Origin of the sequence: Dermabacter vaginalis, assembly GCF_001678905.1 — a bacterium.
Classification (GTDB): domain Bacteria; phylum Actinomycetota; class Actinomycetes; order Actinomycetales; family Dermabacteraceae; genus Dermabacter; species Dermabacter vaginalis.
Genome location: NZ_CP012117.1, coordinates 57,672 through 115,342 on the forward strand (window position 1 = coordinate 57,672; position 57,671 = coordinate 115,342).

The window sequence follows — 57,671 nt, forward strand, 5'->3', positions numbered from 1 at the left end:
CGCCTTCGTCACTCGTTTCCGGCAAGATTTCCAGCTGTTGCGCACAGCGCGGGCATTGCGGGGTATTGGGGCATCATGGGGGCCGTTAGCGCCCGCAATTCGATGGGTGGGTTCCCTCGTGCCGCTGGCGATCCTCGCCGTCCAGCACGGCGAACGGGTTGCCCTGTCGATGGATTCACGTGGCTTTGGCGCCTATCCGCGGCGCACGGAACTCCAACACACACCGTGGCAGGTGCGAGATTGGTGCCTGGTGGGCCTCCTTTGGGCCGTTACTGCGTTGCTGTGGTGGTGGCGCCAATGAACGTTTCGAAAGACTCGACTCGACAGGAGCCTGATGTGAGTATTTCCGTCGCCGCACTAATCCGCCCGGCCAAGGGCGCGATGGTCCTTTCCGCAGTCCTCACAGCCTTAGGCGCTATCGTCACGCTGGTGCCGTTCGTCGCCTTACACAACATGGCCGCGATCTGGCTTGACGGGCAGGTGCGCACCGGCTGGACCGGAAAGCCGTGGGTTTGGGCCGTGATAGCGGTGCTTTCGCTGTTCGTGGGCCAATTGCTCTACCTGTTTGGATTGGGTGTCACCCACGAGGCAGAAGCCAAGCTCCGACATCGGTTGCGCGGCAATGTGGTCCAAGCGCTGGGCAGTTTGCCCTTGGGTAGGGTCTCGCAGGTGCCGCATGGGGCCATCCGCAAGATGGTGTGTGACGATACCGCAGCTATCCATACTCTCGTTGCGCATGTTCCCGGTGATGTCACCAACGCCGTGGTCTCGATGGTCGTAGGCCTCGGGTATCTCGTGTGGGTCGATTGGCGACTGGCGCTCGCGCTCTTTGGAACGTGGGCCGTAGCGATCATGATCATCGTCAGCACGACCATGCGCGGCTATAGCGATATCACCGAGCGATTCGGACATGCCCAGACCGCACTGGCCGCAGCCACCGTCGAAATGCTTGAGGGCATTAAGGAGATCAAGAATTTCCAGGCCACCGATGCGACCCGAACGCGCTTTAACGCCGCCCGCCAGCAATTTTCTGCCATCTCCTTCGACTGGGTTCGTCGCTCCGGCAGAGCGATTAGTCTGCTCGGTTCGCTACTGCGTCCAGCCACGGTCTTCGTCACGGTCGCGTTACTGGCGGCGCTATTCGTCGCGCAGGATTGGAGCACGCTGTCGGCGACGCTGCCATTCTTCCTGATCGCTCCCGGTATCCCGGAGGGGTTCACGGTGCTAGTCGGTCTGATGCAGCATATCTATGAGTCGCAGCTGGCGGCTCGCACCACGGCAGAGCTGCTTTCCGAGAAACCCATGCCCGAAGGCAGCCGCACCCAAGAAGAGGGCCCAAACCCCGGCCAAGTTGAGGTCTGTGAGGTTTCCTTCTCCTACGAGCCTGACGTGCCCGTTGTGCACGGTGTCTCCTTTACGGCTGAGCCCGGAACGGTCACGGCTCTGGTGGGCCCGTCGGGCGGAGGGAAGTCCACACTGGCCCGGCTGATTGCGCGCTTTTACGACGTCAATGATGGCGTGGTACGCATCAGCGGTGTGGATGTGCGCGAGGCGAGTTTTTCGTGGCTACTTTCCCGCGTCGCGATCGTCCTACAGGACGTAACGTTGTCGAACGATTCGGTCCATACCAATATCGCGCTGTCGAAACCGTCGGCAACGCGCGCCGAGGTCGAGGCAGCAGCCCGTGCGGCATGCATCCACGATCGCATTATGCGTCTGCCCGAGGGGTATGACACCGTGCTTGGCGAGGTTGGTGGCTTCCTCTCGGGCGGTGAGCGGCAACGCATCACCCTGGCGCGAGCATACTTGCAGGATGCGCCGATCTTGATTCTCGACGAGGCCACCGCGCAAGCAGACCCCCAGTCGGAGCGTGCGATCCACGAAGCGCTCAGCACCTTGGCATCCGGGCGCACGGTGATCATCATCGCGCATCGACTCGCCACCATCCGAGACGCCGACCAGATCCTCGTGATTGAGGACGGCCACATCACTCAGCGTGGTAGGCACGAGGACTTGGTCGACCAAGCGGGGACCTATAGCGAGATGTGGCGGGCCCAAGAACTCCATTACATGGCCTAAGGAGAAACACGCTCATGTGGAACCTAATGATCAGGGTCGTCAACAGGGCCGAGTTGCGTACGTTGGTGGGCTGGTTCGCCTTCTCCGCTGTCCTACAAGGCATCACACTGGCGTTGATGATCCCCTTCCTTCGGGCATTATTCTCCCGCTCTGAAACCCTTGGCACCTGGCTCGTCGTCGTTGCCATCCTCGGCGCGATCACGGTGACGGTCGACACCTTCGCGATGTACCGCTCCTATCGGATCAGCGTCTATGAAGTATGCGATACCTTAATTGATCGCGTAGCAGATCATGTCTTGCAGCTGCCGCTTGGGTGGTTTAATGCCAAACGCGAAGCGGACGTGGCTAATGCGACATCCAAGGAGATCAACACCCTGTCGCATCTGGCATCAATGGTGATCCCGAACCTGTGCAACGCCTTCATCGTGCCGTTGGTGATGCTCGTTGCCACCGCATTCATTGAGTGGCCGTTAGCTGTGGTCATGGCAGTGTCGATCTTGCCGTTTATTCTCACGTGGCGGAAAATGTCGGCGGCAACAACCAGAGCCAATGACATGGAAGACCGTACCTCGGCCGCCGCAGCCGGCCGGTTGATTGAGTTCGCCAGGCTACAACCGGTGCTTCGAGCCACGGGTGCCGCGACGTCGTGGGACCCCGTACAAGAGACTCTGCAAGCCGACTCTGAGGCGACGTTGGCCGGGCTTCGGATCAAGGGCCGACCTGCCCAAGGATTCAACCTCATCGCTAACGTGACTTTCGCGGTGGTGCTCGCCTTGGGGCTGTCGTTCGTGACCGGAGCGCGTCTGGACCCGATTGCGTATCTGGTGATCGCGGCGGTCAGTGCGCGCATGCTGCTGCCGCTCACAAAAGCCGCGCTCTACGCATCTGAGGTCGATAACGCCGCAGTGGCGTTGCGCCAGATGGGAATAATCCTTGATGCCGCGCCACTTGCCGAACCTGATTCCGAGCAGGCACGGGAACCGCGTGGGACGTCGATTGATTTCCGAGGAGTGTCGTTTTCCTACGAGTCAGGCCGGCCTGTCCTAGACGATGTCTCGCTCACCGCCCCGCAGGGAGCAGTCACCGCACTAGTGGGGCCGTCAGGGGCCGGGAAGTCGACGATCTTGCGTCTCACCGCAAGGTTTTGGGATGTCGACGCCGGTAGCGTGACCATCGGCGGGGTGGACGTGCGCGAGATTCCAACCACGCGGATCATGGAGCTGACCTCGATGGTGTTCCAGGACACCTACCTGTTTGACACCACGATCCGGGAGAATCTGCGGATTGCCCGTCCCAATGCGACGGACGCCGAGTTGGAAGAAGCAGCTCGCAAGGCGAGACTTGATCGGGTGATTGAGGCGCTGCCTCACGGTTGGGATACCGAAGTGGGGCCTGCCGGGCAGAGCCTGTCTGGAGGTGAGCGCCAACGAGTGGCAATCGCTCGGGCATTCATCAAGGATGCTCCGATACTGCTGCTCGACGAGATTACCTCGGCGCTGGACGGCGAGAATGAATCGGCGATTAGCGACGTCATCAGTCAACTATCTGAGGGCCGCACTGTGATCGTGGTAGCGCACAGACTATCCACCATAGATAGCGCCGATCAGGTGGTCTTCCTCGAACCCTTAGCGGACGGTGCTATCGTCGCCGAAACCGGCACGCCTAAGGAATTGTCTAGTCGGCCCGGACGGTTCCACGATTTCGTGGCTGCCGCCGATGCGTCGTATCGTTGGCAGCTGAGACACACCTCAGATTAGCGGACGCGGTCCCGGTGTCAGGCGCCAAGCCCTAAACCCACAGCTCGAATCGGAGTACCTCGACACGTTTGGCACACGTGGTGCTGTCGCGAACATGGCGCTAGTGGGATCATGTGCGAACAGCATCTCGCTGATGAGCGAGGGCGCTACTAATCACCAAGGGAGTTGAGTCCCTCATAGTGGTGTAGCGGGGTGGTCGTGCTGGACAGCAGGGCGGTCACCGCGTGATCCTCGAGTTTCGTCCCCTACAACTCACTCGCGAAAGGCCACACGATGACCGCTACCCATATTGTCGACCCTGCCGGGCTGCTTGGCGAACTGCTTGCCGAGGCGTCACCTGTTGCAGACTGTGATCAACGAGTTGCTGTCTGCGGATGCTGATGCGGTTGCAGGTGCCGAGTACGGCCGCCCAGATCCTGACCGACGGGCCCAGCGCAACGGCTACCGCCACCGGCCTCTCGATACCCGTGTTGAGACCTTGGACATCGCGGTCCCGAAACTACGCCAGGGCACCTATTTCCCTGAGTGGCTGCTGGAGCGTCGCAAGCGCGCCGAGTCCGCATTGATCACTGTTGTTGCCGACTGCTATCTCGCTGGAGTCAGTACTCGCCGGATGGACAAGTTGGTCAAGACGTTGGGAATCGACCGGCTGTCGAAGTCCCAGGTCTCTCGCATGGCCGCCGAGTTGGACGAGCACGTCGCCGAGTTTCGACACCGCCCACTAGGCGATGCTGGGCCGTTCACGTTCGTGACCGCCGACGCGTTGACGATGAAAGTTCGCGAGGGAGGTCGTGTGGTCAACGCGGTCGTCATGCTCGCGACCGGGGTCAACGCCGACGGGCATCGCGAAGTCTTAGGGATGCGGGTCGCCACGAGCGAGACCGGCCCGGCCTGGAACGAGTTTTTCGCCGATCCGGTCGCCCGAGGACTGTCCGGGGTCCGGCTGGTCACCTCCGACGCCCACCGAGGCATCGTGGAAGCGATCGCGGCGAACCTGCCCGGTGCCGTCTGGCAGCGTTGCCGCACTCACTACGCCGCGAACCTGATGAGCATCACTCCCAAGAGCTTGTGGCCGGCGGTCAAGGTCATGCTCCACTCCGTCTATGACCAGCCTGACGCCGATGCTGTTCACGCCCAGTTCGACCGGCTACTGGACTACACCGCCGAGAAACTCCCCGACGTCGCAGACCACCTCGATGCCGCCCGCGCTGACATTCTCGCGTTCACCAGCTTCCCGACCGAGGTCTGGCAGCAGATCTGGTCGAACAACCCCACCGAACGGCTGAACCGCGAGATCCGGCGCCGCACCGATGCGGTTGGGATCTTCCCAAACCGGGAAGCGATTGTCCGGCTCGTCGGCGCCGTCCTGGCCGAGCAAACCGATGAATGGGCAGAAGGCCGCCGCTACCTCGGCCTGGAAGTCCTCGCCAAGAGCCGCCTCAACCTGATCACCACACCCACAACCACGACCGATGCCGACATGCCCGCACTCGCAGGCTAAAACCCCAAACGAGAGGAAAACGCCGTTACACCACTACAAGGGACTTGACCCCCAACTTGCTAAAAGCTTTGTAGTTGACTAGGAGTGCAGATGGTCGTCGGCCCACCTGCAAGAACGAATAGCAAGCGGTATCGTCTACAGGTAGAGGTGCTACCCGCATCATTTGTCGAGACCCCGCGTCTATTCTTGCGCGCGAGATCCCGACTGGTTCACCCCCTCTACGGACGCCAGCCGGGTAGTGACGTGCCAGATACTCAGCGGTACAGCAGGCTAATCTCCAAACGTCCGCGGCAGCCGGAATTCCCAGTTCATAGCCGGTAATGACGCTATCCGATAGCGCCACTCCGCACTGGGGTCTTGTATCCAACGTGACCAGTTGTGCGATCCGGCGTGTGGCTGCGGCAACTTCCTTATCATCGCCTACCGCGAGCTTCGCGCCCTCGAGCTGAAGATCCACGAGCGGCTCCAGGAATTGAACAGTGGCGGCGTTCAGCTGGACCTCATGGCGGAAGATCTTGTGCACGTGCGCCTTCGCCAGTTCCACGGCATCGAGATCGAGGAGTGGCCCGCGACAATTGCCCGCACCGCGATGTTCCTCGTGGAGCATCAGGCAAACCAGGCCATGAACCTCACTCTCGGCTATTCGAAGCCGATGCTTCCCCTCCAGGATTCCGCCCAGATCACCGTGGGCAACGCATTGCGCCTCGATTGGCGCGAGCTCGTGCCGACGGGCCCGAACACATTCATCATGGGCAATCCGCCGTTCATTGGGCAGTACACGAAGGCAGCGGATCAAACGGAGGATATGAAGCTCGTGTGGGGCGAGCTTTACGACGGTTACCTCGAGTACGTGACCGCTTGGTTCAAAAGTCGAGCGATTTCTTCCGTTCCGTCACTGGCGGCCGCTTCGCGTTCGTGTCCACAAACTCCATTGCGCAGGGCCAGCCCGTTCCCGCGCTGTTTGGCCCGCTTTTCGACGTGGGCTGGCGTATCCGTTTCGCCCACCAAACCTTCGCGTGGCAGAGCGAAGTACCCGGAAGTGCCGCCGTTCACTGTGTCATTACCGGCTACGACAAGCACGAACGCAGCGCCCCGCAGCTGTTCACCTACAACAATGTCAAAGGCGAGCCGCCCCAGGTTCCCGCAAAGCAGATCAATGCCTACCTCGTGGATGGGCCGAACGTACTTGTACAGAAGCGATCAAAGGCGTTGAGCCCTCAGCTTCCGAAAGTTGCTTTCGGCTCTAAACCAGCTGACGGAGGCAACCTCATTGTCGAAGCCGATGAATATTCCGAAGTTGCCGCGGACCCCACCGCCGCGAAATATCTACGGGAGTTTCGTCAAGGTCGCGAAGTCGTTCGAGGCCTTGATCGTTGGTGCCTGTGGATGGCGGATGAAGACTTCGAGCCCAGCGACATCCAACGTGCACCGGTACTGAAAGAAAGAGTAGAAGCCTGCCGTCGGTGGCGCTCGTCGCAAACGACGGGCAGCGATGCCTATAAGCTCCGAGACACGCCCCACTTGTTTAGGGGAAATGCGAACCGTCCGCTAGTGCCTTACGTAGGGATCCCCGCTGTGGTTTCGGAAGCAAGAAACTTTTACACTGTGCAACATCTCCCGGAGACAGTTATAACCGGAAACCAACTTTTTACTGCCGAGGACCCTGACGGTTTCCTTTTCGGCGTGATTTCGTCGTCGATGTTCATCACATGGCAGCGCGCGGTGGATGGCCAGCTTAAATCAGACTTACGCTTCTCGAACACGCTCGTGTGGAACAACCTCCCGCTCCCCGCCGTCGAACCGGAACTGCGCGAAAAGATCATCGAGGCGGGCAAGGGCGTGATCGCGGCGCGCGAGCTGCATCCCGAGCGTTCTCTCGCCGAGCACTACAACCCCCTCGCGATGAGCCCCGCGCTTCTCAAGGCGCACGCTGCGCTCGATCGCGTCGTCGACAAAGCGTTCGGCGCGAAGAAACCGCTCCACTCGAACGAGGAGCGCCTCACCCTGCTCTTTGAGCGCTACGCAGAGATGACCGCCGCTGAAAACGAAGGCCCGCGGCGGTAGTGCTTTTGCGGGCGTCAAAGCGCGACTTTGGCGGTCGCGGCGGCTTCTGCCGATCGACCCTGCATGGCTAACATCGCCTAAAGGTGATATTATCGATCTGTGGCGATGTATATGGGTGAAGAAACCTCCCTCGAAGAACGTGAGAACTGGGTGACTCTCTTTAAGAGCCTCGCCGATGGTCATCGGCTTCAAATCATCCAGCATTTGCTGTTAGGCGAACACCGCGTGACGGACCTCGTCGAGCACGTGGGTCTTGCGCAATCGACAGTGTCAACGCACGTGGCCTCGCTACGAAAAAGTGGGCTCCTCGCAAGCCACACGCATGGCCGCGCGACGTACTACACCTTGGCGTATCCCGAGGAAACGAAGACGCTTCTCACGGCGGCAAAGGCCTTCTTCGACGGCACCGAAAAACTGAGGCAAACCTCGCAGCCGGAGAGCACGAGCCATGACTAAACCATCCGTGTCGCGCAGGCGCAAGCACTCTCACGAGGCACACGACCACAGCATCTCTGCCGACGCCGACCGCACGACTCTGTGGGTGGCCTTGATTGTGCTGAGCGTCTTTATGGTCGCCGAAGTCATCGTCAGCCTTCTGACTGGCTCCCTCGCACTGCTGTCGGATGCCGGGCACATGCTGTCCGACGTCGGAGCGATCGGGCTAGCGCTATGGACCATTCGCCTCGCCGCTCGGCCTGCCCAAGGGGCGTGGACCTGGGGCCTCAAACGCGTGGAAACCATCTCCGCCGCGGTCAACGGCATTACGCTCCTGATCGTGGCTGGAGTCATCGCTGTGGAGGCAGTCCGGCGTCTGTTCGAACCACCCGAGGTCGACGGTGGCCCCGTGCTGATCGTTGCCCTGGTCGGGGTGGTCGTGAACATCGTCGTCGCGTGGTTGGTTGCTCGCGCCAATCGCTCAAGCCTCAATATCGAAGGTGCCTACCAACACATTCTTACCGACCTCTACGGCTTCCTCGGAACCATTGTTGCCGCGCTCATCATCATGGTGACCGGGTGGACTCTTGCCGATGTCATTGCGTCCCTTCTGGTGTGTGCCCTCATGGTGCACGCAGCGTGGAATCTCTTGCGCGCCGTCGGCCGAATTCTGCTCGAAGCAGCCCCGGAAGGAATTGACCTCGAGGAAGTCACCACCCACTTTCTTGAACTTCCCCACGTGCAGCGCGTGCATGACCTGCATGTGTGGAGCGTCGCGAGCGACCTGCCGGCACTATCAGCCCACATTGTTGTCGACGACGAGTGCTTTACCGACGGACATATTCCCGAATTACTCGGCCAAGTGCAGCACTGCGTCGCGGGACATTTCGACGTTGAACACTCTACCTTCCAGTTCGAGCCGCCTCATCACGGGCCAAAAGAACTCTCCGTTCACCCTTGAGCGGGCAAGGAGCACTGATCCGGCACTCTCCCGAGCAACGGAAGGGGTGCCTGCAAGCAAAGTTCCTCCTTGGCGAACGAGATGAGCGTGAACTTGAGTGCCTGGGCTCTATAGATAATCGCGAAAGTCCGCCAGTTCCTGGCCGACGCGAGAGATGTACGTCGGCAGCGCCATGCCTGTCATTGACGAGTAGTGAGTGATCCGAGCGACCTGAGTGCCATCTCCGCAACACTCCCGAAGTGCACCGAGGGATGCGGGATCATGAAGTGCTCTGAAGGCCTCTGCACCAAGACAAATGATGAGTGGGTCGTGGCTACCGAGAGTTTGGAGTTCCTTGCACAGGCCCTCGATCTGCTCGCGCACGAAGCGTGGATCCCGTAGAAGCGTGTTGATGGGCATCGACTTGCTGCTTCGGAACGGCGCGAGCGTACCGTTTCGCATTTTCACGAGATCGGTAATGTACGCGCCCTCGAGTCCATTGCCTTTGCATGCCTCACGTAGACGCTTATCGCTTGTGCGACCACACTCTTCATGAAAGCTCGCGAAGCTCAAATTGTCAGTGACGTCGGTGATGTCGGCGGCCCGCTCGGCAAAGTTGAGGGCGACGAGTACAAGATCTGTGCGTAGCGAAGGGAGCTCGGTATCCAACTGTTGCTGGCTCCGCACTTCTCCAAACGTGCGAACTACAGAATCGAGCTTCAATTGTGGAGCGCGGATGGGGTCGGGGTGCCAAGTCGATTCATTCCACACGGCCCAACTCCCGCAGAGACCGTAGCGCGTGCGCATTAAGTCGAAGATTTGGTAATCCACTGACGAATCCCTCGAGATTAGTTCTTCAGTTAGTTGGCTCTGAGGGTAGCGTTGGAGAGGACTGGTTTTGAAATCGTTAGGACGTCCACCATGGCTACCGACAATACCCCCACAATCGATGAGTTTCGGCCGGTGGTGTTAGCCGTTCTTGCTGACGGCAAAGTTCGTGGTTTTCGAGAATTATGTGAACTTGTTGCTGATGCCGCTGGGCTCACACAGGAGACACGGAGTGAACGACTCAATTCGGGTCAGCCGCGATTCATGAATCGTACGGGGTGGGCGTGCTCGAGTATGACCAAGGCGGGCCTTCTCGAACGTCCGAAGCGGGGGACGTATCGCATCACCCCCAACGGTCTTCAAGTCGCACAACGGAACCTGCTTTCTTATACGGAAAAAGACCTGTTCGAGTGGAGGGCCTGGCAGGAATATCAGAATGAGGTCACCGCCCGGCGATCCGAAGACGCGCCCGCCCCCGCTGTGGTTAACGAGGCTGCTGAAGAGGCCGATCCGGTCGAGGCTATCGCTACGCGCACACGTGACTTCAACGCTCAGGTTGAAACCGACCTCCGGAAGCGCCTCCAGGAAAACTCGCCAGAGTTCTTTGAAAAAGCCGTCATCGACTTGTTGTGGGCAATGGGCTACGGCGGCGATTATGGCGAGAAGCAGCATGTTGGGCGCTCGGGCGATGGCGGGATTGATGGCATCATCCACCAGGATGCCCTCGGCCTCACGAACGTGTATATCCAGGCGAAACGCTACGCCGACACCAACAGGGTTGGTGAGCCCGAAATCCGCAACTTCATCGGCTCTCTCGATGCACAGGGTGCCAACCTCGGTGTATTCATCACGACCTCAACATTTCTAGACCGAGCGAAAGTCACCGCTGCCGGTTACCGTCACGGGCGGATCGTGCTGATCGACGGCTTGCGCCTCACGAAGCTGATGCTCGCCTACGGCGTCGGCGTCGAGAAGGCCCACGAGTTCACGCTCTATTCCGTGGACGAGGACTACTTCGAAGAAGACATACAGTAGAAATGGCCCGCCAAGCGTTGCCGTTCGGCGGGCCGAGAGGCAAGGGCAGAGCTCTTACTCGGAGAACGTGATCTGAGTGAACTTCTCCGTCTGCTCGCGGATGCCCGTTTCGGTGGGGAACCGCTCGATGGAGGAAGCGCCGTAGAAGCCGACGATGCCGTCGGTGTTATCGAGAATGTATTGAGCATCCTCGGGATTGGCGATCGGGCCGCCGTGGCAGAGGCACAGGATGTCCGGGTTCACGCTTCGTGCAGCGTCGGCGAGCTCTTGGACCTTCTTGGCTGACTCCTCGAGAGTGAGAGCGGTCTGCGCACCGATCGTGCCCGAGGTCGTGAGGCCCATATGGGGCACGAGAATATCGGCGCCTGCAGCGGCCATTTCTTTCGCCTGTTCGATGTCGAAGACGTAGGGCGAGGTGAGAAGATCAAGCTCATTCGCCATGCGAATCATGTCGATCTCGGGGCCAAAGCCCATGCCGGTTTCCTCGAGATTCGCGCGGAAAACACCGTCGATGAGGCCAACCGTCGGAAAATTCTGTACACCCGCGAAGCCGATCTCTTTGACCTGCTTCAAGAAATGCGGCATCACGCGGAACGGATCCGTGCCGTTCACGCCCGCGAGCACAGGGGTGTGCTTCACAACCGGAAGCACCTCGTTTGCCATCTCCATGACGATGCCGTTCGCGTCTCCATAGGCGAGGAGCCCGGAGAGTGAGCCGCGGCCAGCCATGCGGAAGCGTCCGGAGTTGTAAATGACGAGGAGGTCAATACCGCCGGCCTCCGCCGACTTCGCCGAAATACCCGTTCCGGCACCGCCGCCGATGATGGGCTTTCCGCTCGCGACCTTTGCACGCAGCGCTTCAAGGATTTCTTTGCGGGACATGTCAGTTCTCCTTCTTTCCCGATTGGTTGCGGATAAGTTCGTGGAGGCGTTCGGCCATTGCGCGGCCGAAGCCCTCGTCATTGATGGCACAGCCTTGCTCGTGCACGGCAACGGGGCTGCCTTCGAGGCTCTGCTTCACGGCGTCAAAAAGTGCGGTATCTGCTTCGGGGTCATGGAATGGGCCGCCCTCAACATCGATGCCACTCAAGCCTTTTGAGGGAATGAAAAGCTCGGTGGGCCCCTTCGCGGCGGCAAGCTTCGTGCCGATGCGGCGACCCAGTTCGTGTGTCTCGGTGGGGGAGGTGCGCATGAGAGTGACCGTCGGGTTGTGCACGAGGAATGTGCGGCCCTCAAATTCGCTCGGGACCGAGTCTTTTGGACCGAAGTTCACCATGTCGAGGGCGCCAAGGCTCACCACTTGCGGCGTTCCCGTACGCCCTGCCATCTCGAGCCGGTCGGGTCCGGCACTTAGCACTCCGCCCACAAGATCGTCGGCGAGTTCCGTTGTCGTCAGGTCGCACACGCCAACAATCAATTCCGACTCGATGAGCTTTTCCATTGCCCGGCCGCCTGTGCCGGTCGCGTGAAACACGAGTACTTCGTAGCCGAGATCCGAGAGAGTCTTGCGAGCCTCATCTGCTGCGGGAGTGGTGAGCCCGAACATCGTGAGTCCCACGAGAGGGCGGTGCTCAACAGGGGTTCTCTTCGTGCGTGCTTCGAATTCCTTCGCCATTCCTGCGATTGCTGCGGCCGCATTGCCGAGTACCATCGCAGAAATCGAGTTGATGCCGGCAACATCCACGACCGAGTACATAAGTGTCGTGTCCGTTTCGCCGACATACGGAGAAACATCCCCCGAGGCCATGGTCGACACGAGAAGCTTCGGAAAGCCCACCGGAACCGCTTGCATCGCGGGCGCGGCCACAGACGAACCGCCCGAGCCACCGACCGCAAGAAGACCGTGAATGCGGCCCTCTTCCGCGAGCTTCTGCACGATCGTGGCAGCACCGCGACCCATGACCGCCATCATTTCGCCGCGGTCGCGGCGCTCTCTAAGTTTCGCGGCATCCTCGCCGGCGGCCTCGATAACTTCGTCGGAAGAGACATCCGCGAAATCGGCCGTGGAAAACGAGCCGACGTCGACGGCGAGCACGTTGACTCCCAATTCTGTGAGACGCCCTTTCAGCCAGGCATAGTCTTCGGCTTTTGTATCGAGCGTTCCTACCAAGGCAATGGTCGTCATTATGCACTCCTTCGTCATCGACTTCTTCCACGGTAGATCTCTGGGATGGGCACTGGCTAGGAAGCCACCTCCTCAGCCGGCCCTTACGGTTTCGAGACCACTCATGGGCTACGCGTACATGTGTGGCTAAGAACGCCCAGGTTCGTTATCAGTCCGTGATGTTTACTGGGGCACGTACGAAAATCCCGAAGAACGTGTACGTGAAGGATTGAGAAAACGGGGGATCGACATGCACTACGACATCGACGACAGGGCAGCCCAGGCCACCATCTCGCAAACGGCCGGAACCGTCTCAGAAATCGAATCTGCCGACACGAACCTGAAGGATGATGCGTCGAGTTTGGGGGGCAGGCTCACGCACAGCCCTAAAACGGCGGCCGCCCTCACGGGTGATGTTGCCACCGCCTTTGAGGCAGCGGGTGAAGCCCTCGTGGGGATGGTGAACAACAACCTCCAGTCGTCGTCGGATGCGGTGAAGTCGTACATCGATGGTGACAACCAGATGTGTACGCTCGCCGATGCGGGACGGCAGCAGGCCTACGTGACCGACATGCCCGGCATCAACTAAGCACGATCGACGAGTGAGGAACAGCAATGATTTTTGATGTCCCAGAGATCGAAAGCCCGGCAGTCGTCGCTTCTGGCGCGGCCGATATCCGTACCGCCGGCGAAACGGTCGAGAAAAGAATGAAGGACACCGCGGGCGCATGGCAGCCCATCCGTGGCCAGTATGATGCGCCCGAGGCTGCTCAAGTTCATCAGGCAATGGACACGCCCGAGCAGATGGCAGCTGAAGTGAAGGCATCCGCAGGACAAATTGCCGCCCGACTCGATGCCTACTCGGTTGAATTAGATCTGCTGCAGGCTCGCAAGGCTAAGCTTGAAATCGAAATTGCGCAGTTCGTCTCCGAAAAATTGGCCGCTACTGTTGGTCTCCCTGGAGCCAGCGCAGCGCTCGCTGCTCGCGAAGCCGAATTGCACGAGAAGTGTCGACAGCTCAGGCTGGATCGTGATCACGCCGACCAGGATTGTGCCGGCTCGATTAGCGGCATCGTAGAAAGTACCGGCGATGCCATAGGCAAGAAGTTTCTCAGGGCTATTACCCGCGGCAACGATATTGAAGGTGACGCTGGAACAGGTCTTCAGGGGCTTAAGCTCGGTACCGATTTTTACAAGTACCGCAGCATGAGCTTTTTCTATGCCAACGGTACGATTGAAATCAAAGAGGATTGGGCGCCAAAGTACCTGAAGAGACTTGCTGGTAAAGGTAAGTTCGGTAAGGGGCTCGTCAAAGGTCTTACAGGCTGGGACGCGAGCAATGTTGTGGATCCGAAAGCCGTTCTTCCGGAAAGCAATCCGCTGAGTCCGCTGGCAAAGCCAACGACCGCCACCGGAACTCTTCAGGCGTTTGTGGCGCGCAGTACGCTCAAGCTCCAGGGTGAGTCATCGCGAGTCCCACACAAACACAGCCAGGCCGTCACCGACGGAAAATGGAAGAGCATCAAGGGAACCGCAAAGTTCATGTCGAAGTCCGGAAACTACATCGGCGCCGCCGCTGCCGGTGTGGATTCATGGCAGACGGACTCTCACGTAAACCCGGACATGGGTAATGTGCAAAAGGGTGCGCGTGCGGGTGCCCTCGCTACCGGCGCGGGGGTTGGCGGCTGGGCTGGTGGCAAGGCCGGCGCGGCCATGGGCGCCGCGATCGGCTCCTTCGGCGGCCCGATTGGTACCGTGGCGGGCGGTGTTGTCGGCGGCATCATCGGCGGTGTCGCTGGTGGCTCGGCAGGTAGCTGGCTAGCGAAGAAGGGCAACGAAAAATTCCTAAGCCAAGGCATCAAGTAACACCCAGAAATCGCTGATGAACAGCGGTTTTCATAGAGTGTGTGAGTGGACGAAAAGACGTTAGGAGGGGCAATGCCCGGATCTGGCGAGGCAACACCCGCGGAAGTGACGACCTATACCCACCCGGACATGGTCGTCGACGTGTACGCACCGCGAGGGTGGGAGGAAGATACGTCCGGGGCTGACCGGGGACTCTTCATCTACCTTTCGGATGATGTGTGGAACGAGCAATTTCGCCCGAACATCGTGCTCATCCAGAGGGAGGCCGAGCCGGGAACCGAGTCGCTCGACAAGCTCGCGGCCACCCAGGGGGAAGTCGAGGATTCGTTCGGCGAGCAGCTCGACGAGTACCGGCTGCTGCACTTGGGCGAAGACACCGTCGGCCTTCAGGGCGTGCCCGGGCTTCAGCGGATCGCGTCGTATCAAAATCCCGACGGCATTCCGCTGACGATGTTCCAGTGGATCGCGGTGCACAATGGCACGCACGTTGACCTCACGATCACCTACCCCACCGAGCTCCTGGGCGAGCGCGCGCAGCTCATCCTCAACATGGGGCATGGCCTGCTGTGGAAGGAGTCGGCGAAATGACGGAGCACAACACCATGGGCAGCGAGAACACCGGGGTGGAACTCGGCTTCGAAAGCTTCATGATGCTGCTTGAGAAGGGGGTCCCGAGCGACGGATCCGAAGTCGTTGACGTCAACGACCGGGTCGTCGCGAGCGATCAACACGTTGCCGACGGCACCGAGGCCATCTGGGACACCCTTAAAAATCACCGCTACCAGCTCACGATCACCTCGATTGCCGGCAACGGCGCGGAAGACAACCGTTTCCTGTGGCTCGGCCCGAACGGGTGTGTGAGCGCCCAGACCGTACTCACGAGCGAAGTCTCCACTCCGCCGAGCTTCGTGCTGAAGTCCCACCCTCTTTCGAGCCGCTACACCGTGCTGTTCGACCTCACGGACCTCACTCCCATCGCGGAGAAGGACGTTACGTCAACCGAAGCGGTGCAGATCGAAGCGGAGGCCTGGGAGAACCTGGTCCTCGAGCCCGGTGAGGAACGCAAGCATCACAAGGCCCAGCAGGATGTGGCCGAAGCACTCGGCGCGATCTCCCAGGATATGGCGAGCGACATCACCCAGGGCCTCTACGAGCAGGTGGTCGTGGCATCCGAGAAGCACACCGACACTGGCTCGGCACCGATCGCAACGGTGTGGGTGGCAACCCCGCACGGCTACGTATCGTTTTTCTCGGAGTCGCGAAAACTCTTCGGTAGCTCCCATTACCTCGAGCCAACCGAGGCGTGGGTGCTGTTCATGATGGCCTCTCATCAGCTTCCGAGCGCTCAGCAGATTTCTACTTGGTGAGCTGCGGAAACTGGCGCCAACTACCTGAGAGACGTGTGCTCTCATGAAAATTCTTCTGTGGGCCCTCATCTTCGTCGTGACCGCAGCGATCTTTACGTTCTACATGTTTCACGTGCGCTACCAGGAAAACGCCGAGTGGTACGACGACTACCGCGAGATCCCCAACCTGTGGATTCTGCCCTATTGCACGCCCGTGTTTAGCGTGGGTGCGCTCCAGATTATCTACGACGAGCTGGGGGTTCCGGGAGGCGCATTCGTGGCTGAGCCGCTGCGGATCCTCGGGATCATCACCGTATTCATGATCCCCATTGGCATTCTCGGCGGCGTCGGCGTGCCGCTGCCGTGGCCGCTTGCACCGCGCTGGGTCGTGGAGCGCCGCAAGAAGGACCGCGCCGCACGAAAGCGCACCACCTCCGGCGCATAAATCCCTCGGGCCGGACTCCGCGCACGTATCGCCTTGGTGTTTTGTCCACCCCTGGGCGTCGATCGGGTGGCGGCGAGGCGCCGGTAGCTGTACTGTAAATGAGAACAGTTACCATTCGAGGAGGGGTTCATGCGGATTCTCCGCTCCACCGGCGCCACGCTCGCGGCTCTCACGCTCGCCCTCGCACCCGCCTTCGCGGGGCCCGACGGCGACCGTACGGTCCAGACGAACGCGCACATCGACGCGCCCAAGGTCTTTTGGGACAAAGACGCCAAGACATTCCAGATCAACTCCCAATCCAACGGGAAAACTCTCCCGCTGGACAAGACCACCAACTGGGTGGGACGTGGCTACCAGGAGGACGGCACGCAAAGCTACATCTTTGACGTGACGAAGGATCCGCGCCTCGCGTTCCTCGGAAAAGAAGGCGACCACCTCTACATGGCGCCCCACAGCCCCGGTCCGGGCAACACCCCGATCTGGTCCGGTTTCGGCGCCGACACGGCAGTGCCCATCGAACAATTCCAGGACGAGAACTTCACCATCGAGCTGACGGGCTTCAACGGCCCCGGCGAGATGAACATGTTCAACTACTCGAGCTACGGCGACCTGCCCGTCACGCGCCTGTTCTCCTCGCACGATCAGAACTCGCGCGCCGTGTGGCTCGACCCGGGCACGCACACCCACAATTTCACGACGTTCACCAAGCCCGGCCGGTACGAGCTCACCTACCAGGTGAGCGCACGCAAGTCCGACGGCACCTTCACCGCCTCGAAGCCCACAACGCTCGTGTGGCGCGTGGGCGGCACCAACCCCGCTGACGAAAAGCTCGGCGACGTCAAGACGGCCTACGACAAAGCCGCTGGAGTGACCGGCGAATCCACCCCGACCTTCACCATCGCCCCGCACACCGGCAAGAAGAAGGACGGCGACGAGAACCTCACCGACCTCACGTTCGATGCGGGCAACGCCGAAGCTGAAGGCACCGTCGTGTTCTTCATCGACGGCTACCACCTCGCCGAGGTTCCCGTGAAGGGCGGCAAGGCCACGTGGAGCGAGATGATCGGCTCAACCGACTCGACCTTCCAGGCAGTGTTTGTTCCTACGAAGGGCGCCTCGCGTTGGGTGAGCGCGCCCCTCACCTCGACCACGGGGAAGGCCGCAACCTCCACCACCGAAAGCGGTGAATTCCCTAAGGAGGCGTCGGAAAACCAGGCCACTGGATTCCCGAACGGCGAGGTCAAGCCGACCTCCCGCGACGTGAGCGTCAGCGCCAAGGTTGAAGAAAACGACAACCTCATGAAGGTCGACACGAAACCCGCGGACGACTCCCTCGTGTACCACGTGACCGGCGGGTTCTACGAAAAGGGCTCTGATTTCCCGACGTGCGAGGTGGACGCGGTGAGCGGCCCCGGACGCCGCAGCTTCGACGTGAGTCGCGAATACTGCAAGGGCGACCAGTACGACCTGCGCCTTGCCCTCGAACCGCTTCCGCGCGCCGCGATCGGTAACACCGAAGTCGCGGACTTCGGGCCCGTGAGCGCGAAAGGGAAGGAAATCTCGACCCAGTTCTCCGAGCACGGCGCAACGGGTACCCCGGACACACCTGAGGGTGGGCAACCGTCGGACCCGGGCGCCGGGGATGAAGGGGCCGACGGTTCCCTCCTCAACACCCCCGTGACCATCAACAACGGGCACGTGGACCTGCGCGTTATGGACGTCGACGGGAACTTCTCCGTCGCCCTCGGCGACGACTCGCGCCAACACGCGAAAAAATCCGTGACCCGCACGATCGACTCGGTGACGCTCGAGGTCACGAAGCTCGCAAAGGCAAAACGCGGCGGCAACATCCTTGCCGACAAGAGCTACGACGTGCTCGGCCCGAAGGGCAGCGAGCTGTACATTCTCCCGCAGGCCCAGCAGCAGGGGCGCGTGTGGCCGGGCTTCTCGAGCGAAGAACTCGATCGCGACAAATACCCCGAGGGGGCGACGATGACGCTCACCCCCGTGAGCGCCCCCGAAGGCGGTAAGTGGTTCGCGTACACCGAGAACCTCGGCACGATCCAGAAGATGTACGCCACGAGCGAGAAGGCTTCCGACATCCCGCTTCCGCCCGGCACCCACATGCACACCGCGTGGGCCTTTACGAAGCCGGGTACGTACACGATCGACGTCACGGCGCACGCTAAGCAGGCGAGTAACGGCGAGCGCAGCGCCGAGAGCGGGGAGGCTACCGCGCAGACCCAGCGCCTCACCTTCGTTGTGGAGAAGCCGTCGCCGGGCAATGAGGGTGGCGGCGAGGCTGAGGAGCCGTCGGACCAGCAGCCGGAGAACCCCGCCGGTTCCGGTGATGCCGGTGCTGCCGATGGGACCGGAGCCGAAGGCGGTTCTGCGGGTGCCGGTGCCTCTGATGCCGGTGGCAGTGCACCCGCGGCGTCCGACGCCGGCGCATCCGATGCAGGCGGCGAGGGTGGCGTTCTGAGCGACCTCCCGCGCACCGGCGCGAGCGTGGGCCTGACCGTTGCTGCCGCGAGCGCGCTCGCGGCCGGCGGTGCAGCACTCACAAGGCGCCGCAAGAACAGCTAACCGCTCACAGCTACAGAAACGGGCCCGCGCTTCTCCTGAACTGGCCCCCGAAAGTTGGACTGGTTTAATTCTAGGCGGTTAGGGCTTCAAGGGTCTGATTTCGATATTGCATCGGGGTCAGGCCCTTGAGTCGTTGTTGGATGCGTTCGGTGTTGTACCACTGGATGTACTCGTCGATCGCCTGGTTGAACTTTGCGACGGTGTCGAAGACTTCTCCGTGGTACATCTCGGTTTTCAAGTGCCCGAAGAAATTCTCCATGACCGCGTTGTCGTAACAGTTGGCTTTACGCGACATCGACTGAACACCACCGTTGTCATGAATGAGGTTGCGCCAGGTCGAATGCTGGTACTGGAAACCTTGATCGGTGTGGATCATCCACCCAGGTTCAGGCGCACACGTGTTAATCGTCTTAGCTAACGAATCGGCGGTGAACGCTGTCGACGGCGATGTAGCCACGGTGTGGGCAACGATTGAACGGTCGAACAGATCCATCACCGGTGACAGGTAGACCTTGCGGCCTGCGACCCTGAACTCGGTGACGTCGCTGGCAAAGACGGTATTGGGCTTATCTGGGGTGAACTTGCGGTCAAGCGTGTTGTCGGCAATGTGGCTGCTCGTCCCGCTGTAGGACACATATGGCCTGCGCTGGCGGACTTTCGCTCGAAGCCCCATCTCGCACATGAGTTTGTAGACGAGCTTGTGGTTGACCACCCACCCCTGGTTGCGCAGGTCAAGTAGCACTCGCCGGTAGCCGTAGCGATACTTGTTACGCTCGAAGCTTTCCCGGATCGCGTCTTTGAGCGCAGCGTGCTTATCCGGCTCGCTGAGGCGTTTCTGGTGGTAGAAGAACGTCGATCTCGGCATATCTGCCGCATCCAAAAGGTATTGCAGAGGATGCTGTGACTTGAGGATGACAATCGCCTGGACTTTCAGGCGCGTCCCTGATTCCTCAAGTCCCGCAATTTTTTTAGATAGGCGTTTTCCGCTTCCAACCGTGCGATCTGGCGACGCAGCTTCTCTTCCTCCGAGAGCGGCTTCGGCGCGACCGAGCCTTTGGGCCTGCCCTTCGGCTTCGGCATTAGTGCCTCATCGCCACCTTTGCGCCATTTCCACGACCACGCTCTGACTAACTGCTCTGATGACAGTCCAAATTCGCGCGCAAGATCCATCGCTGTCTCACCAGCAAGGTGGCGCTCGGCAACTTCCTTCTTGATGTCGAACGAATACTGCTGCTTAGTCGGTTTCTCCACAAGACATAGCCTGCCATGCAGCTTAAACCGACGATAGAACTTACGGACGGCGTATTTGGAGACACCAAGAGCATTCGCAGCGGCTTGAGAGCCCATGCCTTGCTCAAACAGTTCAACCAGCTGCTCGCGCTGATGCTCACTCAGCGAACTTCGTGCTCTCAAAGAAAACTACTCCCCACTAGTCGGTAACTGATTTCTCAGTCCAACTAATGGGGAGCAGTTCACTCCAGGGAGGCGCGGGCCCTTTCACATGACCAGTGACTATGGGGCCGAAGCGGGGACGTGTGCCGCTAGACGAGGGTTCGCTTCGTGAGGCGCAGCTGCACGTCGGCGCATTCCGCGACCCGCTTCGAGTGGGTCACGACGATCACGCACTTACCGGCTTTTGCCGCGCCCCGCAGAATCTCGATCACCGCTTCTGCCGTGTCCTCGTCGAGGTTGCCCGTCGGCTCGTCCGCGAGAATCACCGGCGCCTTCGATACGAGCGCACGCGCGATCGCCACGCGCTGCTGCTGCCCACCCGAAAGGCGAAGCACATTGCGGGTCGCCTGGTCCTTCGTGAGCCCGAGGTTCTCGAGGCTTTCGATGCCTGCCTTCTTATCCACGAGACGAAGGTTTTCGAGCGGAGTGAGGTAGTCGATCAGGTTGTAGTTCTGAAACACGAGAGAGATCTGCTCGCGGCGATGCTTCGAATACCCCGTCTGTGCGATATCGGTTCCGTTGAACCGCACCGTGCCACCGGTGGGCGCTTCAAGGCCCGCAAGGAGGCTCAACAGAGTGGATTTTCCGGCACCGGAGGCGCCGACAATCGCGTAGAGCTTCCCGAGCTCAAAGGTTGTCGAGACGTCCTCGAGAACCCGGCCGCGAGACTGTTCGTAGGTGTAGCTAACGTGATCAAGGTGAAGAATGCTCATGATGTGCTCCTAGCTCATAGAGGCGAGAATGGACTTCGGGCTGCGCCGAAAAACCGGAAAAAGAACCGCTGCGACAGCAATGGCGACGATGAGGGCGCCGACGCCAAGCGCGGCCAGGGCCGCGAGAGGACTCGCGGAAGGGGAGAGGGCTTCGAGAACCGGATCGTGAGAGTGAGCCAGGAGAGCCTCGCTCACGAGATTCGTCGCGAAGAACCCCAACCCGAGTGCGAGAACCGCCGCGACGACCACGAGCGCACAGATCTCCGCGAGGAACTGACGAAGGATGCTCCCCTTCGACCTACCAAGGGAGAGCAGAATCCCGATCTCGTGAAGACGGCCGCGCGCCCAAAACGCGAGCACGAGCACGAGCACCGCAATGCTCACCGCACTCAAACCAAGAACGAGCCACGTGAGAAGGCGTTCCACGCCTGCGATCGACGCAAGGACGGTGCGAAACTGCGCCGAATTATCCTCGAGGCTCAAGTGAGGGCGAGCCTTATGCGCCTTCGCGAGCACAGCGGGAAGCGCCTCAGCGCTCGCGGTGCTGTATCGCGCAAGAGTCAACGACGCCGGATCGGTCAGGGGCGACATATCTTCGGCCGCGGCGAAAATACGGTTCTCGGCGGCGCCCGCAGGAAGGCCGGAAGGGTTCTCCGCGCGACCGCTGAAAATGCCGGTCACGACGAGACGCACGAGCTTGCCGTCACGCACGAGCGTGATCGCGCTTCCCACCGACAGGCGGTTCTTCGCGGCAAAGTCTTTGTGCACGAGGGCGCCGTGCGACGAAGGCTTCAGGTGCTCGCCCTGCTCAAGAGTGAAGAGTTTGCCTTGAAACAGCGGATTCAACTGCGAGTTAGTCGTCGCCGTCACCGTCATGTCATTTGCGAACTCCGGGTCAAGCTGCACCGCCCCGGCCGCCGAGACGGGACGGTGACCTTTCGGTTTCACGAGAAGATCCGTCTCGTACGCACTTGAGGTTACGCCGGGAAGTTTCGCGAGAGCGTCGGCATCGGTGCGGGCGAGGCTGGCGTCGGAATTCTGCGCCGTGAAACCAGCCCCGACGTTCCGATCGATCGCGCCACTAATATCGCCCATCGTGGCGCGCACGCCTGATTGCGCCACGAGCCCCGTGAAAATCAAGGTCATGAGCAGGAGAAGAATGATGCTGCGTGCGGGGCGCCTGCGCAGTGAAAGAACGGCGAGACGCGCCGAAGAAAGGCCTCTCATTTGAGTGCCACCAAAAGCTTTTTCGGAGCCGTGCGAAGCATCGGGAGTGCGGCGAGCAGCACGCACACGATAATGACGACGGCCGCTGCGATCGCGACGTAAGCAACATCCTGATTGCCGAGGCTTACGTGCAATGAATCGAGAGTTTTAAGCGCGCTCGACGATTCGAGATCGGCGCCGGCCTGCTGCCCGGGAGCAAAACCATTCTTCGCAGAAGAATTGACGCTTCCCAGCACCGAAGAGCCGATAGATTGCGCGATCAACGTGCTCACGAGATACGAGATCCCGATCGCTGGAATGGCGATAAGTCCAAGCTCCATCCAGTACTGGCGCAGCATTCCACCCTTGGTCGTGCCCACCGAAAGGAGCACGCCCGTTTCCTTCTTGCGTTCACCGAGCCACAGGAACAGCATGAGGCTCAAAAGCGCAATGGCCAGCACAAACGTTGCGATCTTCGCGCCGTTCATGATCGAGCGAACGCCATCAACCGCACCGGTGATGCCCGCGAGATACTGCGTCGACGGGGCAAGCTGGTAGTTGCGCCAGTCGATGCCGAGACGGCTCGCTTCCTCCGCGACCGCCTTGAGCTCGGTGCCCTTCTTCACGAAGAAATTTGCGTCCTGATAAATCTCGGTCTTTGCCGTCCAGCCATAAAGCTCGCGGGTCGTATCAAGATCCGTGAAGAGCGTATTGGCGAAAAGCTCGCTGCGCTGGGCAACGGGCCTCGGGTTATCGCCCGAAAATAGGCCGACGATTTCCGTTGTGACCTCGGTCGTGGACTTGTTCTGGTTATCCACATCGAATTGGTTGCCCTTCACGGTGATCTCATCGCCCACCTTGAGGCCGTTCGCTTTCGCGAGATCCTCGTGAATGAGAGCCTTGTGCGAGTCTCCGCTGCGCAGGTGGCGGCCTTGCGTGAGGGTGAGCGCCCCACCGCGGAAGCTATTTTCCAGCTCAGAGTCGTTCACGCCCCACACGTTGGCGGCGTTGCCGAACTGTTTTTCCTTCTGCTCGTCGTACTCGTTGTGGTCGAGCTTCTTGACGCTCGCGCCCACGAGATCCGCCGTGACGTTCTGGCGAGCGACGTGGCTCTCGACGCCCTTGAGCTTCGTGATCTTCTCGATATCCGCACCCTTCACGGTGCCGGCGCCGCGGGGTGTTCCCTGATTGAACTGCGGGTTGTTTTGCAGCACGAAACCCGCACCCGTGCGCTTCTCGACCTGCGCTCCCGCCGCATCGGCAGCGCGCGTCACCGAACCGGTCACCATGAGCGCCGACATCATCGCCGCAAAAATTCCCACAATAATGAACGACTTGACGCGTTGACGTGAAACGTAGCGCCAGACCCGGCCGAAAGACGACACGGAACAATCCTTTCCAGAAAGCGACATTAGGTGTTTGAGCCGCCACGTAACAGCGTGCGGCAACGACGAAAGAACCTAACGAAGCAGTCTGGAATGGTTCCCAGCTTGAGGTGGGAAGCGCCGGTGAAAACGGCATGTCCTCGGGGAAAACTCCGGGATTGAAACGGGTAAAAAGTCCCGAAATTTACTCGTTTTCTGCGAGAACGCGGGTAATCCCGGATCAATCCCTTAAAACGCCGCGGGGGAGTGAGCTGTGACTAGTCGAGGAAGCCTCGCAGAAGCGCCTCGGTTCCCGCGAGGTGCTCCTCCATCTCGACCGAGGCCACATCTGGCCGTCCGCGAAGAATGGCCTGGACGATCCTTTGGTGCTGCTCGCACGAATGCTCAATATTGGGCTGGAGCAGGGGAATCTGGTCAAGGAGTTCGTTGACCCGCATGCGGATATCGGCGAGAACTGGAACGAGAGAGGGAGCGTCAACGAGCTCCCCCATGAGCAGGTGCAGGCGGGTGTCATACACGCGGTAGTCGGCCAGATCGGCAGCCTGGCATTCCTCGTGGGCGCGCCACAGCCGTTCGCGGCTTTCGCGTGGAAGCTCCTGGTGGGCGAGTCTGCGCACGATCCCCACTTCGACAACCGCTCGAAGGGCGAGTGTGTCGATGATGGACGCGACTCGGCTCGAGGTCTCCGAAAGCGCGCTCGAAGTGGGAAGCGGATTTTTTGCAAACGTCCCGCCGTAGCGGCCCCGTTTCGCTTCGAGGTAACCCGCCTCAACGAGAGCAGAGATGGCCTCGCGCACGGTGTCGCGCGACACCCCGAGCATCGAGGCGAGCTCGCGCTCCGGGGGAAGTTTTTCCCCCGGAGCAACGAGTCCAAGTTTGAGCGATTGAACAAGCCTGTGCACGGTCCCCTCGAAAGCGTTCGAGGCTGCTCCGGGTTTCAAAAGAACCCAGGAGTTCAGCACGGGGGCGGGATCAGGTAGATCAGTCATCGCTCAACATCTTGTCACAAGTGTCGCGGCGGCTCAGAGTGGCGTGACGTAGGCGGCGCTGAGACCGCCGTCGACGAGGAACGTGGACGCCGTGATGAAGGAGGCGTCGTCACTCGCCAGGAACGCGACGGCGGCCGCAAGCTCCTTTGCGTCACCGAATCGCCCAACGGGAACGTGCACGAGTCGACGCTGCGCACGCTCCGGATCCTTGGCGAAAAGCTCCTGAAGGAGGGGAGTGGCGACGGGCCCCGGGCACAGGGCGTTGACGCGAATGCCCTGACGGGCGAACTGCACGCCGAGCTCGCGCGTCATAGCGAGCACCCCACCCTTCGAGGCGGTGTAGGAAATCTGCGAGGTTGCCGAACCCATCACCGCCACGAAACTAGCCGTATTGATGATCGACCCGGACTGCTGCTTCGTCATGTGGCGAAGTGCTGCGCGCGAGCACAGGTAGACCGACTTCAGGTTGACATCCTGCACCTTCTCCCACGCGGGAAGCTCGGTCGTCTCAATCGAATCGTCGTCCGCGGGCGAAATCCCGGCGTTGTTGAAGGCAATATCGACCGAGCCGTACACGCGAGCTGCTTCGTCAAATAAGTGGTTGACCTGCTCTTCGCTCGTGACGTTCGTTTCGACGAAGAGGCCACCGACCTCTTTGGCAGCCGCCTCTCCGTTTGTCGCATCGAGATCGCCGATGACGACCGTGGCGCCTTCGGCCGCGAATCGGCGCGCGGTCGCAAGCCCGATACCGGAGCTGCCGCCCGTAATCACGGCAACCTTGCCCTTCAATCGTTGGGTGAGATCAATCTTTTCGATAGTCGTCTCTGACATGTCAAAACCTTTCTACAAGGGGTGGATGTTGGCTAGTCCTGCGCGAAAAAGACATTCTTGGTTTCGGTGAAGGCGAGGGGAGCGTCGGGCCCCTGTTCCCTGCCTAGACCGGACTGCTTGAACCCGCCGAACGGCGTGGAATACCGCACCGACGAGTGGGAGTTGACGGAGAGGTTTCCCGCCTCGACCCCGCGCGACACGCGAAGCGCGCGGCCGATGTCGCGAGTCCAGATCGACCCCGAAAGCCCGTACTCGGTGTCGTTTGCGAGGGCGAGTGCATCGGCCTCGTCCTCGAACGGCAGCACGGTGACGACGGGACCGAAAATCTCCTCGTGTACCGTCCGGTGCGTGCGCTCGGGCGTGAGTACGGTGGGCGGGAACCAAAAGCCGGGGCCCGACGGTGCTCTCCCTCTAAAGGCGACAAGTGATTCGTCGTCCACGTATCCGGTAACCTTGTCGAGGTGGGCTTTCGCCACGAGCGGCCCCATTTCGGTGTCGTCGTTCGCGGGATCACCAACTCGAAATGCCTTGACGGCGGGTTCGAAGAGCTCCATGAACTTCTCGTACACGGATTTTTCGACGAGGATCCTCGAGCGCGAGCAGCAATCCTGCCCGGCATTGTCGAAAACCCCGGCGGGGGCTGCTGCGGCGGCCTTCTCGAGGTCGGAATCGGCAAACACGATGTTCGCGTTCTTTCCCCCGAGTTCGAGCGTGAGGGTCTTAACCTGTTCGGCGCAGCCGCGCATGATCGTTTTTCCCGTTGCTGTTGAACCGGTGAACACGACTTTTCGCACGTCGGGATGCGTGACGAACCGGTTGCCGACGACGGAGCCCTTGCCGGGAAGAACCGTGAGAAGGTTCTCGGGAAGGCCGGCCTCGAGGGCGAGCTCGGCAATGCGGATCGCGGTGAGCGGTGTCCATTCGGCGGGCTTGAGAACCACGGCGCAGCCAGCCGCGAGTGCGGGGGCGAAGCCCCACGCAGCGATTGGCATGGGGAAGTTCCACGGGGTGATGATGCCGACGACGCCTACCGCCTCATGGAAGGTCACGTTCACGCCGCCCTCGACGGGAATCTGCTCGCCGATGAGCCTTTCGGGCGCAGCTGCGTAGTATTCGAGGACATTCGCAACGTTTTGTGCTTCCCACCGAGCTTGCCCAATGGGGTGGCCGGCATTGGCAACCTCGATCTGCGCGAGCTCCTCGTTGTGGTCGGCGACGATGCGGGCAAAACTCCGGAGAACCTGTGCTCGCGAGGCTGGAGCGGTGGCCGCCCAGCGTTTTTGTGCAACGACGGCCTTGGCGATGGCGTCGTCAGTCGCCTCGACGTCGACGAGCTCGATGCTGCGAATGAACTCCTCGGTCGCGGGGTTGATGATGTCGAACGTAGTCATGGGCGCTCCTTAGAGGTGTGGGGCGTGGCATTGACGAGGGCTTCGAAGAGTCTGCGGTCGTGATGTTGCTGTTCGGGGTGCCATTGGACGGCAAGGAAGAAACCCAGTGCAGATGGGCACTCGAGTGCCTGGATGGTGCCGTCGGACGTCGTCGCGGTAACCGCGAGTCCGCTCCCGACCTTTCCGACTGCCTGATGGTGATAGACCGGAATATCGCGCGCTGTGGTCCCGAGGATGTTCGCGAGCGTCGAGCCTTCGGTGATCTCGATGTCCACCGAGCCGAACACGCCCGGGGCAGGCTGGTAGAGATCCGATCCCACAACGTCGGGCAGGTGTTGAAGGAGAGTGCCTCCGTGAACCGTGTTCACGATCTGCATGCCTCGGCAAATCGCGAGGATGGGACGCCCGACGCTGCGTGCCGCCACGTACAGCGCGATTTCCCACTCGTCGCGATCATCGCGGGGCGCTCCAGTTTTCTCGTGTGGCTGTTCGCCGTAGCGGGCTGGGTTGACGTCGGCTCCGCCGGCAAGGATGAGCCCGTCGAGCTTCGCGATTACCTGGGCGGCGCGATCGCTTTCCGACGGTTGCGGGGGCAACAGGACGGGCACACCGCCGGCATCGAGGACCGCCTGAAGGTAGGCCTCGTGCAGGAAGGATGCGCGCGTATCCCATACCCCGCACGTGGCAGGTTCGAGGTATGTCGATATACCGATGATGGGTGCGCTAGCCACGTTCGAAGCCCCTCACGCGCTCCCAATCCGTGACGGCGGCATCGAACGCTTCGAGTTCGACCCGGGCAGCCCGCGTGTAGTGCTCGACGACGTCCTCGCCGAAGGCGGCATGGGCAATCTCGGAGTTTTCGAACAGGTCGGCGGCTTCGCGGAGCGTCGTCGGCACCCTCGGCTTGTCACTTTCGTAGCCGTTGCCCACGAGCTCCTCCTCGAGGGAGAGCTCGTTGTCGATGCCGTGGAGACCCGCGGCGATCATCGCGGCCATCGCGAGATATTGATTGACGTCGCCGCCGGGAATGCGGTTCTCGAAGCGCAGCGATTTGCCGTTGCCCACGACTCGGAAGGCGCACGAGCGGTTGTCGAGGCCCCACGCGAGTGTGGTCGGTGCGAATGTGCCGGGCTGATAGCGCTTGTAAGAGTTGATGTTGGGGGCGAACATGAGGGCGAGTTCGCGCGCTGCGGCGATCTGCCCCGCGAGGAACTGATCCATGATGACGCTGCGCCCGCCTTCGCGGGATTCGTCGGCGAACACGGGATTGCCATCCTTGTCGCGCAGGCTCATGTGAATATGGCACGAGTTGCCTTCGCGCTGGTTGAACTTCGCCATGAAGGTGATGGACTTGCCGTGTCTTTCAGCGATTTCCTTGGCGCCCGTGCGGTAGAGGCTGTGGTTATCGCACGTGGTAAGCACATCGTCGTAAAGGAAGGCGATCTCTTGCTGACCGGGGTTGCATTCGCCTTTGACGCCCTCGCAGTACATGCCGGCCGCATCCATGGAGTTGCGGATGTCGCGAAGGAGAGGTTCGAGGCGTGTGGAGGCCTGGATGTCGTAGTCGGTGTTGTAGTCGCTTGCGGGGGTGAGGTCGTTGTAGCCCTTGGCCCACGCTTCACGGTAGGTGTCGTCAAAAATTAGGAATTCGAGTTCCGTCGCGCCCATGCATGTCCAGCCGCGCTCTTCAAGGCGAGCGCGTTGTTTCTTGAGGACACTGCGCGGGGCGGGGGCGACTTCCTCGCCCGAGGTTGTGAGGAGGTCCGCGGTGACCTGTGCGGAGCCCTCGATCCACGGGACTTGGCGCAGCGTGGCCATGTCTGGCTTCATGACCATGTCGCCGTAGCCGCTCTTCCAGCTGGAAATCTTGTAGCCGTCCACCGTGTTGTTGTCGATGTCGACGGCGAGGAGATAGTTGCAGCACTCAGCTCCGTGTTCGGCGACGGAGTCGAGAAAGAGACGAGCGGAGATGCGCTTGCCTACGAGTCGGCCTTGCATGTCCGTGAATCCGAGGATCACGGTGTCGATATCGCCGGCGTGGATGCGGTTGGTGAGTTCTGAGAACGTCAGCATTCCTTCGTTGCCTGACATGGAAGCTCCTCATTGTGCTTCGGTGTGGCCTGGCGGGGCCCTTACGTGGCGATGCAAGCCATTGACTAAACATCGGTCTGGCAACCATTAGATCACATGATGTGAGCTACGCAACCCGAAATCCTGGCAAAACTCTGGGCATTCCGAGGTGGCGCCCCTCGAGTTCAGTTAACGAATTTCGACAAAAGCATGGAAATCCAACCATTAGGCGGGTACTGTGGGGCAGCACACACGAGTCAACGTGGTCTCGTCACTACGGAAGGTATGCAATGGCTGATCAAAGCGATCGTCAATCTCCTCAACCAACGGCAGCATCACCCGCCTCGCCCTCCACGCAATCGGGGGAAGTCACCAAGGTCGGTGGCGTCACCTATCGAACAGCGGACACCGAATATTTTGAAAAACGCCAGCTCAAGCGCGCGGCCGGCATCTTCGGACTCTGGGGCCTCGCGGTCGGCGCGGTCGTTTCCGGTAACTTTTCCGGCTGGAACTTTGGCGTGGATTTCGCGGGCTTCGGCGGGATGCTCATCGCCTACGCGATTCTCATCGTCATGTACTACGGCCTCATCTTCTCGATCAACGAAATGGCCGCCGCCATGCCGCACACCGGCGGCGCGTACTCATTCGCGAGAGCAGCCATGGGCCCGTACGCGGGCTTTGTGACGGGCCTTGCCGAAACAATTGAGTACGTGGCGACAACCGCCGTGATCGTCTACTTCTCTTCAGGCTACGCCGACGCGGTGGTATCGCAGCTCCTCGGCGTTGACCTGCCAAAACCCGTGTGGTGGCTCATCCTCTACACGATCTTCGTGGCTCTGAACTCCTCGGGCGCAGCGGTCTCGTTCAGGTTCGCCATTCTGGTGTCGATCATTTCGATCGTGATCCTGCTCGTCTTCAGTGCGATGGCGCTCTTCTCCGGGGCTTTCTCATGGGATTCACTCTTCAACATCGTTCCCGACGCGGGCGGTTCGGCCTTCTTGCCTCACGGTTTCCTCCCGATCCTGTTCGCCCTGCCCTTCGCCATGTGGTTCTTCCTCGGTATCGAGGAGCTGCCACTCGCAGCAGAAGAGGCCCACAACCCCGTCCGTGACATTCCCAAGGCGGCACTGTGGGCGCGCTTCACACTCGTCGTCACCGGTCTTCTCGTGCTCGTTCTGAACACCGGCGTGCTCGGCGCAGAAACGACCGCCTCGGCAAGCGAACCGCTCCTCGACGGCTTCCGCGCGATCGTAGGCGACGGCCTCGCTGCCGTCCTCGCACTCTTTGCACTCGTGGGTCTGCTTGCTTCACTCCAAGGCATCATGTTCGCCTACGGGCGCAACATGTACTCGCTCTCGCGTGCCGGTTACTACCCGAAGTTTCTCTCGCTTACGGGGCGCACGCAAACGCCGTGGGTAGCCCTTATCGCCGGTGCCGTCATCGGTTTTTGCGCCCTTGTGGGCGTCGACCTTGCCGGTGGCGAGGGCGGAATCGCCGGTGCGGTTGTTCTCAACATCGCTGCCTGGGGTGCCGTCGTCGCCTACCTCATGCAAATGGTGTCGTTTCTTGTGCTGCGTAAGCGGTTCCCGAACGCCAAGCGCCCCTACAAATCGCCGTGGGGAAACTTTGGTGCAATCATTGCTGCCTTCATCTCCGCGCTCATCTTCCTGGGCTTCCTCCTCAACCCTGACTACCTGCCCGCGATCATCGCAATCATCGTGATCTACGCGGTTATGCTCATTACCTTCTGGCTGTGGGGTCGCCACCGGCTGATTCTGAGTCCCGAAGAGGAGTACGCGCTCTCGGGCGGCCTCGACGTCGTGAACCTCGACGATCTCGTGGATGACGGTGAACACAACGACCAGGCCAGTGAGGGCGAGGTATCACCCGCTCGAGACTAGGGCTCAACGGGCGTTTTTCATTCTTCCTTCATACGAAGCGGTCCGGGGAAGCCCTGCGGCTTCCCCGGACCGTCCATGAGGTTCACGCGCGGTTAGAACCCGGTGCGCGTGGCCTTCGGGTAGTACTTCCGGAACTTCTGCACCTGGCGGAGACCCGAAGCGAGAGCGAAGCCCTTCATCCATGCACCCTCCGGGGCGTAGCGGTAGGGGTTGTCCACGCCGTGGGCACGAACGGCGGAATCGAGCTGAGCACGCAGCTCGGGTTCGGTGACGTAGTGCTTCACGAGGCGCGTGGGGAGGATCGAATAAAGGTGCTGCTCCTCGGCGCGCACGCGCTCAAGGGGCGCGTCGTCGATGAGGTCCGCGACAATGTGCTCGGGGTAGGAGCCGCCAGCGGCGGTGACGTAGTGGTTGTTGCGGCCGAGCCTCGGATTGAGTTCGAGGAAGTAGGCCGTTCCATTGCGCGGGTCGACCTTGAGATCAACATTGGCGAAGCCGACGTAGTCCACGTGGTCGAGGAGCTTTTCGAACTGCGCGACGATTCCGCGGTGAGGACCGGTGAGCATCGCTGCAGGGCGTCCAAGCGCATCGGGTGTGTGCTCGCCGAGCAGCACCTGCGCAGCGCACGTGAGCGTAACGTCCCCCGAACGCGAGCGATAGCCGGTGATCGAGTATTCGGAGGTGTCGTCGCCCTCGATGAGCTCCTGGAAAAGGAAGCGCCCCGTGAAGCCAGCGTCCCCGAGCTTCGCCACGAGTTCCTTGTACTCGGCTTGCGACTTGAGCACGAATACTTTGCGCTTGCCGGGGAACTTGACGCGCGCATAGTCGGCGGTGTTCGCGGGTTTGCCGATGATCGGGTAGGCCCACGGAAGCTGCTCGGGCGCGTCAAAATCGGCCCCGCCGTACCGGGAGAAGTCCACGACTTCAGTGGGGATCGTCGGAATGTCGAGCTCGTTGCACGCCTCTTGGAAGTGGGCTTTATCGGCCAGTTTCGCAAGGGAGGCGGAATCGACTTGCGCGAGAAGGTAGTGCTCCTCGAGCTCGGCCCGGTACGTGTCGATGAAGGAGATGAACGAATCGGCGTTCGCGAGCAAGAGCGTGGGTCGCTTGACGGGTTTGTCTTTCGCGATCTGAACGAGCGCGTCTTTGAGATCGCAGTCGCTGGCCTCCGCACCGAGAGCGACGTGAGCACTCGTGACAGTGCGCTCGTTCATGGCGACGGGGGTGCGCATCACGGTGAGTGAACGCATGCCGTAGGCCTTGTGAAAGGCAATCGAGACGTTGAGCGAGTTGAGGCCCGCGCCGAGGATCACGACATTGAACTCCGTGCCGCCTTTGCTGATCCCCGGTGTGGGGCCGGGCTGGGAGACAGTGAGGTTCGAGATGGCCACGTGAAACGCCTTTCGCTGGGAAACATCCGGCGCTTGAGTTTATCGAACAGCAGTTTTGGCGCTCTCTGTTTGCTCGCACAAAGTGTCCGTAAAATCATTCATTGCTAAAGCAGCGCCCCCAGGGCGCACATCTCCAAAGGAGCATCGATGAACGAGAACAGCCCCCTCGACAAGGTCAAGAATGCCGCGCAGTCCCTCGCGGACACGGCGAAGGAGAAGCTCCCCGCGGGCGTTGATGCGGCGGCCGACGCCGTGGTGGACCTTGCCGCGAAGGCTGAGGAGAAGTTCCCGCAGGCCAAGGGTGTGACCGACAAGGTTGTGGACGTTGCGGGAGCGGCACAGGACAAGGCCCATGAGCTCGGTGGCGAGGGTGACGGCGACGCGGATGGCGAAGCAGCAAAATAGGCGCTTAAAAGGCGAGCCGCGCCACTAGAAGTCGCCGACCGCCTCCACGTCGCCGAGATTGGTGCTAGCCTTCGAAAGGTTGTGCACGGACATGGACAGAGAGCCATGCGAGCACTTCATGTGATCCGGGTACAGCCATGCCTTTGTCCCGTTTTCACGTGAGGAATGTGCATGAGCACCATAGCGCCTGAGCGCCCCGCAACCACCCCCATTTCCGCTCGCCCCGTCAAGAACGAGTCCGCAGTGACGGCCTCGGGGCAGGCCCCGACCGAAGCAACCGGCCACGATGCCGACTTCAGCTTCACCCCTGTTCCCCCATCCGCGCGTCACGGTTTTTGGGCCGTGGGCTTCGTGATGCTCGGATTTACCTTCTTCTCCGCCTCGATGAGCGTGGGCGCGAAGATCGGCAACGGCCTTGATCTTGGCGGCTTCGTGTGGGCCACGGCGATCGGTGGTCTCGTGCTCGCGATCTACACCGGTGGCCTCGCCTACCTTGGCGCGAAAACCGGTATGGGGCTTGACCTCCTCGCCCGCCGCGCCTTCGGCCGTCGCGGCTCGCTCTTGGCTTCCGCCCTCGTGGGCCTGACCCAGATGGGATGGTTTGGCGTGGGCGTGGCGATGCTCGGCATCCCCGTTGCTGACCTCCTTCACATCAGCCCCTGGTGGATCGTGATCGCCGCCGGCGCCGCGATGACCGCCTCCGCCTTCTTCGGCATGAAAGCGATCGAGATTGTCTCGTTCATCTCGGTTCCGCTCATCGCGATCCTCGGCACCTATTCGATGGTCACGGCAACCAGCAAGGCCGGTGGCCTCGTGGAGGTCTTCGGCGACGGCTCGATGCCGATCGTGACCGGCATCGGCATGGTTGTGGGTTCCTTCATCTCGGGTGGCACGGCGACCCCGAACTTCACACGCTTTGCTCGCTCGGCGAAGGTTGCCGTCATCACCACGGTGATCGCGTTCTTCCTTGGCAACACCCTCATGTTCAGCTTCGGCGCGGTGGGCGGCGCGTTCACCGGCAAGGACGACATCTTCTACGTCATGATCGCCCAGGGCCTCGCGATTCCCGCGATTCTCGTGCTCGGCGCGAATATCTGGACGACGAACAACAACGCCCTGTACACCTCTGGCCTGGGCTTTTCGAACATCACGCGCGTGCGCACCCGCCCCATGACTCTCATTGCGGGCATTTTCGGCACGGTGAGCGCCCTGTGGCTCTACGAGAACTTCGTGGGCTGGCTGAGCTTCCTCAACGCGGCACTGCCGCCGATTGGCGCGATCCTCATCGTGGATTTCTTCGTGCGTAAGCACGCCTACCTCGACCCGAACGCGAAGGAGCAGACGATCGCTCCGCACGCGGTCATCGGCGTGATTGCCGGCGGCCTCGTGGGCTACTTCGTGCCGTGGGGAATCTCGGCACTCAACGCGGTTGCGGTGGCGGTTGCCATTCACCTCCTCGGCGTAGCCTTGACGAAGCGCCGCTAACACCTTCTGCGGGCGGCGCGGCCTGCATCGTCGAGGAGCCGCGCCGCCACTTTCCAGGGTGGCGTTGCCCGCCCGTCCCACTCCATTTCAATAGAAAGGCAGCCCCGTGCTCATCCAGAACGTCACGCTACCGGGCCGGGAGGGCTCGGTTGACCTTCGCATTTCCGACGGTTGCTTCACCCACATCGAACCCAATCTCACCGCCGAACCCGGCGAAGAGACGTGGAACGCCGAGGGCCGCCTCGCGCTCCCGCCTTTTGTGGAGAGCCACATTCACCTTGACTCGGTTCTCACCGCGGGCGAGCCGAAGTGGAACATGAGCGGCACGCTCTTCGAGGGTATCGAACGCTGGAGCGAACGGAAGAAGACCTTGAGCGTCGAGGACGTCAAGGAGCGCGTGCGCCGCGTTGCGCGCGACCAGGCGAGCTTCGGCGTGCAGTACGTGCGCACGCACGTGGACGTGACCGATCCTGAACTCACGGCGCTGCGCGCGATGCTTGAGCTGCGCGACGAGCTGGCCGAGCTCATCACGCTTCAGATCGTGGCGTTTCCGCAAGAAGGCATCGATTCGTTCCCGAATGGCCGCGACCTCATGGTCAAGGCCGCCGACATGGGCGTCGATGCGATCGGCGCGATTCCCCACTTCGAGTTCACGCGCGAGTACTCGGTGGACTCGCTCAATTTCGCGTGCGAGCTCGCGCGCGATCGCGGCCTGCTCATGGATGTGCACTGCGACGAGATCGACGATGAGGCCTCGCGCGGCCTCGAGACTCTCGCGACGCGTGCACTCGAATTCGGCATGGGGGAGAAGGTCACCGCGTCGCACACCACCGCGATGCATTCCTACAACAATGCCTACTTCGTGCGTCTGCTGCGCCTGCTCACGATGAGCGGCATCAACTTCGTGTCGAACCCCATGGTGAACACGCATTTGCAGGGCCGCATGGATACCTACCCGAAGCGCCGCGGCGTCACGCGCGTCAAGGAGCTTACGGAGGCTGGCATCAACGTGAGTTTCGGGACCGACGATATCCGCGACCCGTGGAACCCGCTTGGCACGGGGAACCTCCGCGACATTGTGCTGAACGGCCTCTATGTCACGCAGATGATGGGGTACCCGCAGATCGCGGAATCCTACAATTTCGTGACTCACAATGCGGCGCGCACGCTGCACCTTGAGAATTACGGCATCGAGGTGGGCAACCCCGCCCGTTTCGTTGTGCTCGATGCACCGAACTGGGTTGAGGCACTCAACTTCAACGCGCCCGTGGTCCGCTCCTACAGAGACGGCAAGCTGGTGGCGAAGACTGAGCCGGCGACCCGCGAGGTTTTCTGGGGCTAGGCGCTGCACACCTCATCGCGATAAGGGAGGGCCCGGGCGATCGCCCGAGCCCTCCCTTATGCCTCGTGCTGTTTAGTTCTTGCGCATGCGGATCACGGCGAAGGCGCCACCGCCAATGAGCGCGAGAGCGAGGATGGCCGTTGCAGCGATCTCAGCGCCCGTGCGCGGCATGAAGCCGTGAGCGCCGCTCGCCTGACCCGAGCCCTTCGAGGGTTTCGCGGGGGCCTGCTTCGACGGTTCAGTCTTTCCGGGGCCGTTGGCTTCGCCGCCGTCGGACGCTGTCGGAGCCTCAGCCGACGGTTCGGCCGGGGCGACTACGCCCGTGTCCCCGTCGTTCACACCGCCCTCAGCGCCACCGTTGTCACTCGGCGCGGGGGCGGGATCGGCGACCTCGGTGATGGAGATGCCCTTCATCTGCCACTCTTTCTCCGTGATCGTGAGTGGCTGGACGATCGCTTGGGGCGCGGGCTGAGGAATGCCATTGTCGATCTTTACGCATTCGATCTGGAGGTCTGCCTCGCCCTTCGCGGCGATGTCCACGAAGCTCGCGTCGATCGGGTTGATGACCGTGCCGTCGTTTTCGAGGGAGTCGATTCCCGACATGACCACGCGTGTCGCCTTCTCGCCTTCGCCCTGGACGAAGACGGTGCGTGCGCCATCAACGTAGGGCTCTTCGCACTTCACGCGAGATTTCACGGTGTAGGTGAAGGGGTCTGCATCGAGTGCGCCGTGTGCCTGGACGCCCTCGGCATTCTCGATCGTGGCCGTCACGGAATCGTCGAGAGTGACCTCGGTTGCCGCAGTGGCAACCTGGGGGAGGGCGAGGAGTGCTGCGGCGCCGGCGAGGGCAGCCGAGCGGCGGAGCGGGAGGGAGAGTTGCATGGTTCTACACGTTCCTTGGGGCGCGGGGAGTGGGTTAGCGAGGACAACTGTGACAGGCCATAGTGAACACTGGGTAACTCGCCGGTGTCGAATTTCGCCCCTAACTCGTTACCCGCTATTCATTTCCTCCCTTTAGCGTTCTCATTGGTCTCCCCGACGCCTCGAGAGAAAGATTCCCCATGACCGAGCTCCGCTCCCCCCTTGCCTCCTCGCTCGCCCCGAGCCGACGCACCGTGCTGCGCGGCAGCGTTGCCGCCGGTGCCCTAGGTGCCGCCGCGGCCGCAGCCACCGGCTCCGCTATCGCCGAAGAAACCCCCGTGACCACCACCGGCGCGACCGAGAGCCAGGATCTCGCACCCGCCGAGACCGGTCTTGAATGGCTCGTCGTTGACCACCACGTGCACTCGCTCTACAGCCACGACGCGAAGTACACGATGGAAATGATCATGGATAAGGCCGAAGAGTTCGGCGTGGACGTCATCGCCTTCACCGAGCACTCGAACTGGGGCCACGCCAACGAGGGTGGCGTGTGGGAGGCGAACCGCCTTATTCGCAAGGCCCGTGACGAGCGCAAGCTCATGGTTTTCCAGGGCATCGAGTGGTACATCCCCGCGGCCGAGCACTGCACCGTTCTCGTTGCCCCCGGCATCAACGAGGCGCGCGTGCTGCGCACCTTCGAGCTCGAGTTTGATGGCAAACTCAACGGCTGGGAAAAGCCCGCTCTCGACTCGAAAGAAGAGAAATTCCAGCAGAAGAAGGCTGTTGAGGCGATTGCGTGGCTCGGCCAGCAGAAGGGCGAAGGCTTCATCGATGACGCGATCGTGATCGCGAACCACCCGAGCCGCTACTGCATCGACTCGCCGCTCGAGCTTCGCGCGTGGCACGACGCGGACCGCGACATTTACCTCGGTATGGAAGGCGCCCCCGGCGCCCAGGGCTCGGCTTTCGGCCTCAATCGCGACCCGAAGTTCCAGCGCGGCGAATACGAGAACAGCCGCCGCAAGGACTCGTCCCCGCACTACCCCGACGAAGCCTTCCGCACGCGCGGCGGCTTCGACTACCTCACCTCGGTCGTGGGTGGCATGTGGGACTCGCTGCTCTCTGAGGGCCGCCGCTACTGGATCACCTCGAACTCCGACTTCCACCTCAAGACCCACGACACTTACCGCGTGGGCGACTACCCGAAGGGTGACGGCTGGGAGGAAGGTGCGAGCCTCGGCAACTTCAACCGTGCGGGCCGCCGCCCCGTGCCCGTCAACACGAACGAAGCTCAGGGCGGAAGCGACTACTGGCCCGGCCAGTTCTCCCGCACGCACGTGGGTGCTACGGGCCGCTCCTACGAAGCGGTCATGGAGGCCATGCGTGCCGGTCGCATCTGGATCGAGCACGGCCACCTCATTTCCGGTCTCGAGGTCGTCCTTTTCGCGAAAGACGACAGCGTCGAGCCCGTGACTCTCGGCGGCACCCTCAAGGTCAAGGCCGGCACCGAGCTTGGCCTGCGCGTGAGCGTGACGCCCACGACGAAGGAGAACTCCGCGGGGATCCTCCCTGAGCTCGCGCACATCGACCTCATCCGCGGGCTCATCACGGGCGAGGTTGAGGATGTCAACACGACGACGGCCCCTCACACCAAGGTCGTTGATCGCAAGGAAACCGCAGGCCACGGCCTTGAGGAGTTCACGGTCGAGTTTGACCTCGGCGCCGTCGAGGAAAACGGCTACATTCGCCTGCGCGGGAGCGACGGCAAGCGTTCGGGCGTCGGCCCGATGGGTGCCGACGTTGACCCGGCCGGCCCGATTCCCCACGGTGGCGAGAACGGCGCAGGAAGCCCGTGGATCGACACGTGGATGTACACCAACCCGATCTTCTTCGAGGTCGAGTGATCACGGTTTCGTGAAAGCGAGTGGGCTCGGTTTCGCGGGGGTTATGCCCCGCGGAATCGAGCCTCTTTCCCATTGCCCGCCCAGGACACACACCGCATGAAAGGACACCCCGCATGGCCCTCAACCGTCGGACCTTCCTGACCGCAGCCGCCGCGACCGCCGCGAGTGCCGCAACCCTCGCGCCCGCGAGCGCCTCCCCGCTTTATGAGCGCGACGAGAACGACACCCCGCGCCTTCTCGATAACCCCTTCGATGCGAGCCTCAAGAACCCCGCGCCCGAGGGGTGGGCGCCGAAGAGCCCGCTTGCTCGCGCTCACGCCCACAACGATTACCTGCACACGCACCCGCTGTGGGATGCGCTTGAACAGGGCTTTTGCTCGGTTGAGGCGGACGTGTGGTTCGAGGGCGGGCAGATCCTCCTTGGCCACACCCGCCTCGGCACGGCGAGCGGCCGCTCCCTCGAGGAGTTCTACGTGAAGCCGCTCGCGGCACTCGTGCGCTCCAACGGCGGTCACGTGTTCCCCGGCTACGACGGCCCGTTCCAGCTCCTGATCGACATCAAGGACCAGGGGGAGAAGCAGCTGCCCGCGATCGAGAAGCTGCTTGCGCCCTACAGCGACGTGTTCTGGCACGTGAACCGCTGCGGTGAGGTCGTCGAGAACCCCGTGCGCGTGGTGTACACGGGAGGTCGCCCGTACGATCTCATCAAGGACAACCCGGTGCGGTTCGGCTCGGCCGACGGCCACAAGGGTGACCTCGGCGGCGAGATCAGCTCGCTCGACATGCCACTCATCTCGGAGGATTGGGAGACGTGGGGCTGGCAGGGCTTCGGCGAGCGCCCGGAAGAGCAGTTCCGTTCGCTCAAGGAGTTTTCCGACGGTGCCCACGCGATCGGCGCGCGCTCGCGCCTGTGGGGTGTTCCCGAGCTTCTGCCCAAGCGTCGCGAGATCCTGTGGCAGATGCAGCTCGATGCGGGTATCGACGTCGTGGGCGCCGATGACCTCGCTGAGCTGCGCGCGTTCCTTCTCGAGCGCGGCGCCGCCTAAATCAACTCTTTCGAAGGCCTACCGCGCGCGCTCGGCGAGTAGCTCGAGCACGTGGCGGTAGGTCTTTCCCGTTGCGCGGGTCATGCCGATTTCGCACGTGCGATTGAGGGAGGCGTGGTGGTCGGCGCCGAGGGCTTTCACTTCGGCTGCTTCGGCTGCCGTTGCCGAGGCGGTGAGCTCGGGGTGGAGCATGCCGCGATCGCCCGCGAAGGCGCAGCAACCCCACGCATCGGGCACGGTGACCTTCGCGAAGGCGGCCTCAGCAACCGCTGTAAGCGCCGGGTTGAGGCCCATCTGCGTGGAGGAGCACGTGGGGTGGAGAATCACGTGTTCGCTTGACAGGTCGATGTCGAGGCGCTCAAGAAGATGTTCGGCGGTGAACTGCACGGCGTCGATGACGTCGGCACCGTCGCGCTCGAGGATCGCCGCGAAGCCCTCGGTGCAGCTCACGGCGTCGCTCACAATCGGCAGGTCGAGCTCGCGCACGGCGTCAACGACCTTTCGGGTTTTCGCTGAAATGACCTCGTGCCCCTTGGCTTTGCCTTTCGACGTCCATGGCGTGCCGCAGCACGTGGAATCGATGCCCTTCGGGATGAGAAGCGCAAGGCCCGCCTTCTCAAGGAGTTTTTCGAACGCGGAGACGACGTTTCCACCTGGCGCGGCCCCGCCGAACATCGTGTTGACGCACGCGGGAACATAGATGCTCGCGACCTCGCCATTGGGCGCGCCGAATAGGCGGCCGGGCAGGTTCGAGCCGACAGCCCGGTGCTCTGCGTGCTCGCCGAGGGTGCCGCGAGCCTTCCCGCCGGCCGGCAGGTCCTTCGTGTATTTCGGCACGGTGTCCTCGCCCAGCAAGCGTCGGCCCACGCCCGTGGCCGCCCCCACGGCAGGTGCCGGAACCTTATCCGCGACCGAGAGCCCAACCGCGGCGCCGCGCGTGATCGCACCCCACGACGCTGCCGCGGCCTTCCACGCGCCGGATTCGACAGCGTTCGTGTTCTCGCGGCGCAACCGCTTCACGAGCAGACCCGTGTTGATCCCCACGGGGCACGCCGTCACGCACATGCCGTCCACGGCGCACGTGTCGATGCCTTCGTAGTCGTAGTCCTTCGCGAGCTCATCCGCCGTTGCCGCATCGCCTGCGTTGCGGGCACGCTCCTCGGCGCGGCGCACCACGATGCGCTGGCGCGGCGTGAGCGTGAGGTCCTTGCTCGGGCACACCGGCTCGCAATAGCCGCATTCGACGCAGCGATCGGCCTCGACCTCGATCGTGGGGTTGAGCTTGAAGTTCTCGAGGTGCGCCTTCGGGTCGCTTTCGATGAGCACGCCCGGGTTGAGAATTCCCGCGGGATCCACGAGGTGCTTGAGCTCTTTCATCACGGCGTAGAGCTCGTCGCCGTACTGGCGATGCACGAACGGCGCCATCGCGCGGCCCGTTCCGTGCTCGGCCTTGAGGTTACCGCCGCGAGCGAGCACCACGTCCACCATCGACTCGGTGAAGGCGCCGAGGCGCTCGCGGGCCGCGTCGCTCTCGAAGCGATCCGTGAGCATGAAGTGGATGTTGCCATCCTTCGCATGGCCGAAGATCACGGAGTTCTCGTACCCGTGCTCGTCGAAGAGCTCGTGCAGGTCACCGCACGTGTCGGCGAGGTTCGCGGGCGGCACCACGACGTCCTCGAGAAGCGCGGTCGTGCCACTTTCGCGCGCGCCCGCGACGGAGGCGTAGAGGCCCTTGCGCAAAGCCCATGCGGCCCCGCGCATGACCGGATCCTCGGAGAAAATGGCGGGGGAGCGCAGCTCGTGGGCGCGCAGGATCTCCTCGCCGGCGCGCTGGGCCGCGACGAGTTTTTCGTGCTCATCGTCGCGGTACTCGATGAGGAGCGCTGCCTCCGTGCTCGGCGCGAAGCCCTGGATCTGCTCGGGCACGCGCGCGAGCTTCTGGCCCACCGCGATCGAGGTCGAGTCCATGACCTCGAGCGTCGCCGCCCCCGAGTCCACGAGCTCGGGCAGGATACGGGTGGCCGCATCGAGCGAGGGGAACACGGCGAGCGCGGTCGTCGTGAGGGCCGGGATCGGGACTGTGCGGAACGTCGCCTCGGCGATGAACGCGAGCGTGCCCTCGCTTCCGATCACGAGCTTTTCAAGGATGTCGATGGGGCGCTCGGCATCGAGGAACGCGTTGATGCCGTAACCCATCGTGTTCTTGAGGGCGAAGCGTTCGCGAATGATCCGCACGCTTTCGGGATTCGACACGACCCTTTCGCGAAGGCGCGAGAGGCCCTCGTGGATGTCGGGCGCGTTGGTGCGCAGGCGAGCGTCGGCCCCCTCGCGGTCGCTCGTGTCGAGGGTGAGGCCCGACGGCAGCACCATGACCATCGATTCGAGAGTTTTGTAGGTGTTGTATTCGGTGCCGCAGGCCATGCCGCTCGAGTTGTTCGAAACGACGCCGCCGATCGTGCACGCGGCCTCGCTTGCCGGGTCGGGCCCGAGGCGACGCTTGAAGCGGCGAAGGCGGGCGTTGACCTGGGCGACTGTGGCGCCAGAACCGGCGCGCACGCGTGCGCCCTCGTCGAGAACCTCAATGTGGCGGAAGTTTTGGCGCACGTCGATCTGAACGTGGGGACTCGCGGATTGGCCGCAGAGGCTCGTGCCGCCCGAGCGGAAGGCGACGGGACTCTTGGCGGCGTTCGCGCCTTTGAGGAGCGTGGCGACCTCGCGTGCCGTATCGGCAAGGACGACGGCTTCGGGGGTGAAGAGGTAGTGGGAGGCGTCGCTTGCGGCGGCCACCCTGTCGATGAGTCGAGTCTGGATGCGGCTTTCGTCGCGCACGGCAGCGGTGACGAATGCGGGGGCGGTGTTCACGAAATCCTCCATGGGCGCGCCGGTTAGGCGTAGACGACGCCTTAAGCCTAGCCCGAGTGGCATGGGACCGTGTGATGGGGGAGTGGTGATTCCGCAACGCTTGGTAGTTATGAAATGACATACAAAACGGAGGGAAAGGTTAGCGTTTCGTACGGCGCTCACGTCAAGATAGAGGAGCTGGCGCCGGCGAAGTCGCATCCCATCCACATTTCTCGTACCCAAGGAGACTTAAGCCAGTGAGCGCCACTGACACGGCCTCGATGCCGGCCGTCCCGGCGTCGGACCACGCCCACGTACTCGAAGCGATTCCCGAAACCCTCCCCGAAGACTCGCGCCCCCTGCCGGATCTCCCGGCCGGCGCGTGGTGGCCAGTGGCGGCGTCGATCTTCGCGATCGCGTGGGGCGGTAACGAATTCACCCCGCTTCTCGTGATGTATCGCGAGGTCTCGCACTTCTCCGACCTCGTCGTCGATGGTCTGCTTGGTGCCTACGTTCTCGGTATCGTCCCGGCTCTTATGATCGGTGGCCCCCTCTCCGACGTCTACGGTCGCCGCCCGATTCTGCTGCCCGCCGCACCGCTCAGCCTCCTCGGCAGCCTTATGTTGATGCTTGCTCCCGGCTCGCCCCTCATGATCGGCATCGGCCGCATCCTGTGCGGTCTTGCGCTCGGTCTCGTCATGGCGATCGGCACCGCGTGGATCAAGGAAATTTCCGACGCCTCCGGGGCCAACCCCGCCGCAGGCGCCCGCAGGGCGTCGCTCGCCCTCACCACCGGCTTCCTCGCCGGTGCCCTCGTGGCCGCGATCCTCGCGCAGTGGGGCCCGTGGCCAACCCGCACCTCGTATGCGCTGCACATCCTCATCACGATCGTGACCGGTCTGTGGCTCTTCACCGCGCCCGAAACGCGCACACCAGGTCACCTTCCTGCCGAGAATGAGCCCGCTTCGGGTGCCGAGACGCTCATGTCGAAGCTCATCGTTCCGAAGGCCGCGCACAAGCGCTTCCTGCGCGTGGTGCTTCCCGTCGCGCCGTGGGTTTTCGGTGCGTGTGGCACCGCCTACGCCGTTCTCCCCGCTCTGCTCAAGGATCGCGCCGGTGACTACCCGATCGCGTTCGCGGGCATCATGACCGCCGTGACCCTCGGCTTCGGCGTGGGCATCCAGACCGTCGGCAAGAAGATCGACACGCATCGAAGCGCGCGTGCCTCCGTGATCGCCATGGCGATCGTGGCGACCGGCGCGGTGTTCGCCGCCGGCGCCGCTTCCACGACGAGCCTCACGATCGGCCTCATCGCCGCCGCGACCCTCGGCTGCGGCTACGGCCTCGCGCTCGTTGCCGGCCTCAGCGAAGTGCAGCGCCTCGCCGGGCCCGACGACCTTGCCGGCCTCACCGCCGTGTTCTACTCGATTGCCTACCTTGGCTTCTTCGTGCCGATGCTTCTCGCGGCGCTCAGCACGATCTTCAGCTACACGGCGATGCTCATTGGCGGCGCCGTGATTGCGATCCTCACGCTCGTGGAGGTCGCGCTTGCCTGGCAGGCACACCTGCCCGGCGCTCACGAGTAAACGAGGCTTTGCTCGGCGACTTACACAGCCCGGTCGAGGGGTTCAACTTCGGCCGGGCTCGAATGCCTGAGCGAGAGCAATCCGCCAACCGCGAGGGTCACGAGCACGCCAAGCAGCGGGTACCACTGCCACGCGATCCACACCTCGCCCACGACGTACTTCTCCATTACGAAGAAAAACGCGTTGGTTGCGACCGCGCACAGGAATGCGATGTTGGCATCGAGCGTGCGTGCCCGCTTGTTGACGATGCCGAGCACGAACGCGCCGAGCAGCCCGCCGTAGGTAATGCCCGCGATGCCGAGAGCCAGCACCACGATGCTGCCCTCGTCGCTGCGGAAGAACGTTGCGGGGAGAATGAACAAAAGGCCCCACACGATCGTGGCGACGCGCCCCGTTGTGAGCTCGTCGTCCTTCGTCATGGGAGTGCGACGCAGCTTCGCGACGACATCCGTGACGGTCGAGGAGCTGAGCGCCGACAGCGATGACGACAGGGTCGACATCGCGGCCGCAAGGATACCCGCGAGGAGCAGGCCCGAAACACCCGCGGGCAGGCCCTCGATGATGAACTTCGGGAAGATCTCGTCGTCGCGCGTGAGCCCAAGCTCGGCGGGTGTGGCGTGGTTGTACCAACCCCATAGGGCGAGCCCCACCACGAGGAAGATCGCAAACTGCACGACCACCACGAAGCCCGAGGCAATGAGCGCCTTTTGCGCTTCCGCCTTCGTGCGGCACGCGAGCAGGCGCTGCACGATCAGCTGATCCGAGCCGTGCGAGGCCATCGCGAACACGGTGCCGCCAAGCAGCGACGGAATGAGGCCCGACGCGCCGCTGATGGGGTTCTCGCCAAGGATGAACAGGTTCGTTTTTCCGGCCTCGACCGCATCGGTGAACCACGAGAAGCCGAGCGAGGAGCTCACGACGATGATCGCGAGCAGGCCACCCGCGACGTAGAGGCACATTTGCACCACGTCAACCCACACGACCGCGCGGATGCCGCCAATGAACGTATAGAGGATCGTGACGACCGCAAGCACGACGATGATGACGAAGTAGTTCGTGTGCACCCCGAGGCCGTCGAGAATGATCTTGAGAGGAATGGCCGCAGCGAGAACGCGGACACCGTCGGCAAGAAGGCGCGTGAACAGGAACGTGACGCCCGCCGTGGTTTGGGTGGCCGAACCGAAACGCTTGCCGAGGTAGGCGTAGGCCGTGACCATCTCGCCGTCGTAATACCGGGGGAGAAGGAGGTAGGCCACGATCACGCGGCCCACGATGTAGCCAAAGCCGAGCTGCAGGTAGCTGATGTCGCCTACGAAACTCATGACCGGAATGCCAATGACCGTGAGCGCACTCGTTTCCGTGGCAACGACGCTCAGGCACACCGCCCACCACGGAATGTCCCGACCGCCGAGGAAGTAGTCCTTGGCGTCCGATTGTTTTCCGCTGAGCTTCAAACCGAGCCAGGCGGTCGCGATGAGGTACGCGATCACCACCACGATGTCGATGACCTGCATAAAAACTCCTAGGGCGTGCATAGTCGTGGTCAAGAGAAACAGCTGTGCGCCGCTCACCAGGAGGTGCGCAACGCTGCGCGTGAAACCATCGTACGGGCAATCCCTAGTTTTTGGAAGAAAATTTTATGCGCGGATCGATTACGCGCGCGGCAAGCGTCGGCCCCGCCCGAGAAGCCTGCCCCCGATCCGGCCGCGCGGGCGCTTGTAGCCCGTGGCCCGGAAAAGCCACAGGAATGGCGCGGGAATTGCACGCGCGATCGGGGCGCTGAGCGCCCAGCGCCACGGTGCATTCGAGTCCTTGTTGGGGCGGTGTTCGAGGGCGTGGACGGCGGCTTCGGCAACCTCGTCGGGGGTCATCGTGCCCACGAGCAGCTCAACTTTGGGCACGCGTTTTTCGGAATTGGGGTTGGCTTTGAAGTAGTCGGAGTGCACGCGCGTGGGGGTCAGCGAACCCACGTTGATGCCGGTGCCGTGAAGGTCCTGGCGCAGAGCCTCGGTGAAGCCGCGAACGGCGTAGCGGGCGGCGGCATATCCCACGGCGCCGGGCCACGCGATCTGGGCGACGGGGGAGTTGATCTGGAAAATCGTGCCGCCGCCGCGGGCGAGCATCGGTTCGATGAGGCCGCGCGTCATGTCGAAGGCCGCGAAGTACGGCAGCGCCATCTGCTCGCGCGCCTCCTGGGGGCTCGTCTCCTCGATGCTGAGGAAGCGCCCCGATCCGGCGTTGTTAATGAGGATGTCGGGCGTGCCGTGCTCGGAGAGGATCCTCTCGCACACCTTCGCGACGGCGTCGGCATCCGAAAGGTCAACGGGGTAGTACGCCGCGCCGGTCTCAGCGGCGAGCGGCTTGAGCTTCTCCTCGCGCCGGGCGAGCAGGATCAGGCGGCATTCGCTATCGCTGAGCCGTCGAGCGAGAGCTGCGCCGATGCCGGCGGAGGCGCCCGTGATGACGATCAGTTCCGAGGTGAGGGGGCTCGGGTTGCTTTGCGTGCTGTCCATGCGCTTTGTAGCCATGCGTCGAGTCTAGCGAGCGATTACCTCGCCCACGCCGAGGATCCACTGGATCGCGGCGGTCGCAGCGCCGCGCGCCCAAAAGGCGAAATCGTGCTCGCGAAGCTGGATGTCGAGGCCGCTCGCGCTCACGTGCCTCACTTCGGCGATGCCCGCGTCGAGCTCCTCCTCGTTCCCCGCGAGGAACCGCGCGCCCTCGCCGGAAATCACGACGGCCTGCGGCATCGTGAACGCTGCGGCCGTTCCCACAAGCCGGCCCACCTTGCGGGCCGCGCGCGCCGACTCCTCGGCGGTGAGGGGGCGGGCGCCGCTCAAATCAGGCCAGTCGGCCCCCCGGATGGCCTCGGTGACCGTGCCGAAACCCGTGTTCTCGTCCGTGATCACCCGCCCGTCCATCACGAGGGCAAAGCCCGTGCCAATTCCGACGGTCACCACGATGAACCTCGAGGCCTCAAGGCCCGCGCCGAACCAGTTTTCCGCTTCGGCAAGGGAGGTCAGATCATGCACGATGAGGACGGGAAGGCCCGTGAGTTCTTCGAGCCGATCGGCGGCGCGCACGTTCGTCCACCCGAGGAATGGGGCTTCGCGGACGACGCGCCCGCCGTCGATTTGTGCACCGATATTCACGCCAACGCCCGCGATGGGCAGCGCGGGATTCTTCGCAGCGAGAGCGTCGCGTAGCTCGCCGATGAGGGCGGCAGCCTCGCCCAGCACGGCGGTGGGGCGCAGGTCGGTGAGGCGAGAGGTGCGCGAATCGAGCACGGTTGCGCGTGCATCGGTCACGATCGCCACGAGGCTCTCGTGCGTAATTGACAGCCCGATGAGGGCGAAGCTCGTGAGGTTCACCGAGAGGGGGATCGCCGGCCGGCCCACCTCGCTCGGAACGGGGGTTCCCTGAAGCATGAGCTCCGCTTCCACGAGCGGGGCCGTGACGCGCGTGAGGGAAGCGGCGCTCAGCCCGAGCCGCTCGGCGAGCTGCGTGCGCGGAAGCGGCCCGTAGCGGAGCAGCTCGAGGTACACGCGCCTTGCCGATGGCGGGAGTGTGTCGAGGGTGAGTCGCTCGGGGACGGTGGGGGAGTTCACGGTACTCAACTTTGCCAGATGCTGCGGGGAGGGAACGCGAGATGCCTCCCACTTCGAGGAATGTGCTTGACGGTGATTTATTTTACAACGAAAATAAGTAGGTCATTGAAGACGCACCTCAAGGAGAAACCATGGCGACCACCACCCGTCGCGGCTTCCTCGCGGGCATGGCGGGTCTCGGGACCCTCGGCGCGCTCGCGGGATGCGGCGGCTCAAACTCGGGCGGCACCTCGCTCGAATACTTCCAGTTCAAGTCCGAGGCCATCGACCTGTTCAACGCGATGTGCGAGGAATACAACGCGCAATCGAACAACATTCGCGTGCGGCAAAACTTCCAGGCCGACAACGTGACGGCGCTGCGCGTGCGACTCGTGAAGAACACCATGCCCGACATCGTCTCGATCAACGGCGACTACAACTTCGGCTCCATCGCCCGCTCGGGCGTGTTCTACGACTTCGCAAAAACCGACCTTCTCGACAAGGTGCAAGACGCCGTGGGCGAGATCCTCCCGAGCCTCGGCGCGGGTGCCGACGGCGAAGTCAACGGCCTGCCGCTCTCCACCAACGGCTCCGGCATGATCTACAACAAGGACATCTTCGACGACTTCGGCATCGAGCCGCCGAAGACCTGGGACGACCTCATCGCCGCAGCCGAAGAGTTCGCCGCGGGCGGCGTGGACCCGTTCTACTGGGGCTTCCGCGACAACTGGACCGGCGCGCCCATGTTCTCGTCGATCTCCGGCAACTTCCTGCCGAACGTCGCCGATTGGTACCAGAAGCGCCTCGACGGCGAGACGACCTTCGAAGACCTCCGCCCCGTGCTGGAAAAGATGAACCAGATCGCCAAGATGGGCAACAAGAACAAGTACGAGGTCGACTACAACGGCGGCAACCAGGGCTTCGCCCAAGGCAAAGCCGCGATCTACGTGCACGGCACCTACGCGATCCCCGCGATCCGCTCCTACAACCCCGACATCAACCTCGGCACGTTCGCGACCCCCGCCGACGACCCGGCTGATACGCGCGTGGTTTCCGGCGTGGACGTGGCCCTCACGATGGGCGTCGAGCCCGAGCACGAAGAAGAAGCCCTCGACTTCATGCGCTACCTCATGAAGGAAGAAAACGTGCTCGCCTACTGCAAGGAACAGGTGGCCTTCCCGACCCTCAAGGACACCGAGACCGACGACCCGGCCCTCCAGGGACTTCAGGACTACTTCGCGAACGACCTCATCGCCACGTACTCCGACCACAACTTCCCGCAGGGAGTCAACCTCAACAACTACATGCAGCAGTTCCTGATCGACCACGACATCGACGCGTTCATTAAGACGCTCGACACGCAGTGGGACAAGGTCGCAAAACGCATGGCCGCGACGGCGTAAGGAGAAGCCACCGTGTCTGCAACGCACACAAAATCCGGCTCTGCGCCGGTACTTCGCTCGAAAAAGAAGCGAATCGATCCCGCCCACATCTGGATGGTCATTCCCGCGATCATCATCTTCGTGGCCCTGCTCGTGTGGCCGCTCCTCCAGGGCATCTTCTACACGTTCACGAACTACCAGGGCTACGGTGACTGGCGCTTCGTGGGCCTCGACAACTACAAGTTCCTTTTCCAGGATGACGTGATCTGGGGAAGCTACGGCTTCACGTTCCTCTTCGCGATCTCCTCGACGCTTGCGACGAACGTCATCGCGATGGTTCTCGCGCTCTTGCTGAACTCGGCAATCAAAGCGAAGAACCTCTTTCGCGGGATCTTCTTCCTCCCGTACATGCTCCCCGTGCTGATCGTCTCGTACATCTTCAGCTACCTCTTCACGAACAACATTCCGCTCATTGGCCAATGGCTCGGCTGGGAATGGCTCTCCTCCTCGCTGCTTGCCAACGAGAGCCTCGCGTGGCTCGCGATCGTGTTCGTGGGTGTGTGGCAGGGTGTCGCCTTCACGACCCTCATCTACATCTCGGGCCTGCAAACCGTGCCCGAAGAGGTCTACGAGGCCGCTTCGCTCGACGGCGCGAACAAGTGGAAGCAGTTCTGGAAAATCACCTTCCCGCTCATCATGCCGTTCTTCACGATCAACGTCGTGTTGAGCTTCAAGAACTCCCTCGGCGTCTTCGACCAGGTCGTTGCCCTCACCGAGGGCGGCCCCGGCACCGCCACCCAGTCGATCTCATTTTTGATCTTCAAGAACGGCTTCCAGGGCGGCGAATTCGCCTACCAGACGGCGAACGGCGTCATCTACTTCATCATCCTCATCGTGCTGTCGTTTGCGCAGCTGCGATTCCTCCAGTCGAAGGAGGTCAACTGACATGAGTACCCAGTCGATTCCCACCCCGGGTGCCGCAGAAACACCCACGAACGAAAGCATCGAGAAGGGCGGGGCAAGCGTCGGAAAGCCCCCGCACCGCAAGCGCCGCTACCGCCTCCACCGCACAAACTGGTGGGCGACCGCCCTCGTGGCCGTTCTTTCCCTGACGATCCTCGTGCCGCTGTACTTCGCGGTGGTGACCGCGTTCAAAACGGCGCCCGAGCTCGCCGAGAGCGGCTTCGGCCTGCCGAACCAGTGGAACCTCGACAACTTCGTGGAGGCGTGGAGACTCACCGAGTTCCCGAAACGCCTCATGACGAGCGCGATCATCACGGTTGGCGCCGTGATCGTCACGCTGCTCACGAACTCGATGGTGGCCTACGCGATCGCGCGTAACCTCCACCGCAAGAGCTTCCAGTTCCTCTACTACTTCTTCGTGGCGGCGCTCTTCGTGCCGTTCCCGATCATCATGCTGCCCGTGGTGAAGCAGACGGCCGCACTCGGCATCGACAATGAAGCCGGCCTGATCCTCCTGTACACCGTGTACGGGCTCGCCATGAACATCCTGCTCTACGTGAGCTTCCTGAAGTCACTGCCGGAGGAACTCGAAGAGGCCGCACGCCTCGAAGGCGCCTCGACGTGGACCGTGTTCTGGAAGATCGTGTTCCCGCTCATGGGTCCCATGAACGCGACGGTCGGCATCCTCACGTGCCTGTGGTCGTGGAACGACTTCATGCTGCCGCTCGTGATCCTCTCCGACCCCGACTCGCAGACGCTGCCGCTCGCGCAGTACGTGTTCCAGGGTCAGTTCAACACGAACTACCCGGTTTCCTTCGCGAGCTACCTCATGGCAATCGCGCCCATGATGCTCGTGTACGTCTTCGCGCAGAAGTGGATCATCTCGGGCGTCATGCGAGGCTCGACCAAGTAGATCGGGCGCACGCATGCCAGGTGCGCGTTGCTCTCGATGAAGAAAAAGTCGCTCCCCACCCGCGCCATGCGGGCAGGGAGCGACTTTCTTGATGAAGTGGAACGGCTTGACCGCCGTGCCGCGCCGTCGTGCCGCGCGCCTAGCCGATGAGGGAGGCGAGCCTCTCGCGTTCGGCCTTCACATCGGCACCCGCCGCTTCTGCGACGAGCGCGAGCGCGAGCGCCATGCCGAGTGCGCCCGGGTCAGGCGTGCCGAGCACGCGATCGCCGAGGTAGCTCGAACGCCCGCGACCGCTCGACATCTCCTTCGTGGACTCCGCACCGTCGATGGCGGCGCCGATCGCCGCGGCATCCAGCTTCTCAGCTCCCGACGTTGCAACAGCCTCGAGCACATCCACGATCGTGCGGTCGCCCGGCTCGGCGCCACCCACGCGCGTGACCGCCGCGCGGGCCTCCTTCACGCCCTCCACAAGTGAGGTGCCGTTCTTCGCCGCCGCCGCGATCTCCTGGAAGGCGAGGCCAAACAGCGGACCGGAAGAGCCGCCCGTGTCGTTGAGGAAGCCCTCCGCAATCGAATTGAGGTCGGCCGCAAGATCCGCATCTTTCCCACTCGCGCGCGTGAGAGTCGCCTTCGCCGCGTTCGCGAGATTCGTGCCCACGTCGCCATCGCCGGCCTTCTGGTCGATCTCATCGAGCGCCGCGCGGGAACTCTCGAACGTTTCCACGAACATCGAAAGCCAGTCCGACGCCTGCTTCGCCTCAGCCGAAGCTTCATCTTCAGCAGCGTCTTCGCCCCCGTTTTCGGCCTCGCGGCCCGCGTGCACGTCGAAGCCTTCCGGCACGAGGCGCGGCGTGGGCAGTGCGGCCGTCTCATGCGGAGCACACACGTACTCGAGCCACTCCTCTTCGAGCGCCGTGAGCGTGATCGAGAACCCGGCCATGTCGAGCGCCGTCGTGTAGTTGCCCGAGAACGCGACGCGCACGTTGACACCCGCATCCGCGAGGGCTTCGTGCGCCGCGGTTTGGATGTGCAGCAGTTCGAGCGGGGCGAGGCCGCCAAGGCCGTTGACGAAGAGCAGCGCGCCCGCGCTCGCCTCGAGCTTCTCGGCGAGGGCCTCGCGCAACTCGGAAATCATGCGCTGCGTGAGCTCTTCAAGCGTCGGCTGCGCGATTGTTTCCTTCGCGCTTTCCCCGTGGATGCCCACGCCGTATTCGAGCGTGCCTTCCTCGACATCGAACGCGAGGTGATCGGCGCCGGGGGAGGTGTGGGCGCGGCGCGCGACCGAGAGCGAACGCGTGGCGGCGACGAGCGCGTCACCGAGCTCCTTGAGTTCCGCGAGGCCAAGGCCCTGATCGGCGGCAGCGCCAAGAACCTTCTCCACGAGGGTCGTGCCGGCAATGCCGCGACGGCCCACGGCACCCGAATCGGTACCGAGGTCATCATCGACGAGGACCTGCGCGCTCTCGATCCCTTCGGCCGAAAGACGCTCCGCCGCGATATTGAAGTTGATGCAATCGCCCGTGTAGTTCTTGACGATGTGGAGCACGCCGCCGCTCTTCGCCACGGCGCGGCTCGCCTCGAAAATCTGGCGCGAATGCGGGGAGGTGAACACTTCGCCCGGCACCGCCGCATCGAGGCCTCCGCGCCCCACGAATCCCGCGTGCATGGGCTCGTGGCCTGCGCCGCCGCCGCTCACGAGCGCAACGGTGCGCTCCGGAGCGGGGTTCGCCGCGCTCACGAAGTACGGGTCGCGCGAAAGGGTGACGGTGTCACCTGCCGCTGCAGCAATCGCGGTCAGCGCGTAGAACGATGGGGACGCAGAATCTGAGTAAAACGCCGGCACGGGAAACCTCCTGTGGTTGATGTGCGCTGGTGCTCTCACGGTAACAATCGGCGATTGGTCGCTGCTGATGGCGTCGAGGAGCTCAGCTGGCGCGAGGGCTCACCGTGAGGAGCGGAGGCGCGCTTGGGCGCGGCAAGCGTCGGACCGAAAACCCCACCGGAAGCCCAGCCGGAAACTCCACCGACACAACCGCACCAAAAACTCCAGCTTTCCCCGCAGGCTTTCTTTCGTGGAGAAAAAATCTCGACTACCGTGGAGACATGAACGACAATCTTCGCCCCATGCCCCCGCTCGCCCACGCCCCCGGCGCCGACCAACCCGACTGGTGGAAAAACGGCGTCGTCTACCAGATCTACCCGCGCTCTTTCGCTGACGCGAACGGCGACGGCATCGGCGACCTCCGCGGCATCATCAACCATGTTGACCACCTCGCCGCACTCGGCATCCAAACCGTGTGGCTCTCGCCGATCTACCCCTCGCCGCAAGACGACAACGGCTACGACATCGCCAACTACCGCGACATCGAACCCATGTTCGGCACCCTCGGCGACTTCGACGAACTCATCGAAAAGCTCCACGCGAACGGAATCCGTCTCGTCATGGACCTCGTCGTCAACCACTCGAGCGACGAGCACGAATGGTTCCTCGAATCCCGCTCCTCGCGCGAAAACCCCAAGCGCGACTGGTACATCTGGCGCGACGCCCGCGAGGTGGAGGGCCTGAAGCCCGGCGAACGCGGCACCGAACCCAACAACTGGGACTCCGCCTTCAGCGGCCCCGGCTGGCAGTGGGACGAAGAAACCGAGCAGTTCTACCTGCACATGTTCTCCCGCAAACAGCCCGACCTCAACTGGGAAAACCCCGAGGTCCGCGAGGCCGTGTACGACATGATGCGCTGGTGGCTCGACCGCGGCGTCGACGGCTTCCGCATGGACGTCATCAACCTCATCTCGAAGCCCGAAGGCCTCCCCGACGGCCCGCCCACGCAGGACGGCCTCGGCTCCGCCTTCGCAATGGTCATGACCGGCCCGCGCTTCCACGAATTCATGCAGGAAATGCGTCGCGAGGTCTTCGCAAAATACCCGAAGACCTTCGTCAACGTTGGCGAAACCCCCGGCATCACCGCTCAGGATGCGCTCCTCACCTCCAACCCGGAACGCGGCGAACTCGAGATGGTGTTCCAGTTCGAACACGTTGGCCTCGAGCACGAAGGGCACAAGTTCAACCCGTCGCGCCCGCTGCCCCTTCACGAACTCGCCGGCAACCTCGCCCGCTGGGATCGCGAAGTTGCCGAAGAAGGCGGCTGGAACTCCCTCTACTTCGAAAACCACGATCAGCCCCGCTCGGTGTCCCGCTGGGGCGACGACGACCCCGCGTGGCGTGTGCGCAGCGCGAAGGCGCTCGCGGGCATGCTCCACGCGCACCGCGGCACCCCGTACGTGTACCAGGGCCAGGAACTCGGCCAGGTGAACTTCCCGTGGGAGCGCCTCGAGCAGTTCCGCGACATCGAGGTGCTCAACTACGTGCGCGAATCGGAGCAGTTCGGTCACGGCAGCTTCGGCGAGCTCCTTCCCGGCATCAGCGACATGAACCGCGACAACGCCCGCACCCCCATGCCGTGGACCGGCGTGGTCGATTCGGGTGCCGGCTTCGGCGAGGGTAAACCGTGGATCGCTGTGAACCCCTCCGCAGCCGAGGGCGTGAATGCCGCCGACCAGGTTGGGGTCGAAGGCTCGGTTTTCGAGTTCTACCGCGCCCTCATCGCGCTACGCAAGAGCGAGCCGCTCCTTGTTTCGGGCGGCTTCGAGCTGCTCGGCCCGGTCGAAAGCATGGGGGAGGGGCTGCCCGGGCAGTCCGGTCCGTCGCGTGTCTGGGCCGTGCGCAGGTCCGCGGCGGGGGAGGGGGCCGACGCCTCCTCGCTCATCGCCGTTGCCAATTTCTCGCGCGAGGCCGTTGAGCTTAGTTCCGACGTGTGGCCCGAGGGCGCCGAGGTTGTGTTGTCGAACGTCGCCGAAGGCGAGCGCTCCGGCGAGCAGAAGCTCGGTGGATGGGAGTTCGCGCTGCTCAAGGCGTGAGCTCGTCACTGTTGATGCATAGGGGAGGCGCCCGGCGGAAATGATCCGTCGGGCGCCCCCCTTTTCTTGCCCTGAGGGCTCTTCTTGCCCTAAAGGCTCTGCTGTTTTGACCCTTTGGGTTGTGCTTCGGGTGCGCTCAGGAGCGCGCCTTGGGCTTTAGGCCTTCTTCTCGCGGTAAGGATTCGCAGCCTGTGCCACGCTCGCCCACGAGTCGGGATTCACGAGGAACGTTACCGCCTCGTTGTCCCAGAACACGCGAGTCTCGATGCCCTTTGAATCCTTGTCGTAGGTGAAGAACGCTACGGCCATTTCAAACGGGCGACCATTCGCGCGCGCCTGCACGTAATTGACGGCAGGTTCCTCGAGTGCGAACCTCGAAAAGACGCTCGGTGCAAAGGCACCGGACTTCACGTAAAAGACCGGATCAACCTGCTGAAGCGTGAGGCCATCAATACCCGCGGCGACGGTGAAGATGACGCTGAAGGCATCCCAGTCATTGGGGAAGTCGTGGACTTCAGGCTGCACCGCCGCTGCGAGTGCACGAAGGGCCTCCTGCTCAGCAGCGGAGCCGCTGTTGCTGTTCACGGAGTTGTCTTGAGTCATTGCTTGTTCAGCCCCTCTGCAAGAACGAGAAGTTCGCGAGCGCTCACGGGCTCTTCGTCGCCACCGAAGTTATCTACGTAGGTGTAGGTGAACTCATCGGCGAGGCGATCGAAACGAGTCACGAGGGTTGCAGCACGGTCCTTGTACACCTGCTTCTCAAAGAACAGCTCGAGGAGGAGCTTCTTTTGGTCCTTGGCGAAGGCCAAGTTGACCGTGAAGGGATCCTCGCCCTCAAACTTCGCGAGCGAAGTGTCGAAGAGCTGTCCAGCCTTGGTATGCACCAGAAAGGAGGTCAACGCTTCAAGACGTTCAATATTCTCGAGGCCCTTGCGGACACAGTACTCGTATCGCTCAATGGGGCTTCCTGCCCACGGTGCGCTGATAGCAGTCATATTCCTATCCTAATTTGCGCTGAAAGATCTGGCCTGAAGACACCGGCTAGTGCTGGTTGACTTGATCGAAGTGGACCCTTGGGACCGAACCAGAATCAAGGGCATTGGCCTTGACTTCGCTGAGAGCTTTCGCGGAGAAATCCCGACCGTAGGTATTGACTTGCGTCTTTTTGGGCTCACGATGGAAGTAATCGTGCTTATCATTGTGAACGGCGCCGTCGATACGCAACCACTGCTTACCGGTTTCTCGGTCATAAATATCCGCAATCGCATGGTAAGCCGTTGGTCGTCCGTTCGAATCCAGCGTTGCTCGCGTGGAGAAGTGAGTGAAGCTATCTTGTTTCATGATTGCGTCACTTTGGATCATCTCCATGTTGTAGATAGTTTCATGATTTACGACATTGTGCTGGGCCAGATAGTTACCGGACCCCAAGTTCGGTGCGAACATGTGGGCGATCAGGTGGCCCTTTTCGTCAACGGGCATATCTGGCCTGTTGGTTTGCATGAGCTTCTTTGTCGGGTCGTCGGGATCCATCTGGAATGAGCCGGCCTCCAAGAGTGCTTTGTTGGCCTGAGTGCCGTCGACTCGTTTCACTGTGGTGAACTTGTCGAAGATCACTGCTTCGGACTCGATGTAGTTTGGGTACTGGCGATAAGCAATCTTATTGCGACCGACCTGTACCGTGACTTCGCGCATGTTCTCGTTGACATAATCAACCACGCTGATTTGCGGCTTCGGTGCCTCGCCCTTCTTCCTTTCGACCTTGTCAGGCAGCGATTCCGGCAGCAAGCTGTTGTTATCTTTGACGTAGGAGCCCTCATTGACGGAGTACTCAATGTTGGCGCCTCGCCACTCGTCTTCGGGCCTCTTCTTGAGATTGTTCTCGAAGTCGAACTCTTCACCCGACATCCTTTGTCGTTCCACATACTCATCGAACTTGAGTTGGTGGTACTCGGCACGAATATCGTTGGCGTCGAGCTTCTCAAGCTCGGCTACTCGATCCAAGTCGCCTTTTGCCCGCGCGTCCTCAATGAGAGTCTCACGTCCGGTCTTCTCATAGAATTCGTCGGCTGAAACATTCGGCTTATGGTTCACGTCGGCTGCGTCCGCATGATGGTGCTGTGAGAAGTGCGAGTCATCGACTGGCTTGTGTGCAGTGTCGATCGTGTCGCGCGTTTCACCTAAGGGGCCGTCCTCGTGTGGCTTGAGAAACTCAGCCCTTTCGCGTCGCAACTGTTCCTCGTTGAGTTCGATTCCGGCAGCATTTCGCCCATCTGCGAATTCGGGATGCTTACCGTCGCCGGCACTCTTAGCCCGCGAAGCCTCATCGGTGTGTTCACCAGCCTCGCGGATTGCAGTGCCTGCTGGCTCTTCACGGTGGCTGTCGCCACGCGAATCATCGGAACGATCGTAATCCTTAGCTGTCTTGACGTCCTCAGCGTCAGGGGTGGACTTCCCCTTCTCAGCGACATCGTCGGCATGAATTACCGCGCTTTCCTTACCCTCCTTGCCGCCCTTCACTGCGTCGTCAGCGTGATCGGTCGAAGTTTCAGCGGCCTCTTTGGTGGCAGGTGCGGATGCTTCAGGCTTATCGGCCTTCGAGACATCCGAGACCTCGAGCTCGGCACCGTCGCCCTTGCCTCGTTTGGCGAAGTCATCGGTGTTGTCGAGTGCCTCGTCGACACCGGTCCTTTCGGCGACGGCGGTTGCGCGGGTGTCGTCGGCTTTGTCGACCACCTTGGCGGTGGGAGAATCAGCCTGATCTATGTGATGCGCCGAGGCCGCCCCCTGCGACGCATCTTTGGTGGTGGATTGAGGTTCTGGCTCCTTCGTGAGATCAGTGTCGCCTGAGCTGGCCTTGCGATTTGGCGTGAGCTCGTCTGCCTCGTTCATGCTTCGGCCGGCACTGGTGCGCTCCCCGAGGGGCCCTCCGGCTTCGACGCTACCCGTTTTCCCGATTGAGGCAGTGGACTTCGGAGCATCGTCGAGGTGGTGGGACGCGTCCTGAAGGGCATCGTCGGCTGGTGACGCAGACGCTCCGAGACCGGAACGGTGTGGTTCGGGATGGGCATCCTTCATGTTGAAGCCACGGGGTTTTGCGACGTTGTCGGCGGAATCGACGATCTT

General features: G+C 62.3%; 45 protein-coding genes and 3 pseudogenes (2 of these 48 cut by a window edge). 26 read left to right on the forward strand and 22 right to left on the reverse strand.

Annotated elements, in window-relative coordinates; translation table 11 throughout:
* The 8 genes and pseudogenes from DAD186_RS00175 to DAD186_RS00210 all read left to right on the forward strand — a co-directional run.
* Window positions 1–301, forward strand: partial view of an ATP-binding cassette domain-containing protein gene (locus DAD186_RS00175; RefSeq protein WP_082991210.1) — the 3' portion only. Its footprint begins 1,982 nt before the window's first position; 301 of the gene's 2,283 nt are visible here — the last part of the coding sequence; its start codon lies off the left edge, out of view; its stop codon occupies window positions 299–301.
* A 35-nt stretch (window positions 302–336) separates the two neighbouring features.
* Window positions 337–2,079: an ABC transporter ATP-binding protein gene (locus DAD186_RS00180; protein WP_013170751.1), complete on the forward strand. Its 1,743-nt coding sequence runs from the start codon at window positions 337–339 to the stop codon at window positions 2,077–2,079.
* 14 nt (window positions 2,080–2,093) lie between these two features.
* The gene (locus DAD186_RS00185) at window positions 2,094–3,836 is read left to right on the forward strand and encodes an ABC transporter ATP-binding protein (RefSeq protein ID WP_065247003.1); all 1,743 of its coding nucleotides are present in this window, start codon (window positions 2,094–2,096) and stop codon (window positions 3,834–3,836) included.
* A 273-nt stretch (window positions 3,837–4,109) separates the two neighbouring features.
* Window positions 4,110–5,337 (forward strand): annotated as a pseudogene (locus tag DAD186_RS00190) (IS256 family transposase).
* A gap of 376 nt (window positions 5,338–5,713) precedes the next feature.
* Window positions 5,714–7,071, forward strand: a pseudogene (locus DAD186_RS11255) (DNA methyltransferase); the annotation flags it as partial.
* A 105-nt stretch (window positions 7,072–7,176) separates the two neighbouring features.
* Window positions 7,177–7,401, forward strand: a complete 225-nt coding sequence (locus DAD186_RS11260; protein ID WP_311201302.1) for a type IIL restriction-modification enzyme MmeI — start codon at window positions 7,177–7,179, stop codon at window positions 7,399–7,401.
* Window positions 7,402–7,512: 111 nt separating this feature from the next.
* The gene (locus DAD186_RS00205; protein WP_236886260.1) at window positions 7,513–7,857 is read left to right on the forward strand and encodes an ArsR/SmtB family transcription factor; all 345 of its coding nucleotides are present in this window, start codon (window positions 7,513–7,515) and stop codon (window positions 7,855–7,857) included.
* Window positions 7,850–8,797, forward strand: coding sequence for a cation diffusion facilitator family transporter (locus DAD186_RS00210; protein ID WP_065247006.1), 948 nt, complete (start codon window positions 7,850–7,852; stop codon window positions 8,795–8,797). The genes DAD186_RS00205 and DAD186_RS00210 overlap by 8 nt, the downstream gene beginning before the upstream one ends.
* Window positions 8,798–8,905: 108 nt before the next feature.
* On the opposite strand, the gene DAD186_RS00215 is transcribed toward DAD186_RS00210, so the two are convergent.
* Window positions 8,906–9,463, reverse strand: coding sequence for a hypothetical protein (locus DAD186_RS00215; RefSeq protein ID WP_157457049.1), 558 nt, complete (start codon window positions 9,461–9,463; stop codon window positions 8,906–8,908).
* Between the two features lie 234 nt (window positions 9,464–9,697).
* On the opposite strand from DAD186_RS00215, the gene DAD186_RS00220 reads away from it, so the two are divergent.
* On the forward strand, window positions 9,698–10,639 hold the full coding sequence (locus DAD186_RS00220; RefSeq protein WP_065247008.1) for a restriction endonuclease: 942 nt from the start codon (window positions 9,698–9,700) through the stop codon (window positions 10,637–10,639).
* 54 nt (window positions 10,640–10,693) lie between these two features.
* Here DAD186_RS00220 and DAD186_RS00225 read toward each other — a convergent pair whose 3' ends face one another.
* Both DAD186_RS00225 and DAD186_RS00230 read right to left on the reverse strand, forming a co-directional pair.
* Window positions 10,694–11,521 carry a phosphoenolpyruvate hydrolase family protein gene (locus DAD186_RS00225; RefSeq protein WP_065247009.1) on the reverse strand — a complete coding sequence of 276 codons (828 nt, stop codon included), beginning with the start codon at window positions 11,519–11,521 and terminating at the stop codon, window positions 10,694–10,696.
* A 1-nt stretch (window position 11,522) separates the two neighbouring features.
* Window positions 11,523–12,764, reverse strand: coding sequence for a Tm-1-like ATP-binding domain-containing protein (locus DAD186_RS00230; RefSeq protein WP_065247010.1), 1,242 nt, complete (start codon window positions 12,762–12,764; stop codon window positions 11,523–11,525).
* A gap of 229 nt (window positions 12,765–12,993) precedes the next feature.
* Between DAD186_RS00230 and DAD186_RS00235 the strand changes: the two genes are divergently transcribed.
* The 6 genes from DAD186_RS00235 (at window position 12,994) to DAD186_RS00260 (ending at window position 18,986) form a co-directional block, all read left to right on the forward strand.
* Complete coding sequence (locus DAD186_RS00235; RefSeq protein ID WP_065247011.1) at window positions 12,994–13,332, forward strand: hypothetical protein; 339 nt, start codon at window positions 12,994–12,996, stop codon at window positions 13,330–13,332.
* 26 nt (window positions 13,333–13,358) lie between these two features.
* A complete protein-coding gene (locus DAD186_RS00240) occupies window positions 13,359–14,609 on the forward strand; it encodes a hypothetical protein (RefSeq protein WP_065247012.1) in 1,251 nt (416 codons plus the stop codon).
* Between the two features lie 72 nt (window positions 14,610–14,681).
* Window positions 14,682–15,197 (forward strand): hypothetical protein, encoded by a 516-nt coding sequence (locus tag DAD186_RS00245; RefSeq protein ID WP_065247013.1) that lies wholly within the window; start codon window positions 14,682–14,684, stop codon window positions 15,195–15,197.
* Window positions 15,194–15,976 (forward strand): hypothetical protein, encoded by a 783-nt coding sequence (locus tag DAD186_RS00250; RefSeq protein WP_065247014.1) that lies wholly within the window; start codon window positions 15,194–15,196, stop codon window positions 15,974–15,976. The genes DAD186_RS00245 and DAD186_RS00250 overlap by 4 nt, the downstream gene beginning before the upstream one ends.
* A gap of 43 nt (window positions 15,977–16,019) precedes the next feature.
* Complete coding sequence (locus DAD186_RS00255) at window positions 16,020–16,400, forward strand: hypothetical protein (protein ID WP_065247015.1); 381 nt, start codon at window positions 16,020–16,022, stop codon at window positions 16,398–16,400.
* A 129-nt stretch (window positions 16,401–16,529) separates the two neighbouring features.
* Window positions 16,530–18,986 carry a choice-of-anchor M domain-containing protein gene (locus DAD186_RS00260; RefSeq protein ID WP_065247016.1) on the forward strand — a complete coding sequence of 819 codons (2,457 nt, stop codon included), beginning with the start codon at window positions 16,530–16,532 and terminating at the stop codon, window positions 18,984–18,986.
* A gap of 70 nt (window positions 18,987–19,056) precedes the next feature.
* Here the strand turns inward: DAD186_RS00260 and DAD186_RS10755 are convergent.
* The 9 genes and pseudogenes from DAD186_RS10755 to DAD186_RS00310 form a co-directional block, all read right to left on the reverse strand.
* Window positions 19,057–20,353 (reverse strand): annotated as a pseudogene (locus DAD186_RS10755) (IS3 family transposase).
* A gap of 174 nt (window positions 20,354–20,527) precedes the next feature.
* Window positions 20,528–21,151 carry an ABC transporter ATP-binding protein gene (locus tag DAD186_RS00275; RefSeq protein ID WP_065247019.1) on the reverse strand — a complete coding sequence of 208 codons (624 nt, stop codon included), beginning with the start codon at window positions 21,149–21,151 and terminating at the stop codon, window positions 20,528–20,530.
* Window positions 21,152–21,160: 9 nt separating this feature from the next.
* Entirely contained in the window at window positions 21,161–22,378 is a 1,218-nt protein-coding gene (locus tag DAD186_RS00280; protein ID WP_082990995.1) for an ABC transporter permease, read from the reverse strand.
* Window positions 22,375–23,742, reverse strand: coding sequence for an ABC transporter permease (locus tag DAD186_RS00285; protein ID WP_208854259.1), 1,368 nt, complete (start codon window positions 23,740–23,742; stop codon window positions 22,375–22,377). The genes DAD186_RS00280 and DAD186_RS00285 overlap by 4 nt, the downstream gene beginning before the upstream one ends.
* A gap of 257 nt (window positions 23,743–23,999) precedes the next feature.
* Window positions 24,000–24,731: a FadR/GntR family transcriptional regulator gene (locus DAD186_RS00290; RefSeq protein WP_065247021.1), complete on the reverse strand. Its 732-nt coding sequence runs from the start codon at window positions 24,729–24,731 to the stop codon at window positions 24,000–24,002.
* 33 nt (window positions 24,732–24,764) lie between these two features.
* Window positions 24,765–25,562 (reverse strand): 3-oxoacyl-ACP reductase, encoded by a 798-nt coding sequence (locus DAD186_RS00295; protein ID WP_065247022.1) that lies wholly within the window; start codon window positions 25,560–25,562, stop codon window positions 24,765–24,767.
* A 32-nt stretch (window positions 25,563–25,594) separates the two neighbouring features.
* Complete coding sequence (locus DAD186_RS00300; RefSeq protein ID WP_065247023.1) at window positions 25,595–26,953, reverse strand: aldehyde dehydrogenase family protein; 1,359 nt, start codon at window positions 26,951–26,953, stop codon at window positions 25,595–25,597.
* Window positions 26,950–27,684, reverse strand: a complete 735-nt coding sequence (locus DAD186_RS00305) for a gamma-glutamyl-gamma-aminobutyrate hydrolase family protein (protein WP_065247024.1) — start codon at window positions 27,682–27,684, stop codon at window positions 26,950–26,952. The genes DAD186_RS00300 and DAD186_RS00305 overlap by 4 nt, the downstream gene beginning before the upstream one ends.
* On the reverse strand, window positions 27,677–29,044 hold the full coding sequence (locus tag DAD186_RS00310) for a glutamine synthetase family protein (RefSeq protein WP_065247025.1): 1,368 nt from the start codon (window positions 29,042–29,044) through the stop codon (window positions 27,677–27,679). Before DAD186_RS00310 ends, DAD186_RS00305 begins: the two co-directional genes overlap by 8 nt.
* A 269-nt stretch (window positions 29,045–29,313) precedes the next feature.
* On the opposite strand from DAD186_RS00310, the gene DAD186_RS00315 reads away from it, so the two are divergent.
* On the forward strand, window positions 29,314–30,924 hold the full coding sequence (locus DAD186_RS00315) for an amino acid permease (RefSeq protein WP_065247026.1): 1,611 nt from the start codon (window positions 29,314–29,316) through the stop codon (window positions 30,922–30,924).
* A 92-nt stretch (window positions 30,925–31,016) separates the two neighbouring features.
* Here the strand turns inward: DAD186_RS00315 and DAD186_RS00320 are convergent, their stop codons facing one another.
* Window positions 31,017–32,315 (reverse strand): carboxylate--amine ligase, encoded by a 1,299-nt coding sequence (locus DAD186_RS00320; protein WP_082990996.1) that lies wholly within the window; start codon window positions 32,313–32,315, stop codon window positions 31,017–31,019.
* A 147-nt stretch (window positions 32,316–32,462) separates the two neighbouring features.
* On the opposite strand from DAD186_RS00320, the gene DAD186_RS00325 reads away from it, so the two are divergent.
* From DAD186_RS00325 to codA, 3 genes are all read left to right on the forward strand, one after another.
* Complete coding sequence (locus tag DAD186_RS00325) at window positions 32,463–32,720, forward strand: hypothetical protein (RefSeq protein WP_065247027.1); 258 nt, start codon at window positions 32,463–32,465, stop codon at window positions 32,718–32,720.
* A 171-nt stretch (window positions 32,721–32,891) separates the two neighbouring features.
* Window positions 32,892–34,205 carry a cytosine permease gene (gene codB, locus DAD186_RS00330; RefSeq protein WP_082990997.1) on the forward strand — a complete coding sequence of 438 codons (1,314 nt, stop codon included), beginning with the start codon at window positions 32,892–32,894 and terminating at the stop codon, window positions 34,203–34,205.
* Between the two features lie 106 nt (window positions 34,206–34,311).
* On the forward strand, window positions 34,312–35,547 hold the full coding sequence (codA, locus tag DAD186_RS00335; protein WP_065247028.1) for a cytosine deaminase: 1,236 nt from the start codon (window positions 34,312–34,314) through the stop codon (window positions 35,545–35,547).
* Between the two features lie 72 nt (window positions 35,548–35,619).
* Here the strand turns inward: codA and DAD186_RS00340 are convergent, their stop codons facing one another.
* Entirely contained in the window at window positions 35,620–36,429 is an 810-nt protein-coding gene (locus DAD186_RS00340) for a hypothetical protein (RefSeq protein WP_065247029.1), read from the reverse strand.
* A 179-nt stretch (window positions 36,430–36,608) separates the two neighbouring features.
* Between DAD186_RS00340 and DAD186_RS00345 the strand changes: the two genes are divergently transcribed.
* Together DAD186_RS00345 and DAD186_RS00350 are read left to right on the forward strand one after the other, a co-directional pair.
* A complete protein-coding gene (locus DAD186_RS00345; RefSeq protein ID WP_065247030.1) occupies window positions 36,609–38,312 on the forward strand; it encodes a PHP domain-containing protein in 1,704 nt (567 codons plus the stop codon).
* A gap of 113 nt (window positions 38,313–38,425) precedes the next feature.
* The gene (locus DAD186_RS00350; RefSeq protein ID WP_082990998.1) at window positions 38,426–39,358 is read left to right on the forward strand and encodes a PI-PLC domain-containing protein; all 933 of its coding nucleotides are present in this window, start codon (window positions 38,426–38,428) and stop codon (window positions 39,356–39,358) included.
* 18 nt (window positions 39,359–39,376) lie between these two features.
* On the opposite strand, the gene DAD186_RS00355 is transcribed toward DAD186_RS00350, so the two are convergent.
* Window positions 39,377–42,232 carry an FAD-binding and (Fe-S)-binding domain-containing protein gene (locus tag DAD186_RS00355; RefSeq protein ID WP_065247031.1) on the reverse strand — a complete coding sequence of 952 codons (2,856 nt, stop codon included), beginning with the start codon at window positions 42,230–42,232 and terminating at the stop codon, window positions 39,377–39,379.
* Window positions 42,233–42,456: 224 nt separating this feature from the next.
* Here DAD186_RS00355 and DAD186_RS00360 point away from each other — a divergent pair, with 224 nt between their 5' ends.
* Window positions 42,457–43,785 (forward strand): MFS transporter, encoded by a 1,329-nt coding sequence (locus tag DAD186_RS00360; RefSeq protein WP_208854260.1) that lies wholly within the window; start codon window positions 42,457–42,459, stop codon window positions 43,783–43,785.
* 20 nt (window positions 43,786–43,805) lie between these two features.
* Here the strand turns inward: DAD186_RS00360 and DAD186_RS00365 are convergent, their stop codons facing one another.
* The 3 genes from DAD186_RS00365 to DAD186_RS00375 form a co-directional block, all read right to left on the reverse strand.
* Window positions 43,806–45,299, reverse strand: a complete 1,494-nt coding sequence (locus tag DAD186_RS00365; RefSeq protein WP_065247032.1) for a sodium:solute symporter — start codon at window positions 45,297–45,299, stop codon at window positions 43,806–43,808.
* Window positions 45,300–45,437: 138 nt separating this feature from the next.
* Window positions 45,438–46,313, reverse strand: a complete 876-nt coding sequence (locus DAD186_RS00370) for an SDR family NAD(P)-dependent oxidoreductase (RefSeq protein ID WP_065247033.1) — start codon at window positions 46,311–46,313, stop codon at window positions 45,438–45,440.
* A 9-nt stretch (window positions 46,314–46,322) separates the two neighbouring features.
* A complete protein-coding gene (locus DAD186_RS00375; protein ID WP_065247034.1) occupies window positions 46,323–47,393 on the reverse strand; it encodes an ROK family transcriptional regulator in 1,071 nt (356 codons plus the stop codon).
* A 131-nt stretch (window positions 47,394–47,524) separates the two neighbouring features.
* Between DAD186_RS00375 and DAD186_RS00380 the strand changes: the two genes are divergently transcribed.
* The 3 genes from DAD186_RS00380 to DAD186_RS00390 are packed head-to-tail and all read left to right on the forward strand — an operon-like array spanning window position 47,525 to window position 50,630.
* Window positions 47,525–48,775, forward strand: a complete 1,251-nt coding sequence (locus DAD186_RS00380; protein ID WP_065247035.1) for an ABC transporter substrate-binding protein — start codon at window positions 47,525–47,527, stop codon at window positions 48,773–48,775.
* A 12-nt stretch (window positions 48,776–48,787) separates the two neighbouring features.
* Complete coding sequence (locus DAD186_RS00385) at window positions 48,788–49,699, forward strand: carbohydrate ABC transporter permease (RefSeq protein WP_065247036.1); 912 nt, start codon at window positions 48,788–48,790, stop codon at window positions 49,697–49,699.
* A 1-nt stretch (window position 49,700) separates the two neighbouring features.
* On the forward strand, window positions 49,701–50,630 hold the full coding sequence (locus DAD186_RS00390; protein WP_082990999.1) for a carbohydrate ABC transporter permease: 930 nt from the start codon (window positions 49,701–49,703) through the stop codon (window positions 50,628–50,630).
* A gap of 139 nt (window positions 50,631–50,769) precedes the next feature.
* On the opposite strand, the gene DAD186_RS00395 is transcribed toward DAD186_RS00390, so the two are convergent.
* On the reverse strand, window positions 50,770–52,473 hold the full coding sequence (locus DAD186_RS00395; RefSeq protein ID WP_065247037.1) for a dihydroxyacetone kinase subunit DhaK: 1,704 nt from the start codon (window positions 52,471–52,473) through the stop codon (window positions 50,770–50,772).
* A gap of 260 nt (window positions 52,474–52,733) precedes the next feature.
* On the opposite strand from DAD186_RS00395, the gene DAD186_RS00400 reads away from it, so the two are divergent.
* Window positions 52,734–54,548 (forward strand): alpha-glucosidase, encoded by a 1,815-nt coding sequence (locus DAD186_RS00400; RefSeq protein WP_065247038.1) that lies wholly within the window; start codon window positions 52,734–52,736, stop codon window positions 54,546–54,548.
* Window positions 54,549–54,704: 156 nt separating this feature from the next.
* On the opposite strand, the gene DAD186_RS00405 is transcribed toward DAD186_RS00400, so the two are convergent.
* The 3 genes in view from DAD186_RS00405 to DAD186_RS00415 are tightly spaced (at most 46 nt apart) and all read right to left on the reverse strand, a layout consistent with a single transcriptional unit that may run on beyond the window.
* Window positions 54,705–55,133 carry a hypothetical protein gene (locus DAD186_RS00405; RefSeq protein WP_157457051.1) on the reverse strand — a complete coding sequence of 143 codons (429 nt, stop codon included), beginning with the start codon at window positions 55,131–55,133 and terminating at the stop codon, window positions 54,705–54,707.
* 14 nt (window positions 55,134–55,147) lie between these two features.
* Window positions 55,148–55,543 (reverse strand): hypothetical protein, encoded by a 396-nt coding sequence (locus DAD186_RS00410; protein ID WP_065247040.1) that lies wholly within the window; start codon window positions 55,541–55,543, stop codon window positions 55,148–55,150.
* A 46-nt stretch (window positions 55,544–55,589) separates the two neighbouring features.
* A protein-coding gene (locus DAD186_RS00415; protein ID WP_065247041.1) for a TrbL/VirB6 family protein crosses the window boundary here: on the reverse strand, window positions 55,590–57,671 show its 3' portion. The gene runs 1,440 nt beyond the window's last position; only the last 2,082 of its 3,522 coding nucleotides appear in the window; its start codon lies beyond the right edge, outside the window; it ends in the stop codon at window positions 55,590–55,592.

What these genes read in the sequence shown, in the direction of transcription:
- DAD186_RS00250 (WP_065247014.1), top strand. Translation starts at nt 15,194, where the DNA reads ATGACGGAGCACAACACCATGGGCAGCGAGAACACCGGGGTGGAACTC.
- DAD186_RS00290 (WP_065247021.1), bottom strand. Translation starts at nt 24,731, where the DNA reads ATGACTGATCTACCTGATCCCGCCCCCGTGCTGAACTCCTGGGTTCTT.
- DAD186_RS00350 (WP_082990998.1), top strand. Translation starts at nt 38,426, where the DNA reads ATGGCCCTCAACCGTCGGACCTTCCTGACCGCAGCCGCCGCGACCGCC.
- DAD186_RS00355 (WP_065247031.1), bottom strand. Translation starts at nt 42,232, where the DNA reads ATGGAGGATTTCGTGAACACCGCCCCCGCATTCGTCACCGCTGCCGTG.
- DAD186_RS00210 (WP_065247006.1), top strand. Translation starts at nt 7,850, where the DNA reads ATGACTAAACCATCCGTGTCGCGCAGGCGCAAGCACTCTCACGAGGCA.
- DAD186_RS00240 (WP_065247012.1), top strand. Translation starts at nt 13,359, where the DNA reads ATGATTTTTGATGTCCCAGAGATCGAAAGCCCGGCAGTCGTCGCTTCT.
- DAD186_RS00220 (WP_065247008.1), top strand. Translation starts at nt 9,698, where the DNA reads ATGGCTACCGACAATACCCCCACAATCGATGAGTTTCGGCCGGTGGTG.
- DAD186_RS00205 (WP_236886260.1), top strand. Translation starts at nt 7,513, where the DNA reads ATGGGTGAAGAAACCTCCCTCGAAGAACGTGAGAACTGGGTGACTCTC.
- DAD186_RS00255 (WP_065247015.1), top strand. Translation starts at nt 16,020, where the DNA reads ATGAAAATTCTTCTGTGGGCCCTCATCTTCGTCGTGACCGCAGCGATC.
- DAD186_RS00235 (WP_065247011.1), top strand. Translation starts at nt 12,994, where the DNA reads ATGCACTACGACATCGACGACAGGGCAGCCCAGGCCACCATCTCGCAA.
- DAD186_RS00340 (WP_065247029.1), bottom strand. Translation starts at nt 36,429, where the DNA reads ATGCAACTCTCCCTCCCGCTCCGCCGCTCGGCTGCCCTCGCCGGCGCC.
- DAD186_RS00315 (WP_065247026.1), top strand. Translation starts at nt 29,314, where the DNA reads ATGGCTGATCAAAGCGATCGTCAATCTCCTCAACCAACGGCAGCATCA.
- DAD186_RS00300 (WP_065247023.1), bottom strand. Translation starts at nt 26,953, where the DNA reads ATGACTACGTTCGACATCATCAACCCCGCGACCGAGGAGTTCATTCGC.
- DAD186_RS00260 (WP_065247016.1), top strand. Translation starts at nt 16,530, where the DNA reads ATGCGGATTCTCCGCTCCACCGGCGCCACGCTCGCGGCTCTCACGCTC.
- DAD186_RS00410 (WP_065247040.1), bottom strand. Translation starts at nt 55,543, where the DNA reads ATGACTGCTATCAGCGCACCGTGGGCAGGAAGCCCCATTGAGCGATAC.
- DAD186_RS00370 (WP_065247033.1), bottom strand. Translation starts at nt 46,313, where the DNA reads ATGGCTACAAAGCGCATGGACAGCACGCAAAGCAACCCGAGCCCCCTC.
- DAD186_RS00275 (WP_065247019.1), bottom strand. Translation starts at nt 21,151, where the DNA reads ATGAGCATTCTTCACCTTGATCACGTTAGCTACACCTACGAACAGTCT.
- DAD186_RS00280 (WP_082990995.1), bottom strand. Translation starts at nt 22,378, where the DNA reads ATGAGAGGCCTTTCTTCGGCGCGTCTCGCCGTTCTTTCACTGCGCAGG.
- DAD186_RS00310 (WP_065247025.1), bottom strand. Translation starts at nt 29,044, where the DNA reads ATGTCAGGCAACGAAGGAATGCTGACGTTCTCAGAACTCACCAACCGC.
- DAD186_RS00295 (WP_065247022.1), bottom strand. Translation starts at nt 25,562, where the DNA reads ATGTCAGAGACGACTATCGAAAAGATTGATCTCACCCAACGATTGAAG.
- DAD186_RS00345 (WP_065247030.1), top strand. Translation starts at nt 36,609, where the DNA reads ATGACCGAGCTCCGCTCCCCCCTTGCCTCCTCGCTCGCCCCGAGCCGA.
- DAD186_RS00185 (WP_065247003.1), top strand. Translation starts at nt 2,094, where the DNA reads ATGTGGAACCTAATGATCAGGGTCGTCAACAGGGCCGAGTTGCGTACG.
- DAD186_RS00365 (WP_065247032.1), bottom strand. Translation starts at nt 45,299, where the DNA reads ATGCAGGTCATCGACATCGTGGTGGTGATCGCGTACCTCATCGCGACC.
- codB (WP_082990997.1), top strand. Translation starts at nt 32,892, where the DNA reads ATGAGCACCATAGCGCCTGAGCGCCCCGCAACCACCCCCATTTCCGCT.
- DAD186_RS00225 (WP_065247009.1), bottom strand. Translation starts at nt 11,521, where the DNA reads ATGTCCCGCAAAGAAATCCTTGAAGCGCTGCGTGCAAAGGTCGCGAGC.
- DAD186_RS00390 (WP_082990999.1), top strand. Translation starts at nt 49,701, where the DNA reads ATGAGTACCCAGTCGATTCCCACCCCGGGTGCCGCAGAAACACCCACG.
- DAD186_RS00400 (WP_065247038.1), top strand. Translation starts at nt 52,734, where the DNA reads ATGAACGACAATCTTCGCCCCATGCCCCCGCTCGCCCACGCCCCCGGC.
- DAD186_RS00230 (WP_065247010.1), bottom strand. Translation starts at nt 12,764, where the DNA reads ATGACGACCATTGCCTTGGTAGGAACGCTCGATACAAAAGCCGAAGAC.
- DAD186_RS00325 (WP_065247027.1), top strand. Translation starts at nt 32,463, where the DNA reads ATGAACGAGAACAGCCCCCTCGACAAGGTCAAGAATGCCGCGCAGTCC.
- DAD186_RS00245 (WP_065247013.1), top strand. Translation starts at nt 14,682, where the DNA reads ATGCCCGGATCTGGCGAGGCAACACCCGCGGAAGTGACGACCTATACC.
- DAD186_RS00380 (WP_065247035.1), top strand. Translation starts at nt 47,525, where the DNA reads ATGGCGACCACCACCCGTCGCGGCTTCCTCGCGGGCATGGCGGGTCTC.